The organism is Mesorhizobium temperatum (assembly GCF_002284575.1).
Classification (GTDB): Bacteria; Pseudomonadota; Alphaproteobacteria; order Rhizobiales; family Rhizobiaceae; genus Mesorhizobium; species Mesorhizobium temperatum.
This window is the reverse complement of sequence record NZ_NPKJ01000075.1, coordinates 111470-168542: the sequence shown is the minus strand read 5'-3', so window position 1 is coordinate 168542 and position 57073 is coordinate 111470. Positions and strand designations below refer to the sequence as shown.

Here is a 57073-nt window from a genome sequence, read left to right as displayed (position 1 = left end):
GTCTGGCGGTTCTGGTCCAGCCGACCTCGTAATCGATCTCACCGGCACTGCCGCACGACGTGGCACGCCGGTTCTAACGCTCGAATTTTGCGGCCACAGCACCTTCCCCGCCGGTGTGGCCGAGATGCTGGTGGGCGGGCGATTGCCCGAACTTGCCGTTCGCCTCGATGGCGTCACAGTCGCTCGGGGGCGACCGATGCTCAGCGATCGGCTCTGGCTGTCTCGCAGCTGCAACGACCTGCTCGCCGGGGCCATCTCGCTGGTTGCGCAAAGCGTCGCCCGTTTTTCCGCGGGCGAACTTGTGCCGATTGCCGATGGTCCGGCGCCGATCCTGAGGCACGGCGGCTTTGTCCGGCACTATCTGCCCTTTTTCTGCAAGGGGTTGGTCGATCGCGCCGTGCAAAAACTCAGACGTGGACGGCGTCCCTTCTATTGGCAGGTTGCCTATCGGCTGATCGACGGGCCAGGTGTCGCCGAAACCGGGCGACTCGACGGTAAGCCGTTCACCGTCCTCGCGGACGATGGCCAGCGATTCTACGCCGATCCATTCGTCATCGAGCGCGATGGCCGCCACTATCTGTTTGTCGAGGAATTTCCCTACGCTACCGGTCGCGGCATGATTTCTGTCGCCGAACTGGGCGACGATGGCACCTTCGGCGTGCCGAGGGTGGTGCTGGAGGAAGCGCACCACCTGTCATATCCGCAGGTGTTTGCCCACGCCGGCGAGATTTTCATGATTCCTGAAAGCGGGGCGGCGCGCGAGCTTGTGCTCTACCGCGCCGCGCAGTTTCCAGATCGCTGGGTACGCGACACCGTGCTGATGACGGACAAGGATTTCAATGACGCCACGCTGCTCGAATCGGATGGGCGCTTTTGGCTGGTGGGGACGGAGCGGTTCGGTTATGGCAGCGCGTCGGATACGATGACGGTCTATTCCTCACCCTCGCTGCGCGGACCATGGGTTGCGCATGCGCTCAATCCGATCGCCGTCGATCACTCGGCCGCTCGGCCCGGCGGCGCCTTTATTCGCCAGGGTGACACCCTGGTTCTGCCGGTGCAAAACGGGTCGAGAGCCTATGGCGGCGGTCTGGGGTTGATGCGGCTGGATCGGCTTGACGAATTCGATGTCCGTTTTGCGCCGCCCCGCCCGATCGGCCCGGGGCCAGCATGGGCCCGCACGGGCATTCACACGCTTAACCGCACAGGCAATCTCGAGGTTATGGATAGCGCCGGCTGACGCGTCTTGGAGCGTGCGCTAGCCAAGCCGATCCGGTGTCGGCTCGGATGCAGCCGCGGCCGACAGTATGCTCTTCGGCCGGCTTCGAAACGGCTCGTTTCTATAGGCAAGCAGCAACACCACGATAATGGTGATCTCCGGCGATTTCGAAGAGAGCGCGTTGTTCGACAGCGCAGCAAGCAGGAACGTCATGGTGCCGATCCATGCCGGCAGCGGCGCCCCGCGCAGCAGCCGAAAAATGAACCAGAATACCAGCACGATAAAGAGCACGGCTATGGGCAAGCCGAAGAGCATGATGATGACCACCGGCGCGCTCTCGATGTAGGGCAGATGCAGCTTCTCGTTGACGATCGCCAGGAGGTCGTCGACGTTCATGCCAAACAGGACGTCTTTCCAGCTAACAAGTCCGAACACCTGGTAGATCGTCACCCGAGCCATGAAATTTTCGTCAAAGATCGTGTTGCCGAACCGGTTCAGCAGCCCGCCCGAAAACAGTATGGCCACCAGCACTGCGCCGCCCGCCAGGGCGAACAGCAGCACGACGGACTTGGCCTGCCGCTGATGTTTGAGAGTCAGGCGCGGCCAAGGCACGAACATCAGCACAATGAGGGTTTCTGCGGCAGCGAGCATCAGGGCGGCGCGAGCGCCTGACGCAGCACAACCGACGAGCAAAACGAAGATCGCCAGCACCCGCACCCATATGCGCCAGCGCGTCAGCGGCACGAATCCGATGGCTGTGGCGCAGAGCGCGCCTAGTGCCAACGGGTGCGCCGATAGCCCGATTGGCCTGAACTGCAGCTCGTTGAGACCGTAAGGCAGAAATCGATGTTGAGTCACCGCTTCGATCGTGCCCATCACGGCGCTGAGGATCACCATTCCAAGCACGACGTCGCCCAACGCTCGCCGCACTTCCGCGTTCATGGCCAGCATCAACAGGCCTGCGGCGCCCGCCACCAGATAGGTATCGATGATGAACCCGGAGGAGCCCGCACGGCCGGTGACGAACAGATACGGCACCAGCGCGAAAATCAGCATGGAATAGAGCAGCAAAGCCTTGAATATTCCAATTTCGTCGCCCTGCAGCAGAAACGGTCGGCTGAAAAGAACGAAAGGAAGCAGCAGAAAGATAGCATAGGTGCCAAGATGCAGTTTCTCGTAGAATGAGCCACCATCGGCAGTATAGTCGACGACCATGTTCATGATCTGCGGTGACACCGTGAAACGGAGCAGGAACGCGAACGCGGCGCATAGGAAAAACAGAAGCGACAGCGCGTTCTGGCGGCGCGCCTGGCTGGACAACAATCGTTCCGATGCGGCAGCAGGATAACTCATGGCCCATCCAGGCGGAGGTATTCAAACGGCATTCTGGCCAACGAGATCCATTCAAGGGACCGCCGAACGAACGCGGCGCGTGAACCGGGAAAATATGCCAACTTGGAAAATGAGATGTTAACGATATTTCTGTAGTGCTGGCCCGCAAAGCGAATAACCAGAGTTAGCACCATGTCCGCCGCTTCCGGCACAACCCCTCCCTCTGCAGCGGATCCCGGTATCAGCGCACTCGAGCGGATCGCCAATGCGCGGCGCGCCAGCAGGGCAAGGCTGCAACAGGATGCCCCAGTCATGGCACGGACCCCCGCCCCTGTCACTCCGCACACGCCCGAGCCTGTCCCAACGGTGACGCTCGACAAGATCGGCGATTTCCTTGAGCTCGATTTTCGACGCCTGTTTGTCTGGCTGCGTGCCGGGCTCATCGTGGCATGCATGCTGGCGGTCGCCGGCGGCGTCATCGGCGCCGCCTATGGGTTGCTGAGCAAACAGCGTTATACCGTTACGACGGAAATCCTCATCAATCCCGCCAATTTGCAGGTTGTGGAAAACGATCTCTACTCGCAACCGGGCCAGGTCGATAGCCAACTGCTCAACGCGCGCAGCAAGCAGCGCATCTTGACCTCGGGCAATGTGCTCGCACGTGTAGTGGACGAACTCGGTCTGGCCAACGATCCGGAGTTTTTCGACCCGGACCAGAGCGCCGCCACCTCTGGCGTTGCAGCGAGTGGCGGCAAGTCCGATCCGAAGCTTATCGCCCAGAAAAGCCTGGCGGAGCGGGTCAGCGTCGCTGCAGATGAAACCTCGTTCGTCACAACCCTCTCGGTTTCGGCAGAAACCACCGGCAAGGCGATCCTGATCTCGCAAGCCATAGTCAAGGCTTTCCAGGACGAACTGGCCAAGGCCGAAGCTGCTGGTGCCAGCCGTGCCGCAGCTGCTCTTGAGGGCCGGCTCGGCCAACTCAAGCGCGACGTGCAGGCGGCCGAAGAGAAGGTCGAGAGCTACAGGCGCAGCCACAACCTGTCCTCCAGCAATGGCCAGCTTGTCAGTTCGCAGACGATGACGCAGCTCAATAGCGAAATTGGACAGGCGCAATCGCGCGTCATCGCTGCGCAGGCAAGTTACGACGCCTTGGTTGCTTCCGGTGTCAATGGAGCCAATCCTGACCCCACGGTTTCGGCAGCGCTCGCAGCACTGCGCGACAAGGCAAACGGCCTGCGGCAGCAAATCGATTCACAGTCCATGACCTTTGGTCCGCGCCACCCGACGATCGTCAGGCTGAGGACAGAATTCGAAACCGTCAGTTCTCAACTCAGGGCGGAGTTCGCGCGCACGGTCGGCACCGCAAAAGCCAACCTGGATAAAGCCAACGCCTCATTGGCTTCCCTCAGCGCCAGGATGAACGATCTGAAGAGCAATGTTTTCACCGACAGCGAGTCCCAGGTCGCCCTGCGTGAGCTTGAACGCGATGCCGCCTCGAGGAGGACGATCTATGAAAGCTTCCTGGCTCGCGCGCGCCAAATCACAGAGCGCGAGCAGATCGACACCACGAATGTACAGGTGATTTCCACTGCGGTGCCGCCAAAGGGGCGCTCGTGGCCGCCCCGCACCCCGCTGGTGGCAGGCCTGGGAGCTTTCGCTGGCTTTGCTCTAGGCATGCTGCTCGCCCTTGCCATGGGCATAGTGCGCGACGTGCGCCAGCCGCCGAACCGATCAGGCATCGACGTCAGCCGAGCCTGAACCCAGGCATGGCGAAGCGCATTGTTTTTCACATTGCCAGTCTCAGGGGCGGCGGCGCCGAGCGTGTCTTCGTCCTCATGGCGAATGAATTGGCATCGCGTGGCCACGATGTCACACTCTTTACCTGGAACGCGGAAGGGCCTAACGCCGCGCTGCGCTCCCCTGCCGTGCATCTGGTCGATTTCGACCTTCCCATCCGGGGCGAGGGTTACGGCAAGCGGGAGACGCTGAAAGGCATCGTGCGAAGCGCACGTTTGTTCAACCGCCTTGGTCCGCATGCGGTCTATAGCGCCCCGGAATTTGCCAATCTGGTCGTAGCGCTGGCGCTTCTCCTGGCGCGAAGCCGAGCGCGGTTCTTTCCAAGCTTTCACGCAGCCGCCTCACTGCCTTCCAGCAGCCTCGGCGCGAGAATAGCGGTCTGGCTTTCCGCGCTGGTTGCAGCGCGCGCAACCAAAGCCATCGCCGTCTCAGTGGGTGTCGGTCGCGATATTGTGGCCCGCGGCTTCCCCAAATCCAAGGTTATCGTCATCAACAACCCGCTGCCGCCGGCTGCGGCGCCACAGGAAGATTCCTACGCCTGGCAGGCAAAGCTGGCGACGATGGGCGATGGCCCGGTCATCGCCACCGCTGGACGCCTGGTGCCGGTCAAAGATCACCGGACCTTGCTCCGGGCTTTCGCTATCCTGCGCGCCGACCGCCGCGCTCGGCTTGTCATCTTCGGCGAAGGTCCACTGGCTGCCGAGTTGCGCGCCTATGTCCAGGAATCCGGCATCGGCGCCGATGTGCTCTTTGCTGGCTACGTCAACGACCCCGCGGCCTGTTATGCCGCAGCCGATCTGTTCGTCCTTTCCTCGACGAGCGAGGGGTTTGGCAATGTGTTGGTCGAGGCCATGGCTGCGGGCGTCCCGGTAGTCTCCACAGATGCGCCACATGGCCCGCGCGAGATTCTCGGTGACGGGCGTTTCGGCGCCTTGGTGCCGGTCGGCGATGCCGCGGCCCTGGCAAAGGCTATAGCTGATATGCTGGACCACCCCACTTCTGCCGCCATCCTGAAAAGCAGGGCAGCGGATTTCGAAGTTGAAAAGATCGGGGATCTATACGAAGCGCTGCTCTAGCCAGGGAATTTCGCGCTGGCGTTCGTTGAGGCAGCCGCTTTTTGCCATTCGCGTCGATGGATCAGCATCGGTGCATCGCCGTTGGCCGGCCGAGCAGGATGGGGTGTCAGATACACCGGAATCTGATAGCAGCCGCTGAAAGAGGAGCAGCGGGTCGGTCACGGCGGCGGAAGCGCGGGGTGCAGCCGCATGGCGATTCCCTTTTAAAGAGGTGTTCGAATGAGACATGTGTGGCGTTGGTTCGGCCCGGTCGACAAGGTGACGATCGCGGATGCGCGTCAAGCCGGGGCGCAAGGCATCGTCTCGGCGCTTCACCACGTTCCTCACGGCGCCATCTGGCTGCCCTCCGAAATCGAAAGACGTCAGCGCGAAGTCGCGTCTTTGCCCGATGGAAGCGCAAGCCATCTGAACTGGGAGATTGTCGAGAGCCTGCCGGTTTCCGAAGCGATCAAGACGCAGGTCGGCGAGTGGCGCAGCCATATTGCCAACTACATTACATCGCTGGAAAACCTGGCGCGGGCCGGCATTTCGGTCATCTGCTACAATTTCATGCCCGTGCTCGATTGGACCCGCACCGACCTTGCCTGGCGCCTGCCGCATGGCGGCACCACCATGCGCTTCGATCTGATCGACTTCGCCGCATTCGACATCCATATCCTGAAACGCCAAGGGGCGCTCGGCGATTACACACCGGAGATCGTCTCCGAGGCGGAGCAGCGATACGCGCAGATGGATGACGGTGCGCGGAAGATTCTGGCAAGAAGCGTCAATTCCGGTCTGCCAGGTTCGACCGAAGACACGTCTCTCGACGGTCTCGCGGCTCAACTGTCAAATTATGACCGCATCGACGCAACAACCCTGCGCCGGCATTTCGTCGATTTCCTGGCGGAGGTCGTGCCCACGGCCGAACGTCTCGGCCTGCGTCTCTGCTGCCACCCCGATGATCCGCCGTTTCCCCTGCTGGGCCTGCCGCGCGTCATGTCGACCGAGGCCGACTACAGGTACATTCTGGACGCAGTCGACAGCCCGGCCAACGGCGCGACACTGTGCACGGGATCGCTCGGCGCAAGACCGGACAATGATTTGCCCGGCATGATCGGGCGGATGGCGCCGAAAATCCACTTCGCCCATCTGCGCAATGTGCGCAAGGAAGAGCCAGGCACCCCCTGCTCGTTCCACGAGGACGAGCATCTTGCCGGCGACACCGATATGGTGGCGGTGGTGGCGGCGCTGCTCCACGAGGAAGCGCGGCGCAAGAAGGAAGGCCGCCCGGACGCCGTCATCCCGATGCGCCCCGACCATGGCCAGGATATCCTCGATGACCTGACGCGTGGGGCCCAGCCCGGCTATCCCGCCATCGGTCGGCTCAAGGGATTGGCCGAACTTCGCGGCGTCGAACATGCCATTCGAAAGTCGACAAGAGCTTAATTCGCCGCGGGTCGGCCTCGCCCCCGGCCCATTTTGCGCGGACGGTTGTACATAATCGCAGTTTGCGGTTTCAGTCCGATTGCAATCCGCTAACATGCGCTAGTTATTGGTCCATCCACAGCCGGTATTGAGAGAAACTCTAGGCAGCGGTTGGGAATTCATATCCTGGGAGGAAATCACGATGAGAAAGTTCGCCGCCGCTCTGGCCGCCGCCGCAGCCGTCACGCTGTATTCGTTCGCCGCGGGCGCGCAAACCTATCCCGAACGCACCATCACCGTCGTGGTGCCGTTTTCGGCCGGCGGCCCGACCGACACAGTCACGCGCCTGGTCGCGGAAGCCATGTCGAAGGATCTCGGCCAGCAGATCATCGTCGAGAATGTCGGCGGCGCCGGCGGTACGCTGGGCGCCGGTCGCGTCGCGAACGCCGAGCCGGACGGCTATACGCTGCTCCTCCATCATATCGGCATGGCGACAAGCGCGACGCTGTACCGAAAGCTCGCATACGACACGCTGAACGGCTTCGAATATGTCGGCCTCGTCACCGAGGTGCCGATGACCATCGTCGGCCGCAAGGACCTCGAGCCGACGGATCTGAAGGGGCTGGTCGACTACGCCAAGGCCAACAAGGATACCGTCACCGTCGCCAATGCCGGCATAGGGGCGGCCTCGCATCTGTGCGGCATGCTATTCATGAGCGCCATCGGCACCCCGCTGGTCACCGTGCCCTACAAGGGCACTGGCCCGGCCATGACCGATCTACTCGGCGGTCAGGTCGACATCATGTGCGATCAGTCGACGAACACCACCAAGCAGATCCAGGGCGGCACGATCAAGGTCTACGCCGTCACCTCGCCTGAACGCCTCGATGTTCTGCCGGACGTCCCGACAACGACGGAAGCCGGTCTCCCTGACGTGCAGGTCGGCATCTGGCACGGCCTCTACGCGCCCAAGGGCACGCCGGCCGAGGTCACCGAGCGCCTGTCGAAGTCGCTTCAAGTCGCGCTGAAGGACCCGAATGTCGTCGCCCGCTTCGCCGAACTCGGCACCAAGCCGTCGCCCGACACGGACGCGACACCGGCCGCGCTGAAGGCCAAGCTGGAAGGCGAGATCGCGCGCTGGAAGCCGATCATCGAAGCCGCCGGCCAGTACGCTGACTGATGTTTTAGGAAACGGGGCGCCACCAGCGCCCCGTTTTTCGCTTTGCCCCCGTTTTCGCACTGCACCGGCGCCCGCGGCACGGGCCTGGGAGGACGTCATGAAACCTTTCACGATCGACACGACCAACGGCATATGCGCCGCGCTGTTCATCTTTCTCGGTGGATTTTTCGCGCTGCAGTCGCTCGGCCTCGAAATCGGCACCGCCTTCCGCATGGGACCGGGCTACTTCCCCCTGGTCCTGGCAATCGTCCTGATCCTGCTTGGCGCCGTCATCCTCGTCGAAGCGGTGCGCTTCGAGAGCGAGCCGATCGGCCATGTAGCCTGGCGCGGCATGCTGTTCATCCTCCCTGCACCGATCTTCTTCGGCCTGACCGTGCGCGGCCTCGGCTTCCTCCCGTCGATCTTCCTGACGGCGCTGATCGCATCTTTTGCCAGCGGCCGCATGAGGCCGCTGACCGCGCTCGTGCTCTCCGCTTGCCTGACGCTGTTTGCGTTCCTCGTCTTCAGCTATGCGCTTGGGCTGCCGTTCCGGCGCTTCGGCCCGTGGCTGCAGTTTTGAGGAGATAAACATGGAACTCCTCGACAACCTCGCGCTCGGCTTTTCGACGGCCACGTCGCTGGCAAACCTCGGTTTCTGCCTGATCGGCGTCCTTCTCGGCACGTTGATCGGCGTCCTGCCCGGCATCGGCGCCACCGCCACCATCGCCATGCTGTTGCCGATCACCTTCCAGATCGGCGACCCGGTTTCCTCCCTGATCATGCTCGCCGGCATCTATTACGGCGCGCAATATGGCGGCTCGACCACCGCCATCCTCATCAACATGCCCGGCGAATCCTCGTCAGCCGTCACCGCAATCGACGGCTACCAGATGGCCAAGAACGGCCGCGCTGGGGCGGCACTCGCCATCGCGGCGATAGGCTCGTTCTTCGCCGGCACGGTGTCGACCTTCCTCGTCGCCATCTTTGCCCCGCCGCTGACGGCGATCGCGCTGCAATTCGGCGCAGCCGAATATTTTTCGCTGATGATCGTCGGCCTCGTCTCGTCCGTCGCACTCGCCCACGGCTCGATTGTCAAGGCGCTGGCGATGGTCGTGCTCGGCCTGCTGCTCGGCATTGTCGGCACCGACATCTACACCGGCACGCCGCGCTTCACGCTTGGCATCCGCGAATATGCCGACGGGCTGAATTTCGTCGCGGTGGCGGTCGGCGTCTTCGGCGTTGCCGAAATCCTGCGCAACCTCGAAAACGAGCACGAGCGCTCCGTGATGATCCGAAGGGTCTCCGGCCTGATGCCGACCCGCGAGGACTTTCGCCGCATGGCGGCGCCCATCGTGCGCGGAACGATCATCGGTTCGGCGCTCGGCATCCTGCCGGGAGGCGGCGCGATCCTTGCAGCCTTTGCCTCCTACACGGTCGAAAAGCGCGTATCGAAAAACCCGGGGGAATTCGGCAAGGGCGCCGTCGAAGGCGTCGCCGGACCGGAATCGGCCAACAATGCCGGCGCGCAGACCTCCTTCATCCCGATGCTGACGCTCGGCATTCCGGCCAACCCGGTAATGGCGCTGATGATCGGCGCGATGATCATCCAGGGCATCGTGCCCGGCCCCAATGTCGCGATCGAACAGCCGGCGCTGTTTTGGGGCATCATCGCCTCGATGTGGATCGGCAATCTGATGCTGATCATCTTGAACCTGCCGCTGATCGGGCTTTGGGTAAAACTCCTGACGATCCCCTATTACGTGCTCTTCCCGATCATCATGGCGTTCTGCTCGATCGGCGTTTACAGCGTCAACACCAACATTTACGACCTCTACGCCGTCGCCTTCTTCGGCTTCCTCGGCTACCTCCTGACCAAGCTGCGCTGCGAACCCGCGCCGCTGCTGCTCGGCTTCGTGCTCGGGCCGCTACTCGAGGAAAACCTGCGCCGCGCCATGATTCTCGCGCGCGGCGACCCGACCACCTTCGTGACGAGGCCGATCAGCGCCGGCCTGCTCTTCATCGCGTTCGCCGTGCTCGTCATCGTCTTCCTGCCGGCGGTTAAGAAAAAGCGCGAAGAGGTGTTTGTGGAGGAGAATTAGCGAGAGTCACGCGGCCGCCTGGCTATGGGCGCGGTCGCCGATGCGGGCTCCGGTTTCCGAATCGAACAGGAAGACAGCGTCGTCCTGGAAGGTGATGCCGATCGGCTCATCCATATCGTAGTGCGCCGATTTGTCGGCCTTGACGGTCACGGTGGCGCCACCGAACTGGCAGGTGATCAAGGTATGATCGCCGATCAGTTCCACAGCGTAGACCCGCGCCGCGATCTTGCCCTCCGATGGGCCGGTGACCCGGCAATCCTCGGGACGGAGGCCGGCAGTGACCTTTTTCCGGCTCTCGGCGACACTGGTCGCAAATCGTCCTCCCGCGCAGGCGAAAGTCCCCTCGACCAGCTCGCCCTGGAGAAAATTCATCGGCGGCGAGCCGATGAAGCCGGCGACGAACAGGTTCGCCGGATCGTCGTAGATCTGTCGGGGCGTCGCGATCTGCTGCACGACGCCGCGGTTCATGATGGCAACACGGTGAGCCAGGGTCATGGCCTCGATCTGGTCGTGGGTGACGTAGATCGTCGTCACGCCCAGGTCGGCCTGCAGGCGCTTCAGCTCCGAGCGCATGTAGCCGCGCAGCTTGGCGTCGAGATTGGAGAGCGGCTCGTCCATCAGGAAGACGCTCGGCCGCCGCACCATGGCGCGGGCGAGCGCGATGCGCTGCCGCTGACCGCCGGAAAGCTGCCGTGGATAGCGATCGAGAAACTCCTCAAGGTGGACCTTGACTGCGGCGCTGCGGACGGAGGCGTCGCGTTCGGCGCGCGGCACGCCCCGCAGCTTCAGCGGATATGCGATATTCTCCGCAACCGTCATGTGCGGATAGAGCGCGTAAGACTGGAACACCATCGCCACGTCGCGATACTTGGGCAGCACGTGGGTGACGTCGCGGTCGCCGATGAGGACGCGACCGGAACTCACCGATTCAAGCCCGGCGACCATGCGCAGCGCCGTCGTCTTGCCGCAGCCCGAAGGGCCGAGCAGCACCAGGAACTCGCCGTCCTCGATCTCTAGGTCGAGCCCTTTGACCACCTCGACCGCGCCGAAGGACTTGTAGATATCGGACAGCGTGACCCGCATACTGACTAGCCCTTCACTGCGCCGACCAGCAGCCCGCGCGCGATGTGCTTCTGCAGGATGCTGGAGATGACGATCACGGGGGCGATCATCACGGTGATCAGGACCGACATGTTCCACCATTGCGGCCCGCGCGTCGTGTTCTGTGCCGATACCAGCACTGGCATGGTCTGCGCGTCGACATTGGAAAGGAACAGGGCCAGCAGATACTCGTTCCAGGCAAGGATCAGAACCAGCAGGAAGGTCGCAACCAAGCCGGACCGCACCAGCGGCAGCGCGATGGTGAAGAACACGCGGAACTTGGAGGCTCCGTCTATTTGTGCACTCTCCTCAAGGTCGAGCGGGATGCCGGCGAAGAAATCGCGCGTCAGCCACACGACGATCGGCAGGTTGATGGCGGTGTAGGTGGCGATCAGCGCCACCTGCGTGTCAAGCAGGCGCATCTGCTGGAACATCACGTAGATCGGCAACACGGCGACGATCGGCGGCATGATACGGTTCGAGATGATCCAGAATTCAATGTCGTTGTTGCCGACCGCAAGCCTCGTGCGTCCAACGAGCGTGAACAGCGCAATGATGAAGAGAGCGGCGGCCACGACAATGGCGATCTCCCACCGCACGCCGAAAGTGGCCACCGCCACGATGATTGCGGTGAGCAGGATCAAGAAGAGCGCAACGGCGGCGAGCTTCACCTGGAAGCGGATACGCACGAGCGCGTAGGCCGCCAGCGAGCCGATCAGGACTGCGAGCAGCGTGCTGGCCACCGCGACGACGACGGAATTCATATAAGGGCGCAGTGTGTAATTCTGCACGAGCATGAAATCCCATGCCTGCAGCGAAGGGGCAAAGTCGACGAACGGGAGATAGAACGGCCCATTGTCGACCTCGCCTGGCCCCTTGAAGGAGGTGATCAACACCCAGTAGAGCGGAATCACCACGACCAGCGCCCACAGGAACAGCAGCGCATAGGTCACGACCCTGGCGACCGGCGCCTGGCTGTCGATCGAAGCCGGCTCGAACAGCCGGCGCGCCAGTGAGCGCGGCTCGGCGCTCATGCTTCGAACCGGCGCGCCGGCCGGACCACGAAGTTGAAGAACGAGACGCATACGATGGTCGAGATGAAGAGCAGCATGTAGCCGACAGCGGCCGAGCCGCCGAGATCCTGGGTGCGCCAGGAAATGAAGGAATGGAGCGTCATCGATTCCGTTGCCAGGCCAGGGCCGCCGCCGGTGAGCACGTTCGGCAGGTCGATGATCTTGAAAGCCTCGATCAGCCGGATCAGCACGACGGTAGCGGCAATCGGCGCGATCGCTGGCCAGGTAATGTCGCGAAAAATCTGGAAGCCGTTGGCCCCGTCGAGCCGCGCCGCCTCGACCTGATCGCGCGGCTGGTTCTCAATGGCCGCCAGCAGCACGATGAACATGAACGGCGTCCACTGCCAGGTGTCGCCGACCAATACCATGAGCCGTGCCGACCAGGCCTCTGTGGCCCACGACCACTCGCTGATGCCGAAAGCGCGCACGAGCGGGGCGAAGGGACCTTTCTGCATGTCGGCGAGCATGCGAAACGTGTAGGCGATGCCGACCGGGGTCACCATCAGCGGGATGAAGAAGAGGACGCGAAAGAAATTCCGGCCGCGGATTGGCTGGCCGCAGAGGAGCGCGAGGCCCAGCCCCAGTGCGAACTGCACGGATACGCCGACGAACACGTAGAGAAGCGTGTTGACGACAGTCCCTGGCACGCCGCCCGGCGCCATGGTGGCCAGCGCAAGTACCGCCAGGCCCATGGCCATTGCCATCGCGAGAAGGCGACCAACGGTGCCGACGACGGTCGGCCTGCCACGCCGGAGATAGCGGGCGAGAAGAAACAGCAGCCCTGCCGCGATCAACGCCAGCAAAGCGGATTGGACAAAGCCGAACGTGCCGAACTTGCCGAGCAGGTGATACTGCTGTGAGCCGACCAGCAGCTTGCGGAAGTTCAAAAGTCCGATGAATTTCAGCGTGAATCCGCCCGACGCGAGCGCAAAGCGCGAAAGCGCGAGATAGGCCGAGATGATGAGCGGAAAAATCGCGAAGCAGAGAAGCACGATGACGGCTGGCAGCACCATGATCCGGCCCGAGTGACCGTCCAGCCATTCGGCCCAGCTGCGACGGTCGGCAGCTTCTGGCATAGTGTCGGTTGCGGTCATCATAACCCGGGAAAGTGGGGCAGGCATGAGACCCGGCGCGGACCGATGCCACGCCGAGTCGATTGCCTGACGCCTATTTGGCGCCGATAGTCGCCTTGTAAAGTTTGAGCTGCTCGTCTTTGCCAATCTCTTCGTTCAGCTCATTCCAGCCTTCCTCGACCGCCGCGACGGTCGCTTCCTTGTCGATTTCGCCGGCGAGGAAGCGCGACACCGCCTCGTCGAGCACGACCTGCTGGTATTTCTGATTTTGTGGGATGCGCAGGTCGAGGATCATGTTCGGGCTGCTCATGCTGTCATTGATCGCGCCCAGGTAGACTTTAGCCTCCTCCTCGCTCATGCCGGCCTTCTTCCAAAGGTCGCTGTAGCTGAGCTGTGAGGTGCGGTACGGGTTGAAGCCGGTGCCGCCGACGGTCACGTCGGCGTTCGACTGTGCCGGCTGCGTCATGAACGAGAAGTAGGCGTAGGCGGCGTCCTTCACCTTCGGATCGGCCGCCGCGTTGATGCCGCCGCCCCAGCCGCCAAAGGCGGCGAATGGTGCATGGTTCACGCCGTCGATCGCGTGCGGGCAATTTTCGGCCGTGCAGGCCTCGAGCTTGCCGGTGTCCCAGTTCAGAACCTCCTTGGATCCGGGCATGATCGCCGCGCCCCATTTGCCCATCACCTTGGACTGGGCCGGATCGATCGAGATCGTGCCTACATCACCCCAGTCGAGGTTCAGCGCGCAGCGGCCGGAAGCGAAGAGCGGCCTTGTATCGCTGACGTCGAGGTTTAACTCGTCCGGCGGGCCGTACTTGGTCGATTCAGACAGGAAGTCGAGCGCCTTGCGGAAGGCATCGTTGTTGACGAGCGGCGTCATGTCCTTGGTATTGAAGAAGGTGCCCTGGCTGGTCCCCTTGGACTGGGTCATCGAGCCGACCACATCGGTGACGAACCAATAGCTCTGTGCGTTGCGCTTCTTGGCGATGCATGAGCCGAAATCCGGCGTGCCATCGCCGCTCATGTCCTTGCCATGCGTGGCCTTGGCGACCTCGAGATACTCGTCCCAGGTTTTCGGCACCGCCAGGCCGGCCGCTTCCAGCACGTCCTTGCGGTAGTACATCATGTGGAAGTCACCATCGAGCGTGATCATGTAGGTCTTGCCGCTGTACTTCTCGGAGAAGTCCCGGAAGAACGCGCCAACATCGTCCTGCTGGATGTCCTTGTCGGCCTCGACCCGCGGCGTCAGGTCCTCGAGGTAGCCGCCGGCAATGTAGTCGACCATCCATTGCGGGGCGAACACCCCGGCGTCGACCGAGTTGGTGCCGCTCGCCCAGTCGGTGAGGATCTTTTGATAGAGATCCGAGAAGGGCACCGCGATGACATTGATCTTGGCGCCGGTGAGCGCTTCGAATTCGGGCGCGCGCCTCTGCAGCGGCTCCTGAATCGCACCGGTCTGCGTAATGACGTTCACGGTAACTCCCGCAAACGGCTTGTCCTGCGCGAAGGCAGGCGCGCCAACCAGCGCGGAAAAGACTGAAACGCCGGCCAGAAAGGTCCCAATTCTCATCAGACTTCCTCCCATATTGACCGGGACCTGTTCCGAACCAAGCCGCCGGTATCTCCCCGTCGGTTGCCGTCGCCAAAGCACGGCACCAACGCTTGCCAAGCACAATATCGGCATCGCACAGCGAGTCCAGTGCCTTGCCGCAACGGAAGGTGAGGTGCCCAGCGAGCTTCCCGGCTGATGCATATCGCCCTAAAGCATGCCCTCGGGCGCGACCCGAGGGTGCGCAGTCACTGCAAGTTGGTGTGGCGGTGCAACATCAGGCTGTGCGCGTCGGGTATCTGCTGCGCCAGGCCGAGCACAACGCTGTCGAGCAGGACAAGGCAGGATTGCTCGAACAGGCTGCCGCCAAACTGTTGCGATTCCCCGACAGGGACATGCAGCATGACATCGGCAATGCCGGCCAGGGTTCCCGCTGGCTTATGCGTCAGCGTAACGACCTTGGCGCCCTCCGCCTTGGCGATGCGGGCAAAGCCTGTGCTAACCGGCGTCTCCCCGGAGCCGGAGACGATCAGCAGCGCATCGCCCTTGCGGATCGATGGCGCCGATACTTCGCCGACGAAATGCACCATCCGGCCAAGATGCATGAACCGCATCGCACCCATCTGCGCGACAAGGCCGGAGCGTCCCTGCCCGGAAAAGAACCATCGCTGATCGGGGTCATCGAACGCCTGCACCAGCCTTGCAAAGGTGTCGGCGTCGATCCGGCCAAGAAGATCGGCTATCTCCTGTCCCACGGCCAGCCACGGCCTGGATTGAGCAATCTGTCGCGAATCCATCGTGTTACCTCTTTCGGGCTTGCGGATTCTGTAATGGCGCTGCCAACCACGAGGATTTCGGGTTCGACTGCGATCACCGCTTCCAGCGTATCGGGGCCGATCCCGCCGGCGAGCGAAACCAGAAAGCCGCGATCATGCATCTTTCTCACGGCGTCGATATGTGACGTGGAGGTGTTGCCCGCCAGCCGCGCATCGGTTGGCGAGTGGACCGCGACATAGCCGAAGCTCTCGGGGAAGACAGCATTCAAGGGAAGCAATTCTGCCTTACCCGACTCGGTGATGGTATCGACGATGACCGTCGCGCCGAAGGCGGCGGCACGTTTTCCCACCGCCTCATGCGTGGCGGACGAAGCACATGACAGGACCGTCATGAACGCGGCACCGGCGCCGAATACCATATCCGCCTCGAACTGGCCGGCATCGACGGTTTTGGTATCAGCCAACACCATGACGTCAGGGCAGAGCTCGCGCGCCGTGGTGATGGCCGAGAGGCCAAGGCGTTTCAGCAACGGCGTGCCGATCTCGATGATGTCGGCGAACTCCTTCATCTGCGGGAGAAGGGCCAGGTGTTCAGGCTTGTCGAAAGCGACTTGGAGGAGCAAGGCAGTTCTCTCACTTAAGGCCGGTTATGGCGTCGAGAAGGCTGTCAGCCGGTAGTCGGTGCGTCGACAGCGACACGGCAAGACGCAGCGCGAAAGCGGCAGTGGCATGGCAACAACGTCCAACCTACTGTCGTGTGCTTCGTGGTCGAAATCTGCCATAATCCAGCAACCTCCAAGCTGGTCCGCATAGGGAGAGCAAATCGTACCCTGCAAAGCAAGTGTGGTTCTTGTTGAAATCAGGAGGTGCTGGTCAGATCAGCGCCGACGCCCCCGGCGATGCAAGATGAGGCAGTCCTTTGACGAGATTGTTTGAGCCCATTGGATGCAAGGTCGATCTGTCGACCGGTGCGATGGCAAATGCAACCGGCAGCTACCAGAAGCGCTTCCGCGATCTGGACGGGCTCTACGCCGATGCCGCGGCCTTCGAAGCCATGCGCGCGACATGGGGCGAGCGCATCGTCTACGAGGTCTCCGAGTTCCGACCGACCGAGCAGTCGGGCGACCTGATTTTCGGCGTTACGCGCATGGCGCCCGGCAGGGTCGGCGACGAATATTTCATGACGCGCGGTCATATCCACAGGCAGGCCGACCGGCCCGAGATCTACTATGGCCAGAAGGGGCACGGCCTCATGCTGATGGAATCGCCGGAGGGCGAGGTTCGGATCGTGCCGATCGATGCCCAGACCGTCTGTTATGTTCCGCCGTTCTGGATCCACCGCTCGATCAATGTCGGGGACGACGATCTGGTGATGCTGTTCTGCTACCCCGCCGATTCAGGGCAGGACTACGAGATCATCGCGAGATCGGGAGGCATGCGCTCGCGCGTGGTCGCCGGCGATGGAGGCTGGAGGCAAGTCGACAACCCGGATTGGCGACCGCGCGACGCAAAGCTGGTCTCCGCCCTCTACGGGCAACAATCCCTCACGGTGCTGGCATGACGGCTCCCGTCGAGATCGCTGCTTCACTTCGCAGCGCTGCACCGCGCGCGAAGAAAATCCGGGAGAATGGCGAATGAGCCGCTATCGGCCGGCTACCCAGCCGACATTCTATTTTATCGGCGTCACGACGACGAGCAGCTCGATCATGCGGGTTTTCCCTGCATGGGCGCGCCACCTCCGGCTGAAGGATGCGGTTCTCAAGGGCATCGACTTTCCGCTCCATGCCGATCCGGAGGCCTACCGTGAGGTCGTCTCCTTCATAAAATCCGACCCGCTGTCGCTTGGCGCGCTCGTCACCACGCACAAGATCGATCTCTTCAACGCGGCGCGCGACCTGTTCGACGTGATCGATCCGCACGCCCGCCTGATGCACGAGACCAGCTGCCTGTCGAAGCGGGGCGGCAAGCTGATCTGCCATGCCAAGGATCCGATCTCTTCCGGCCTTGCGATAGACGGTTTCATCCCGGCGGGATACTTTGCGGACACCGGCGCCGAAGTCCTGTCGATGGGCGCCGGCGGATCGACGATAGCAATCACCTGGCACCTGATGCGCAAGGAACGTGGACCTTCGCGCATCATTGTCACCGACCGTTCGCAGCCGCGTCTCGACGAAATCGAGCGCATCCACAGAGACATGATGTCGACGGTCGAGATCCAATATGTCCTGGCAGACCGACCCGAGATCAATGATGAGGCGTTGGCGGCGCTGAAACCAGGCTCGCTGGTGATCAACGCGACCGGACTTGGCAAGGACGCCCCAGGCTCGCCGATCACCGATGAAGGCGTGTTCCCCAGGCGCGGCATTGCCTGGGATCTCAACTATCGCGGCGAGCTGATCTTCCTCGACCAGGCAAGGCGGCAGCAGGCCCGACAGCAGTTGCGGATCGAGGACGGTTGGACGTATTTCCTGCACGGCTGGACGCAGGTGATCGCAGAGGTGTTCGACATCGCGATCCCGGTGTCGGGGCCGGATTTCGATGAGATGTCGCGCATCGCCATCGAAGCGGCGAAAGCCTAATGCCATGGAACGCATTCTCGTCACGCCGCGCTCGCTCTGACCGAGAGGATCACATGTTGCCCATCTCAGGACTCTGTTGAAATGAGCGGCGAGCTTTTCCTCGCCATCGATGTCGGCACCGGCAGCGTCCGCGCCGCACTGATCGATGTCACCGGCAAGATCCTCGAACTTGCGTCGCGAGAGCACGACCAGATCGTGCCGGAATTCGGCTGGGCCGAACAGCGGCCCATCGACTGGTGGGAGGGTGCGCGAACGAGCGTCAAGACGGTGCTGGACCGCGTCGATGGCGCCCGCGAAAACATCTCCGCCATCTGCGTCTGCGGGCAGATGCACGGGCTGGTCCTGCTCGATGCGAACGGAGCGCTGACGCGCGACACGGCGCCGCTCTGGAACGACAAGCGCACCATTGATCTCGTACGTCGCTTCGAGGAAGCAAACGAGCCGGACAGCTACCTGCCCGAAAGCGGCAACACGCCGACCCCCGCATGGCCGGGCTTCAAACTGCAATGGGTCCGAGACAACGATCCCGCCGCATACGCCCGCAGCGCAGTCGCCATCATGCCGAAGGACTATATCAACTACCGGCTGACCGGCGAGATTGCCATGGATACTGGCGACGCGTCCTGCAGCTTCCTCATGAACCCGGAGCGGCTCGACTGGTCGCCGGTGATGATCGAGCGCATGGGTCTGGACGCCGCCAGGCTGCCGCCGATCCGCAACCCGCTGGATATCGTCGGCCACGTCACCAAACAGGCGGCGCGCGACACCGGCCTGCGCTCTGGAACCCCAGTGCTGGTCGGTGGCGCCGACTATCCGGTGGCACTGCTCGGCTCAGGCGCTTGTCGCCCGGGAATGGGTTCCGACAGCACCGGCACGGGCGCCATCATCACGGCGATCGCGGAGAAGCCGCTGCTTGACCCGGAGATCTCGAACGTTGCGACGATCGAAGGCAACTGGGCGCAGTTCGTGCTGCTGGAGACTGGCGGCGACGGCATGCGCTGGGCACGTCGTGCCTTCCACGGCAACGCGCTGTCCTACGACGAGATCGTCGCCCGCGCCGCCGAGGCACCCGCCGGTTGCGACGCACTGCTGTTCATGCCTTTTCTCACCGGCGAGCGTCTGGGGCGCCATCGCAACGCCCGCGCACAGTTCTTCGGATTGGGCGCCGGGCATGGCACGGAGCATCTGCACCGCTCGATCCTGGAAGGCATCGCCTTTGCCATGACGCGCCACATTCGCATCATGGAACACGCGTCGAACAAGCCGCTGGAGCGCGTCATCGCCGCGGGTGGCGGGGCGCGCACCGAACTCTGGCTGAGGATCAAGGCGAGTGCCTTCAACATTCCGATCCTGGTTCCGCGGGAGCCCGAATGCGGCATTGTCGGCTGTGCCGCGATGGCCGCGACGGCGACAGGGCGCTTCTCGCGCGTCGAACAGGCGGCCGAGCGCTTTGTGAGCTACGGCGCCGAAATCCTGCCGGACCCCGGATGGGCCGAGACCTACAGGCGCACCCAACCCGTTTTCGATCGGCTCTACCACCACAGCCAGGCGCTCTACGACGACATCGACGCACTGTCGGCCGCCACGCGGCCGACGCAGCCGTGACGCTGCGATCTCCCAATCCACAGCAGGATTTCATGAAGACAAGGACTTTAGCGCGTCGCATCAATGCGTTCAGAGGCGACGCGCACGCCTCAGGCCTGCGGAACCCTGCCTGCAGCGACGGACTTGGCAATTACGCACAGCAGCTCGAACATCATCGTCGCCCCCGCGAGCGCCGTCATCCCGCCAACATCGAACGGTGGTGCCACTTCCACGACATCAGCGCCGACTATGGTCACGGCGTCGAGAAGGCGGACCATTTCCTGCGCTTCGCGGGTGGTGAAGCCGCCAAGCTCGGGAGTGCCGGTGCCGGGCGCCATCGAGGGGTCGATGCAGTCGATGTCGAAGGTCACATAGGTGGGACCGCTGCCGACAATGCCCCGTGCCTCTTCCATGACGCTGGCCGCGCCTCGCCGGACGAACTCCTCCATGTAGATGATGCGGATGCCCTGAGCGACCGCCCAACCATGCTCGTTGGGCTCGTAGATGGAACCGCGGATGCCGATCTGGACGACACGTTTGGGATCGAGCAAGCCCTCTTCGATGGCCCGCCGGAAAGGTGTGCCATGCGTATAGGGATTGTCGCCGAAATAGCGGTCATTGGTGTCGGAATGCGCGTCGAAATGGATCATGCCGACCGGCGCCTTGCGCGCGACCGCACGCAGCACCGGCAGCGTCGTCAGATGATCGCCGCCGGCAGCAAGCGGAATGGTGCCCGCTGCGACAATCGCTGCGATGCCGTCCTCGATACGCTTCAGCCCGTCCAGGAGGTTGATCGGATTGACTGAGAGGTCGCCGACATCGGCAACGTTGGCGATGCTGAATGGTTCGGTTCCCGAGACGTGATGGGCCCGCCGCATCAGGCTGGACTGGTTCCGGATCTCGCGCGGACCATGGCGCGCGCCGGCGCGGTTGGTCGTTCCGCCATCCCACGGTATGCCGACGAGTGCGATGTCCAGCCCCTCGGCACTTGCCACGGCCGGCAGTCTCATGAAGGTCGAAAGCCCGGCGAAGCGGGGAACGGCGGCGGCGTCGATCGGCTGGAAGAAATTGCTGTTCATGGTTGTCGTCACCTCAGAAGAATTCACGTTTGACGATGTCGGCGAGCCGCGTCTCGCAGTCGTCGAGCAGCCATCGGCCCTTTTCTGCCGACGAGCCCTCGGTCAACGACAGGACGCCGGACGGCGGCACGTCCTCGGCCGGTCTGGGATAGCGGTCATAGGGCTTGAATTGCGCGGGACCGTCATGCAGCGCCTTGCCCAGGTCGACGAGTTCAGGGCGCAGCGCCAGCATCATCGACGTCTCGATCACGCTCGCATGCTCCAGTTCGATGCCGGGATAGCCGTCGGGGAACACTTTCGCCAGCGTCTCGCCGCGCACCATCTCCCAGTGGTCGACGCGCAGGATCGTCAGATCTGTCGCACGTTCGCGGCCGATGGCGTCGAGCGCCAGTTCGATGCCCTCGATCGACGGGCCGATATTCTCGTAATGGCCGTTGAGCACAACGATGCGTCGGACCTTCTGACGATACAGGTCGCAGATCACATCCTTGAGCAGAAGCGAGAAAGTTTGTGCCGTGATGTTGATCGTACCGGGAAAGGTCGGGCCGCCGCCTGACCGGGGCTGCGAGCGGTTGCCGTAGGCGATCGTCGGCGCCACCAGCCCTCCGACCTGCGACGCCACCTTTTCGGCGATGGCGGTCGGGATCACCACATCCACATTCATCGCCATATGGTGGCCGTGCTGTTCGGTCGCGCCGAGCGGCAGGAAGACGGGAGCGCCGGCGGCGATCCGCTTCTGGGCCTCGGGCCACGACAGTTCAGCGAGGAAAACGCGGTCTTTCATGATCATCTCTTCTCAAAGCATCGCCGCGCCACCATTGGCGCCCAGGCATTGTCCGGTGAAAAAAGTTGCGCCGGGGCCGGCCAGGAACACCACCGCGGAGGCGATTTCATCCGGCCGTCCGATCCGCCCCAGCGGGTGTGTCGTTTCCAGCGCGCGCTGGCTCTCGGTCAGTGCCTCGAAGCCGAGAAGCGGCGTGTCGGTCGGCCCGGGCGCCACGGCGTTGACCAGGATGCGGGGCGCAAGTTCGCGTGCCCAGGAGCGGGTAAGGCCGAGCAATGCCGCCTTCGTCGCACAATAGACCGAAGCGCCCGACCGGCCGAGATAAGCGAGCTCGGAGGCGATGTTGATGATGCGTCCACCATCGGGAAGATGCGGCAAGATTTCCCGCGCCACGATGATCGCGCCCCGCACATTGACGGCGAACATGCGGTCGACATGGTCGAGCGAAATCCCGCCAAGCGGTGCTTCCTGGAGGATGCCGGCATTGTTGACGAGGATGTCGTAGCCGCCGATCCGGTCCTTGCCCTGCCCGACCGCGGCAATGATGTCGGTTTCGCTGGCGAGGTCGCAGGCAAGAATGGGGATATCGCCCTCCGACGCCTCGAGATCGAGCCCCAGAACCGTGGCCCCGGCCTCGCGCAAGGCGTGCGCAGTGGCGCGGCCGATACCGCTGGCCGCGCCAGTGACCAGCGCGCGTTTTCCGTGAAGCGGGCTTACCAAGGCACTTCTCCCCTGTCGACGCCAAGCGACTGCCCGGTGATGTTGGCCGCGAGTTCCGACGCCAGGAAGAGATAGGTGCCCGCCATATCGGCCGGCTCCATCAGGCCCGGCAGCGCCTGTGTGCCGACGATGCTTTCGAGCAGCGCTGCCTCGCTGACGGCGCCCTGATCGGCCATACGGCCGAGCGAGCGCATCGACGCATCCGTGCGAACCCATCCCGGACAAACCGCATTGACGCGGATGCCCCTGGCCCCGAGTTCCTTGGCCCAGGTCTTCGTCAAGCCGATGATGGCGTGCTTGGAGGCGACATAGGCACCGAACTGCGCCTCGGCAACGCGGCCCCAGATCGATGCGGTGTTGATGATCGAACCGCCGGGCTGCATCCGCGGCAGAGCGCGCGCTGTGACGAGCGCCGTGCCGATGATATTGATCTCGATGACGCGCCGGAAGGCGGCTTCGACATCGTCGCCGCTGTCGGTGATAGGCGTCATCAGTTCGAGGCCGGCATTGTTGATGAGCACGTCTATGCGAGCGAGAGGTTCGAGCGCCGCGGCGACGGCCGCACGATCGGCAATATCGGCCTCCCTGCTGGTGGCGCCCAATTCACGCGCCCGTTCGTGCACAGCCGCTTCGTTCGCGATGAGATGCAGACTGGCGCCGGCCTGCGCGAAGCCCTTCGCGATGCCGAGCCCGATGCCACGGCTGGCCCCGGTGATCACGACGGACTTTCCGGAGAAGGACAGGCTCATACGACCACTCCGGTCTCATTGCGGATCAGATGCAGGATCTTGTTACGCAGCTCGAAGAATTTCTGCGTTTCCCGGATCTCCAGTGGCCGTTGCGGACTGAGCTCAGCCGCCACGTCGATGTCGGCCACGACCGAAGCCGGCCGGCGCGAAAACAGGATGATCCGGTCGGCGAGGAATACCGCTTCTTCCACGTCGTGGGTGACGAAGATGATGGTCTTTTCTTCGCGAATCTGGATCTGCCGCAGCTCGACCTGAAGGCGCTCGCGCGTCAGCGCGTCGAGCGCGCCGAAAGGCTCGTCCATCAACAGCACGTCCGAACCGGCGGCGAGCGTGCGCGCTATGGCCACGCGCTGGCGCATGCCGCCCGAGATCCGGTTCGGATAGGAGCCGGCGAAATCGGCAAGCCCAAACAATTCGAGATAATGGCGCATTCGCTCGGCCTTCTCGGCCGCGCCAAGATCTTTCCTGTAGCGCATGCCGAAGGCAATGTTCTTCTCGACCGTCAGCCAGGGAAACGACGAATAGGACTGGAACACCATGCCGCGCCGGCGATCCGGCCCGACAACCTTTTCGCCGCCGAGCACGATCGAGCCCGAGCTCGGTTCGTCGAGGCCGCCGACCATCCGCATCAAGGTTGTCTTGCCGCAACCCGATGGGCCGAGGAAGACCACCAGCGAATTGCGGTCGAGGCCAAGATCGGTTTTTCGCACGACATCGACCGGGCCGAAGGACTTGGCCGTATCGACGAATTGAACGTAGCCGCTCATCATGACCTATCCCTCACAGATACCGGAAAAGCCGGCGGTGAAGCAGGCGAAGCAACTGGTCGGTGATGAGGCCGATCAGCCCGATGACGACGACGCCTGCCATCACTTCAGGCGTTTTAACGAAGCGGCGCGCCGTCCAGATCACATAGCCGATGCCGGAATCGGCCGCGACGATCTCGGCGATGATCAGATATGTCCAGCACCAGCCGAGCGTGATCCTGAGATTGTCGATCAGCGTCGGCCCCATCCAGCGCAAGGCGACATCGGTCATTACCTGCCTCGAGCTGGCGCCGACAGTGCGGGCGACCTCGACGAACTCGTGCGGCACCCGCCGCATGTCGTCGGCCACGAGAAGCACGAGCTGGAAGAATGTGCCCAGCCAGAGCAGGAAGATCTTTGTCTCCTCGCCGACGCCGAACCAGATAATGGACAGTGGCACAAGTGCGGGTACCGGAAGATAGCGGATGAAATCGATCATCGGCTCGAGTGCGGCTCCGACAATCCGGTAACTGCTCATCATGATGCCGATCGGGATGGCCAAGGCCGCGGCGAGCAGGAAGGCGATCCACACACGTGTGGTCGAGACCACGACATGCCAGACGAGGTTCTGCTCGGTCAGCATTGTCCACAAGGCGATGACGACGCGGCTTGGCGAGGGGAGGAACTGCGGCGCAATGATGCCCGCGCGTGCCGCCAGCTCCCAACCTGCTACGACCAGGGCAGCCGCCGCAACGCTGACGGCGGATTCCGTCATCGGCGAAGCGCGGCCGCGAAAAACAAACAGACTGCTGAACAAGATCGCTATCCCCGGATGGTCGAAAACAAGGGCTGTCATAGACGGCTGCCGGCATGGCATGGCCGCCGGCGGCCGCCAGAAGGCGGACCTGGTCCATTGCCGCTATTTAGCCGATACCTTGCTGATCGCCGAATTGTCGATCTGGTCCGTCGCCATGAGCTTGTTGTCGGCGGCCCCGTTCTCCAGATTGAGGTCCATCACCGTATCGAAGATGGCGTGGAGCGTACCTTTTTCTCCCGGTTTGCCCATGTAGGCGAGCGATTCTGCAAGCGTCGTGTAGGATAGGCTGGAGTCGACGATCTCGGTCACTTCAGCCGGCGTCAGGCCAAAATGCTTGGAGGCCATATCGGCGAATTTTTCCGGCTCGGCCTTGAGGAAGTCGACAGCCTCGTAAATGCAGCCGAGAAACTTTGCGTACTTGTCCGGGTTCGCCTTGAAGTCATCGTTACGGACGATGATCGCATCGATGATAATACCGCGATGATCCTTGGACGAGACCAGCATGCGGGCACCCGGACGGGTCGAGGCCTTCAGCGCCTGCGACATGAACGGTTCATAGGTCGCAATCGCGGCAATCGAGTCATCGACGAAAACCGCGCCCGTGTCGGCCGTTGCGATGTCCTTGATCTGAAGATCCTTCAGCGACAGTCCCGCCTGCTTCAGCTCCATCTGGAGCAACAGGCGTGAGGGAATGTTCGGCTCGGCAGCGACGACCTTGCCCTTGAGATCCGCCACCGTCTTGACCTTGTCGTCGGTGATGACGCCGTCGCCGCCGACGGATTCATCGATCGTGCCGATGATGATGCCCGGCGTGGAGGCGTCGCGCGGACGACCCTGATATTCGCCGACGGAGCGCATCTGCATTTCGATGTCGCCGCGCGCCATCGCTGCCATGACGTTGGTCAGGTCATCTTCGAACTTGATGCTGACGTCGAGGTCTTTGCCGGCGAAGCAGCCCAGGTCGCCGGCGATGTGGACGGGTGCAAATCCCAGCCACGTCGGAGCAAGGATGCGGATCTGGTCGGCGCTGAAGGCGAACTGCGAACTGGCGAGCACCAGTGCTGCGGACAACGCTATGCGAAGTGACGATTTCATGATTGTTCCCCATTTTTTGTTCCGCGCAGGCTCGCCATTTTCAACATTTGTGTAAATGAGTTTATTTAGAATTTTACATCGAATAACGTCGATGTATCGCCGATCGAGGGGACAAACCATGCGTCGTCTGGACAACATCGATATCCGCCTGCTGCGTGTCTTCGTAGCGCTGGCCGATTCAGGCGGCTTCGCCGACGCGCAGATCACCCTCAACCTGTCGCAGCCGACGCTCAGCACGCATCTTGCGGAGCTGGAGAAACGCATCGGCGCCCAGCTCTGCCATCGCGGACGCAAACAGTTCCGCCTGACCGAGGTCGGACAGGCGACCTACGACGCGGCGCAGAAACTGTTCCGCGACCTCGACGATTTCGGGCACCGCATCAGCGCGGCCAGCGGCAGCCTGTCCGGCCGGCTGCGGATCGGCACGTCCGATGGCGTATTCACAAGCGATGAACTAGGCATCCAGCATGCCCTCAGACGCTTCATGGGTCCTGATTCCGATGTTTTTATAGATCTTTCGCTGGGCACGCCGTCCGAACTTGAGCAGCAAGTCGCTGATGGCGGCCGCGACATCGTCATCGGGCCGCTATCGCAGAAAGCGCCCGGTGTCGTTTACCGGGATTACTGCGGCGAGCCGCATTTTCTCTATTGCGGCCGACGGCACCCGCTTTTTGCGATGCCCGATTCAAGGATCGACCAAAGCGCCATCCACGCTGCGCGGTTTTCGGTACGCAGCTATCGGTATTTCGACGACCTGTATCTCGTCGGGCATCCCAGGGCCAGCGCGTCAGTGATCCACATGGAAGCACAATTGATGCTGATCCTGTCGGAGAATTTCATCGGCTTCTTGCCGGCCCATTTCGCATCGTCATGGGTCCATGCCGGCGAGTTGCGGGCGATCAAGCCGGGATCCTATACCTTCAGTTCGCGGCATCTGGTCGCTTACCGCAGGGCAGACGAAACACGAAATCTGGTCCAGGCGTTCCTTCGAGAACTGACTAGAGGATCGGAGACGGGTCCTTTGAAAGGTCGTGAAGCAAAATAGTAAGAATTTCTCGGGCGATCGACGTAACTGGCCGCTCGCGATACGCGAGACACTGAAAATTGCTGCCATCGGGAATCTCGGCAGACCGAGACAGTGAGCCCGCCGCTGCGACTGGCGCAGCGGCGGGCTTGGGAGGGCCTCAGACGGCTTGATATTCCTGCGACTTGAACGAAAGGTGCTTCACGCCTTCCGGCGCATCCGAGATTTTCCGGATGTTCGCCCAGGTCTGCTTGTAGTTCGGCAGGATTAGCTCATTCGTGCCGGCATTGATGACGTTGCCTTGCACGCCGGTCGGGAATCCGAACAGCATGAAAGTCTCGCCCTTTCTGGCCGTGGGCGTCGGATAGACCATCGCCTGGGTTGAGCCGCTCTCATTGTAAACCTCCACGAGGTCGCCATTCTTCACGCCGAGTTCGGTCATGTCGTCTGGGCTCATCTCGATGAACGGATAGGGCCAGCGATCCATCACGAATTCGCTCTCCTGGTCCAAGAAGGCATTCTGCCAGACCTGGTTCGCGCGCCCGTTGTTGATGAGGTATTTGTTGTTCTTCTTCTGCTCCTCCTTGCCCGGCGCCTGCAGGCCACGCCATTGCGCTTCCATGAAGGTCGCCTTGCCGTCCTTTGTCCCGAATTTGCCGTCGGTATAGAGACGCTTGGTGCCGACGATCTTCCCGTCTTCGAAACCGGTGGCGGGCTCCTGAAAGCCGTTATTGCCCATGGCCTTCAGACGCTCATAGGTGACAAACTCGCCCCCTCCTGCATTTTTGTTGTAGCCGTCCATGAAGGCGTCTTCCTCGGTTCTCCAGTCGTAACCCTTGAACTGGTCGGCATAGGCATTGTCGCCCATTTCACGCAGGGCCTTCTCCATGTGCTGGGCAAGCCCCGCCGCGATGAGGCAGTCCGGCTTGGCATTGCCGGGCGGGTCCATGTAGCGCTCGACGAGACGCATACGACGTTCACCGTTCATGGATGTCAGGTTCATCTCGCCCGATTCCGCAGCCGGCAGCCAGACATGGCTCGCTGCGCCGATCTTCGAAGGGATGATGTCGACGTCGACGGAGAACAGGCCGCCGGCCTTGATGGCGGCCAGAATGGCTTCGACCATCGCCTGCCGGTCGCCATACGGCACCTTGCTCATCGCATCCTTCACGATGTCCGTGCGCTTCTTGTAGACCATGTTGAACTGGTGCGCGTTCAGCGTGGTCTTGTAGTGGTCGCAGGCCCAGATGTGATGGACGCCGCCCTTGCCCTCGATCAGCAGCTTGTCGACATAGGCGGCGGGCCGGCCGACATGCGCGTCGGAGGGACGGACATAGCCTTCCTGGTGACCGCCCATGCGCACGCAGCCGCCACCCTCGCGACCGACATTGCCGGTGGCGAGCGCGACGTTCACCAGCGCGGCGTTGGTGCGATAGTTGTCGTTGCCCCAGATCAAACCTTTCTCGTAGGCGAACATGGTGCGCCGACGCTTACCGTCCTTGGGCTCGGCGATCCATGCCGCCGACTGACGGATTTGGTCGACGGTCAGCCCGGTAATCTTGGCCGCGTCCTCGAGCGTAGTTCTGTTGGCGGCGAGCGCCTTGTCGAAGTCGCTGGTCGACGCATCGATGAAGGCCTTGTCGACCCAGCCCTTGTCCGCAATCTCGGTCAGCCAGGCGTTGAACAGCACCATGTCGGTGCCGGAATTGATGGCAAGGTGCATGACGTTTTCCTTGCCGGCTTCGGCTTCGGCCGCATTGACCGATACGGTGCGGCGCGGATCGACAAAGATGATGCGTCCCTTGGCATGCGGTTCGTCCGGAAGCTGCTCCTGTTTTTTCTGCATCGAAGTGCCACGCAGGTTCGGGACCCAGTGGTTGAGGAAATAGTTGGTCTGCGTCTCGAGCGGGTTGTTGCCGACCGAGACGAGCGTATCGGCCAGTTCGGCGTCCTCGTAACAGTTGTTCAGCTCACCGACGCCCATGTCGCGGGTCGCATGGACCTCGGAATTGTAGGCCGGCCTGTTGTGGATGCGGATGTTCTTCACCTTCATGGAGCCGAAATAGAGTTTTCCGGTGCCCCAGGTGTTTTCGTAGCCGCCGGCCGAACCGCCGTGATCGAAGACGGAGACGAACAGCCCATCCTCGCCCTGATCCTTGACGACGGCGGCGGTGACACGGGCAACGAGATCGAGGGCATCCTCCCAGGAGGTCGGTTGCATCTGGCCATACCGCCAGACCATTGGATCGGTGAGACGTTGCTGCTGCGAGCCGCGGGCGGTCGAGTAACGCAGCTCGCCCATGCGGGCGCCGCGTACCGAACCGAGGCCGGAATTCACCTCGCAGTCGTGGTCCGGTTTGATGACGATGTGGACGTCCTTGCCGTCCTGCTTGACGATGTTGTACATCGACGGCGCGTACCAGGCGTCGGTCTCGGCGGCCTGCTGCTCGGACAGCTCGACGCCGAACACATTCGAGGCGGCATCGGTGCCGCCCTGCTTGTTGGTCGGCCAGGTGTAGGCGTGATAGCCGCAGCCGACGATGCAATAGTGGCAGGTGACGTTGTGTTTCTTCGCATCCGCCGGAATGATCGGCAGCCTATCGATGTGACGTTTGTAAGCCATGATCCGACCCTCTCTTAAAGTACATTGCTCAGACGACCGTAGAGCAGCTCGTCCACGCCCTCGGCATAGATGTCGCCCTTGTCGTCGACGCGGAGCGCATATTGCGGCAGGTTGGCGGTCGACTGCCCCCAGATCTGTTGCCCGCCGGCATCCGCGTCGAAGCGCGAATAGTGGCCGGGGCAATTGAAGGAGTGGTCGTCGGCGTTGTAGTTGAGCGGGAAGCCCTTGTGCGGGCAGATGGTCGAGAAGCCGACGATGTCGCCGTCAGGACCGGCGCCGCCTTCCACTTTCATTCCAAGCTTCAGCAGCACACCGGGCGCGTTGTCATCGGGGTAGCCGACATCGAAAGGCTCGTTTGGTTTCAAATCGGCAATATTGGCCAGCTTGTTCGACGGGTATTCGACCAGCGCCAGACCGGGTGCAGCCTTGGTCTGAGCTTGTGCCGGCAGCGCCACGGCGGTGGCCATGCCGGCGGCGGCGAACGCCCCTCCCCTCAAGAATTGACGGCGGCCGACGTCGACCAGTCTGTTGCAGCGATCCATGCATTCCTCCCATTGGCGAAATCGTCGCAAGCCGTCTTGCAACGCCTGTGCCAACCGGAGAAGCCGCCGATTTCATTTGAGAAACTGCTGGAAAGCCAGCGCCATGGAGCCTGCATGTTCGGAAATCCGGACATGCTGCAATGCCGAAGGTTCAGGAAGTCGAACGCGCCCGATCGGAAACGCCGAGCCGCGTCATCTTCTCCCAAAGCGTCGTTCGCGAGATCGCCAGCAACCCGGCTGCTTTCGCGATTTGACCGCCGGTTTCGTCCAGCGCCCGCTCTATCTGCCGCCGCTCCGCCGCATCGCGAACATCGGCCAGCGGGGCGAATGCAGCGCTTGCGGGTTTTGCTGTCCGCTCCGGGAACAGGTCGCCGGGCATGATCCATTCACTGGTCGACAACGCCACCGCCCGCTCGACGCGGTTCCTAAGCTCCCGCACATTTCCGGGCCAGGGATAGGCGAGTGCGGCCTCCTCGGCCAGCGCGCTGAAACCCCGGATCCGGGTGTCGGATCGGGTCGCTGCGTTTTCAAGGAACCTGTCGAGCAGCCAGGTGATGTCCTCATGCCGCTCACGTAGCGGTGGAATCGTCACCGGCAGGACGGCGAGTCGAAAATACAGATCTTCGCGGAAGCTCGACCGCCCATCGCGTTGGCCGAGGTCGCGATGCGTGGCCGAAACGACCCGTGCGCCAAACGGGCAGGGCGTCTCGCCGCCGACGCGATTGAAACTGCCGTCCTCTATGAGCCTCAGCAATTTTGCCTGAAGCGGCATTGGCATGTCGCCGATCTCGTCCAGGAACAAGGTGCCGTTTCCGGCCCGCTCGGCATATCCGAGATGCCGCTGCTGCGCCCCGGTAAACGCCCCTTTTTCGTGACCGAAAATCTCGCTTTCCAGCAGTTCGGCCGGGATCGCCGCACAGTTCACCGCGATGAACGGCTCCAGGCGCCGAGGTGAGACCTCATGCAGCAGGCGGGCCGCCACTTCTTTCCCGCATCCGGTCTCGCCGGTGATCAGCACGGGAAGATCGTGGCCGGCATAACGCCGCAGCAAGTCTTCGGCATGCTGGATGGCCGGGGACTCGCCGAGGAAATAGCCCTTGAGACGAAGCTGGCTATGCGTAGTCCGCCGTGCGGCATCGATCCTGCGCAGGAATTCATCCATCGCGAACGGCTTGGTCATGAAATCGACGGCGCCGGATCGCATCAACCGGACAGCCTGGTCAATCTCGCCATGGCCGGTCACGAAGACAAAGGGTGGCGAATTCGGCAGGTTGGCAAGCTCGCTGAAAACCACTTCCCCGGAAATATCCGGGAGACGGACGTCACAAATCACCAGATCGAGGCAACCACAGAGGCCTTCAATTCCGGAGATGGCATCCCGCCCTGACTGCCACCAATTCACCCGCCAGCCCTCGAGCTCAAGGCGCTGGACGATCGACCCGCCCATGACGGGATCGTCCTCGACGAGGCCTATCCGGGCGCGCTCAGGCGGCATGGGCTTTGGTGTCCTCCCTGTCGAAGGGAATTGTCAGCGTGACCGCCGTCCCTCCTCCTCTTTTGGCTGCGATACTGGCACGTCCGCCGAGATCGTCAACCACGCGGCGGACCATCCAGAGGCCGAGACCACGCCCCGCGCGCACCGCCGGGCCGGGGTCCTGGTCGATGAGAATCCCTGCGATGTCGGCCGGCATTCCGGTGCCCTGGTCGCCAATCTCGATGTGCAACCGGTCTTCCCAGCTCATCGCCGTCAGCGAAACCGTCCCGTCTTCAGGAGTGACCGCGCTGGCATTGAGGAGGAGATTGAGGACCGCCTGACGGACCGGACCGCCTCGGATGGGCAATTCCCGCGCACCGTTCCATGCGACGCTCCAGTCCAGCCGCTGCCGCTTGCGGCGCAATTCCGGCTTGAGCAACAGGCGGACATCGTCCAGATCGGCGGCCGTCATCGGGCGCTGCGATCGTTCTGGCCGATAAGTCGCAAGCGCGGCCTCGACCACGTCGCGAATGCCGGCAAGGCCGCGCTCGATCAGGCTGATCGATGTGTCGCGGACACCGGGGGTTTCGCCATGGGTCTTCAACGTATCCAGTGCGTTGAACAGGCCGCCAAGCGGATTGTTGATCTCGTGCGCCATGCCGGAAGCGAGACGCCCGAGGCTCGACAGCTTCTCTTCCTCGGCGAGCTGCATGGCGAAGTTCGCGCGCTCACGCTCGGCATGGACAAGGGCATTGTAGCCGCGGAACAGGCCTGCGACCTCGGAGTCCCCGGCCGGGATTTCCCGGTGCGAGATCGGCTCGGCCGCGCCATGCGCTGCAGCGCGCATGTGATCCTCCAGCACCCGCATCGGCCCGATCATCTGCCTCACCAGCACGAAGCCGCCCAGCGCGAACAACGCCGCAAGGACGCCATTGGTAATAAGCAGGGTGACCAGAATCTCGCGCCGTTCGGCAAAGAGATGCGAAACATCGAATGTGGCGTGGATGGTGCCGATCGGCTGGCCCTGATAGACGAGATCGCGGTGGGCGAACCCGGTCAACCTGGCCTCGTCGATGGTGACGACATCCGGCCCATAGCGATTGCGGTAATCGGCCGACAATTCGGAATAGGTCGCGATCCGGTTCGGATCGCTCGCTGCGAGCACCCTGCCGTCTGAGCCGGTCACCACGGTTTCGATCGGGGCAAGCGATTTATAGGACGCCGAGGACCTGTCGAGCGCGTCGAACACCTCCCAGACGTCGGCCCGCAACACAGCCGGCACCACGGCTGACGAAAGCCCGTCCAGATAGGTTTCGGCAAGACCGTTGAGGAAGCTTTCCTGTGTCCGCGACAGCCGGCTGAGAACGCGCTCGGAAATGGCCGCACTGATGACCACCATGAGCAAGGCGACAAGGACCGGCACGCGGTAGGAGACGGGAATCGACCGGAAACGCCGGAGCAGTTTCATCCGGACTGCCTCACGGTTTCCACCTTGGCCGCAATCGCGTCGAAATGCGACGGACTGGTTGCCGCGAACCCGTCCAGCCGAAGCAGGGCAAGAACCTTCCGACCCTCGGCATCATCCTGCATGGAAATCAAGGCCTGCTGCAACGCCCTGACGCGTCGATCGTTGGCGACGGACTTCGGCGACGCTATTGGCGGAAAGCCCAGCCATTCCGACTTGCGTACGATCCTGGTCTGCTTCACCAGATCCGGCTCGGTCTCGCGCATCACCTCGTAGACATAGCCGTCGACGCTGCCCGACTGAGTGAGGCCCGAGGCGACGGCCCTGATGACGTTTCGGTGCCCATAGGTGAAAAAGCTCCGCGCGAAAAAGCTGCCGGCAAGCTGGCGGTTCTCCGCAAGCAGCGCCCGCGTCACCAGAAAACCCGAATTCGAATCAGGATCCGAGAACGCATGGACATCGCCTTTCAGTCCGGCCCAGTCATCCGCTTTACGATCGGCCGAAGCGATCAGGTAGGACTGGTAGAGCGGCTTGCCGTGCCAGACCGGGGTTGCGACAAGGTCGAGATCGGCCTTGAACTGCACGTAGGGATAGCCGCAAATCCATGCCGACTGGATCTGCCCGGAAACCAGCAGCGCCGTGATTTCCTGATAGGTGCGGCGCGTCACGAGCTCGATCCGGCCACCGATCCTGGCGCTGAGATAGCTGCGCAGATGGCCAAGCAATTCGAGATCGTTCGAGAGGAAGACCGGCGTCAGGCCGAATTTGAAACTTTCTTCTTCGCTGCCGAGGACAACGGGGGCGAAGAGGGTGGCCGCACCCGAAACAGCGGCCGTAATCAGATCACGCCGTGTGATCGGAACGCCGTCGGTGGCCCTGTGCGGGTTGCCTAGGTTCCTCAAGAATCGCCTCCCGACCGGAGCGAGAGGGTGCCCGGTCGACCCGATCATATCCGAAAATGTAGAAGTCTAGGAACTGCAAAAGCGGAACCGGATTTTGGAGCGATCCGACGCATCCCGTCTGGGATGCACAGGGCTCGCCCGTCTTGTCATCCATCAGGGGCATTCCTACCTGCTTGTCGAACAGCATGAATCGGCCGCCAGAGCTGTTCAGGGTCGTGAGCCGGCAGGATGGTGATATCACCAACTCCAGAGTGGCATCAGAATGGGGACGTCAGCGTGAGCGCCAGGTCGCGCGAATACCAGTAACGCCCGACATGTTGCTCTTAACGCCCGACTGCGAGTAGAGCTTAAGCCCTCGTTGCTTAAGTAGCGCCTCTTCACGTTTGATGTGGTCGGTACGCGCCACGATGTAATCCCAATCGAGATTTTTCGGATTTGGCTCATGCTGTACTCTCGCTGCAAAGCGAGGGCCAAGCTGGGGTTTGACATCATCGACCAGGCATTCGATTGAAGAGGCCATTTTGCCCGCTGCCTGCATACGTCGAGCCTATTCGTGGGACGCAAGTTTGTACTGCCACTGTCCCCCGGCCGATTGGCATCCAGCCGCAGCCACTAGATTCGCCTGTACCTAAAGAGCATAGATATTACAAAAACAGACAGCCCACACATTGCATAAAAGCACGAAATTAATAATATCTTTTTTATAGAGTATGCGACAACTGCATCTTTCAGAGATGGTGCATAGAATGAATATCCATCTGAAAAACTAGCCTTCGCGGCAAAAAAACTAATCAATGTTCCAGCAAGTAAAATTCCAATAGCCCGCAGCACAGCCGCATATTCAGAATCGGAGACATTCATTCTGTCAGATCGACGAAACTCGACCGAAATTCTCCAGAGTATCCATAATATCCATATTGAGCTGGTTACACTGCATAAATATGAGAACCAATAGTAGTCATTCCGCTGCCTAAATAAATCAAGTTGATTCGCCTTCAATAATTGCAAAAATATGTTTTTATTCCAAGGCCATGCTTCCATGAAAGCATGGCCCCGCATAATTCTCTCGTAGTTAAGTTGTACATTCCCAGATCTTATCAAGTTAGCAAAAATAACTAAAAATACAATTAGTAATGAAATCAATATTCTGTAAGATTCGTATGCAATCAAGTACTTACTTTTCGCATTCTGGACATCGACATCTGTTTTAAGGTTTTTATCATCCACACCGGCGACAAGAAATGAGAAAGCCTCAACATACTCGGCGAGAGGCACCTCGTCTATGTCCCTATATATAATATCTTTTATCTTCATCGCTCGCCCATATACAACATAATTTGAAGCTTTCATACAGTCACGATTGCTGTACGCATCTTTCACCGCCACATATTATACCGGCCAGAAGCACAGATTGCGGATCCTGCAAGAGCACCTTGCCCGCAGACAAGGCCGCCAGCAGCACAAAGCTGCCGTCCGCCTTCTCGATGATTATCGGCAGCGGCAGGCGGTCCAGCCTCTTCGGCGAAGGTCTTGCTATCTTGGCCTTGAGCTTCAGGCGTTTTGCTGCCCGTACAAGGTCGACGCGATCGGCGGTCCGTTCGCCCAAACCCAGGTCATGGCGAATGGCGTCGGGATCGGCCGGCTGGCGCAGATACTGCGTCATCAGCGTCAAACAAACGACGCCGCTGTCCAGCCCGATTGTAATCGGCGTGGCCGCTCCCACATGCCTTCCCCGCAAAACCTAATTGCCCTGTTATCTTTTATCAGCCTATACATGCCGCACAAGCAATAGTTGAAGTAAAGAAAAGAGGAAGTGTTGCACAAATGCCAGAGAAGAGCTTGTATCAATACATTCTAAATGACTAATATATGATGTTCTTCGGCTTGAACGGTCCACCGACAGTGGCCGCTCCGGCCTTCATGTGCAAAATACGGCGCTAAGCGACTGCCAGAGCAGGGCTGCCCGAACCTCTGATCCGTTGGCTATTGCTTTGGGATCCGCTCGGAGCGGCGACTGACCACCGACCGGCGCCAGTTGTGTGTGTCAAGTTCTGCAAAAATGGCGTGGCATTCATGCCAAGATATCAGAGCGTCACGACGGTGCAGGACCTTTGATGGCGGAGGGACAGCGCCCCCTCTGTCCTGCCGGACATCTCCCCCACAAGGACCACAAGGGGGGAGATCGGCCGTCACACCGCCTTCGCGAACCGCCACTGTCGCAACAGCAAGCGGTGCGCCAAAGCTGCCAATCTCCCCTCGTGGGGGAGATGTCCGGCAGGACAGAGGGGGGCGCGAAGGATCACTACAGATCAGCATTTATCCTGAGCCGCTGCAAATCTTCGGCGGATGTCACGGAATGGATCCGCCAACGCTCAACTCAAGCTGCCGCCCAGGACGACTGCATGGCTGCTACGATGGTGCCTGTTTGGGCTGGATTGCCAAGCAGCGGGTCACCAGGCTGGATGCCGACCCCGTCCGGCAGCTGGTCGGAACAATTGACTCAGTTGTGGCGGATTTCCGTTCCCAGCACCTTCAGGCACTCGCGGATGAACGCGGCTAGTGCGGTCCAGCCCTTTGCCGAGACCATCGTTCCGTCGACATAGGCCTCGGTCGGCGACAGGTCGACATAGGTTCCACCGGCGAGGGTCACTTCCGGCTCGCAGGCGGCCAGCGCACCGACTTTCTTGCCACGCACGACGCCGTCGACCGCGATCAGGATCTGGACGCCATGGCAGATTGTAAAGATCGGCTTCTTGTTTTCGTGGAAATGGCGGACCATCGCCTGCACGCGCTTATCCGTGCGGATGTACTCGGGGCCACGACCGCCCGCGCAGTATACGGCATGATACTGGTCGAGCTGTCTTTCCGCCTCCGAAAAGGTCTTGTTCAGCAAAGCATAGTGGCCGGGTTTTTCGGTGTAGGTCTGGTCACCTTCGAAATCGTGAAGCGACGTCTTGATCAGGTCGCCAGCGTTCTTGTCAGGACAGACAACGTGGACGATGTGGCCGACCGCCTCCATCGCCTGCTGATAGACGAAGATCTCGTATTCTTCGGTAAACTCACCGGTCAACATCAGTATTTTCTTGCCTGGCATGGTCGGTTCCTCGTTTTGTCGATGGAAGGGTTTCGTGAATGGAAGGCGGGTGGGCATTGCGATCGCCCGGCAGCGCGGGTCTCAGAAAATGGGATCCGCCCCCCGGCGTTTGCTTGCCTGATCAACGGTGCGTTCAGCTTGACGGCGCCGCTCCCGACGGTGACGAACATCGTGACAGCCTCAATCGAACGCCGGCAACAAACGATCACGGGAATGCTCGATATGACGGCGCATCGCCTGTTCCGCCGCAGCGGGGTCGGAGGCGGCGAAGGCGGCCAGGATGGCCTGATGCTCGTCGAGCGCCTCCTCGGTGACGCGCGAATGGAACATCAGGCGGAAGATGTGAAAGTGCGTATGCTGGAACGCGAGGGTCTCGCGCACGAGATCATTGTCTGCAAATTCCATGATCCGGTCGTGGAAAATGGCGTCCTGCCGCGCGAAGTTGGAGTAACGCAGGCGTTCATCCTTGCCTTCGCGGCGCGCCATGCCCCCTGCCGACTCCTCAAGCACCGCAAGTTTCGTCTCATCCATCAACGCGGCTGCTTTGGCCGCCGCATGCGGCTCGAGCAGCAGGCGAAGCTCATAGAGTTCGTCAAATCGGCGCCTGGTTATCTGCGGCGCGGCGCGGTAGCCGATCAAATGTGTCTTCAGCACAAGGCCTTCGCCTTCGAGGCGGCCAAGCGCTTCACGGATCGGCGTGTGCGATACGTCGAGCTCCTTGACCAGGCTGTCGACGGTGATCCGTGAGCCAGGCGCGATCTTCAGCGACATGAGTTGCGCGAAGATCGCTTCATAGACGTCCTCCACCAGGCTGGTGGATCGCTGGATGCGTCCGCTGGCGGGGTCGGCTTCTCGGGCATTGCTTGCGTTCGTGACCTGCATCTTTGCCTCTTGACACGATCACTGGCTAACACGATGCTGCGTTCAATACAATCCTATATCCTATACGATTTAATAGAGGATATTTTCTTAGGGCTCAACGAATTTTCGCTTTCCAACCATCATCGAGGGACGCAAGACCATGAGCCTTTTCGCTGCAATAAGGCTGCCGCGTGAAATCCTCTTCGGCAAGGGCCAGCGCCATGCCATTGCAACCGTTGCGGCCAGGCTCGGCCGTCGCGCTCTCGTCTGCACGGACGAGCGCTTTGCCGCAACTGTCGCCTTCGCAGAGATCATCGCAGCGCTCGAGGGCGCATCGATCGCTGTGCTGGTGCACGACCGTGTGCAGCCCGATGTTCCGCGCGACACGGTTGCCGTCTGCGTCGAGGAGGCGCGGGATTTTGCGCCCGACATAGCGATCGGCATCGGCGGCGGCAGTTGTCTCGACATGGCCAAATGCGCCGCGTTGCTCATCAGTCACGGCGGCCTGCTCCAGGACTACTATGGCGAGTTCAAGGTGCCCGGTCCGACGCTGCCGCTGATCGCGGTGCCAACGACAGCTGGCACCGGCTCGGAAGTGACCCCTGTCGCGGTGATTTCCGATCCGGCTCGCATCATGAAGGTAGGCATCTCCAGCCCCCATCTGATCGCGGCAGCCGCCATCTGCGACCCGGAACTGACGATGACATGTCCCCCGGGGCTGACGGCGATAGCCGGCGCAGACGCGCTGACCCATGCGGTCGAGGCTTTTACCGCCGCCAGGCGCGGCACTGACCCCGGCCTGCCGCAACAGCACGTGTTCATCGGCAAGAGCGCGCTGACCGATCATTTTGCGCTGCTCGCGATCAAGCTGCTTGGCCGCAGTCTCGAGAAGGCCTACCGCGACCCCGCCGACGAGGACGCTCGCGCCGATGTGATGATGGGCGCGCTTGCAGCCGGCTGCGCGTTCGGCACGGCCGGAACGGCGGCGGCGCACGCGGTGCAATATCCGGTCGGCGCGCTTACCCACACCGCTCACGGGCTGGGTGTCGCCACTATGCTGCCGTATGTCATGAAGTACAACCGGGCCGCCGCGGCCGCCGAGATGACCGAGATCGGCCTTGCCCTTGGTCTCGACGGGAGGGACCGCAGCACCGCTGAGATGGCCGACGCGACGATCGACGAGGTCGGCCGGCTGTTTGCAGCGATCGGGATCACGCCTACGCTGGCCAGGCTCGGGCTTCCCGCCGACAAGCTCGAATGGACGGCCGAACAGGCGCTCGCCATCGACCGTCTCATCAAGAACAATCCGCGTCCATTCGATCTGGCCGCCATGCGGGGCCTGATCCAGGCCGCCTATGATGGCGACCTCGCCGCCTCTGTCATGTGAGCAATCGAGGATCAGGCCATGAACATATCTCATCAGCTGCTGGAGGACGATCAGGACACTGCCGGCTTCCATAGATTCTCCCACGGCTTGTATATTGGCGGCCAATGGCGGCAATCCGTCGACGGCAGGGAAATCCAGGTCGTCGACCCTTCCACCGAGGCGGTGATCGCTGCGGTTCCCGATGCGACGATCGAAGATGCCGCGGCCGCCGTCGAGGCTGCGGCCAAGGCCGCCGATGGCTGGCGCACAACGGCGCCCCGCAAGCGTTCCGAAATCCTCAGACGTTGCTTCGAACTGATGACGCAACGTTGCGAGACACTGGCCACCCTTATCTCGCTGGAAAACGGCAAGGCACTGCGGGACGCGCGTGGCGAGATCGCCTATGCTGCGGAATTCTTTCGCTGGAATGCCGAGGAAGCCGTTCGCATCACCGGAGAATTCGGAATGGCGCCTTCCGGCACCAACCGGATCGTCGTCGACTACGAGCCGATCGGCATCTGCGTCCTTGTCACACCCTGGAACTTTCCTGCCGCCATGGCGACGCGCAAGATCGCGCCCGCCCTGGCTGCCGGGTGCACGGTGATTTTGAAGCCAGCCAGCGAGACCCCGCTCACCGCCTACGCGCTTGCCGCCCTTTATGAGGAAGCGGGTGTCCCACCGGGGGTTGTCAACGTTCTGACAACCTCCAATCCCGGCCTGGTGACGGCCGCGATGCTGGCCGATCCGCGGGTGCGCAAACTCTCCTTTACCGGCTCGACCAGCGTCGGGCGCGTTCTGCTGGCCGAGGCCGCAAAGCACGTGGTTTCGTGTTCGATGGAACTTGGCGGCAACGCGCCATTCCTTGTGTTCGATGACGCGGATCTCGACGCGGCGGTCGATGGGGCGATGGTGGCGAAGATGCGCAACGCCGGCGAGGCCTGCACGGCTGCAAACCGCATCTATGTCCAGTCCGGCGTCTACAATGCGTTTTGCGAAAGCCTCGCCAGGCGGATGTCGGCACTCAAGATCGGCGCCGGCACGGACGCGGCCACGGAGTGCGGGCCGATGATCACCAGGAAGGCAGTCGACAAGATCGACCGTCTGGTCAACGATGCCGTCGTCCGTGGCGCGCGGGTGCTGTGCGGAGGCAAGGCAGGCTCGGGAACGGGATACTACTATCCGCCGACCGTGCTGTGCGACGTCCCGGCCGAGGCGGAGATGGCGCATGAGGAAATTTTTGGGCCGGTGGCGCCGATCTCGAGATTCGAAACGGAAGCCGAAATCATCGCGCGCGCCAACGACACCGAATACGGTCTTGCCGCCTACATCTACACGCGCGATCTTGCGCGTGGAATGCGGGTGGCATCCAGGATCGAAGCCGGGATGGTCGCGCTCAACCGCGGCTTGATGTCCGATCCGGCAGCACCGTTCGGCGGGGTCAAGCAGAGCGGCCTCGGCCGCGAGGGCGGCCAGCATCACGGCATTGCCGAGTTCATGGAGGCGAAATACCTCGCCATCAGCATCTGAGCGGAGGAAGAGTGCAAAGCGATCCGTTCCGCATCCGCGACCATGTCGCCGATTTCGATCAACTCGTCCAGGACATCGTTCACCGCAGCGAGGCCGTCCGCGCAACCATCCCGATGACTGCGGACGTCGCCTATGGGCCGGATCATACCGAAACCATCGACCTGTTCTTTCCCCCGGGCAAAACAAGTGGCCTGCCGGTGCACATGTTTATCCATGGCGGCTACTGGAGGATGTTCTCCAAGCGCGACTTTTCATACGTCGCGACGACGATTACCCAGGCCGGTGCGATTGCCGTCATCGTCGACTATGCGCTGATGCCCAAGGTCAGGATGGCGACGATCGTCGACCAGGTGCGCCGCGCCAAGCAGTGGGTTCTGGCCCATATCGCCGACCATGGCGGAGACCCGGCAAACCTGACCGTCAGCGGCCATTCGGCCGGAGCACATCTTTCAACGTTCCTGTTCAACAGCGAGCATACCCCTTCGAACGTGCGGACAGCTCTTCTGCTCGGCGGGCTCTACGATTTGAAACCGCTCCAGAACTCCTTTCTCGCTAACGAGATTGGAATTACCGATGAGGAAGTCGCCATGTTTACACCTCTTGCCTATCGGCATGATCCTCAAACCAAGGCGACGGTTCTGGTCGGAGCCAACGAGACGCCGCCTTTCCATCAGCAAGCAGATCGATTCAAAGAGCACCTGCTGCAGCAGGGTTCGCCGGTAACGTCGCTTGTTCTCACGAACCGCAACCACATGGACAGTGTCAGAGATCTCGGCGTGCCTGAGAGCCAGGCGGGGGATTGCCTGACGAAACTGATTGCCAAAGACAGCCGCTAACCCTCCCCGCAGACATGCCGGCCATGGCGGCTTAACCGCAATGCCGTCTGCATCCACTCGGGTACGGGCGAGTCTCCAGGAGAACATCCCGGAACCTGAGCCATTCCGTATGAACTCCTGGGTTAAATATCGATGCGCTGCTCGGTGTCCGGATCGAACAGGTTGATGCTCACCGGATCGACGGTAAGGAAGATTGCCTCGTTTCGTTGGCCGGCAAACCTCGGCGGTACGCGCGCCGTGACCGAGCGTTCGCCAACCTGCACTGTCACCATGGTTTCGGGCCCAGTAGGCTCCACCACATCGATCATCCCCGTGACCGAAGCTTGATCGCGCGCAGCCACCTTCAGTTCCTCAGGCCGTATGCCGAGGACCACTGGACGCTCGGAGACTTCCGCCGGATTGCTGGCCAGCATCGCCATCGATACCCCGCTCGCTTCGAAACGGACACAATCTGCGTTCCGGACCAACCGTCCAGGAAGGAAGTTCATTGCCGGAGATCCGATGAAACTTGCCACGAACATGTTGGCGGGCCGTTCATAGATAGTGCGCGGATCGGCCAATTGCTGGATGTAGCCGCCCTTCATCACGGCCACCTTAGTGCCCAGCGTCATCGCCTCGATCTGATCATGCGTGACATAGACGATGCTCGTGCCGAGACGCTCGTGCAGGCGCTTGATCTCCGTGCGCATTTCCACACGAAGCTTGGCATCGAGATTGGATAGCGGCTCGTCGAAGAGGAACAGCTCTGGGTCGCGCACGATCGCTCGACCCATCGCAACGCGCTGCCGCTGTCCGCCCGACAGGTTCGCGGGGCGCCGGTCGAGCAAATGAGAGATCTGCAGCAGTCGCGCCGCATCTTCGACGGCGCGCTTGCGTTTGTCGGCGTCCACGCCCCGCCTTTCCAGCCCGAAGCCGATGTTTCTCGCGACCGACATGGTCGGGTAAAGCGCGTAGGATTGGAACACCATCGCGATATTGCGGTCCTTGGGTGCAAGGTCCACGACCGAGCGTCCGCCGATCAGGATATCACCGCCGGACGTGTCGTCGAGGCCGGCAATCATGTTGAGCAAGGTCGACTTGCCGCATCCGGACGGCCCGAGCAGAACCAGGAAGCCCCCGTCCTCGAGCTCGATGTCGACGCCGTGAAGAACCTGCACGGAGCCGTAAGCCTTGCGCACGTCCTTGATGGAAAGTGTCGCCATGTAAGCACTCCTAACCTTTGACGGCGCCTGCGGTCAGCCCCTGAACCATGGTTCGCTGGACGATGGCGAAGAGAACGATGACCGGGACGATGCTGAGGATGCCGCCTGCGGCCAGAACGCCCCAAGGAAGCTGAAACTCGCCGACCATCAGCTGCAGGCCCACGGGCCACGTGCGAGACCCCTGCCCCGTCGTGAGCATCAGGGCGAACAGGAACTCGTTCCAAGCAGCGATTGCGATGAACACGGAACTTGCTACCAGGCCGTTGCGCGCGAGCGGCACGACGATACGGATCATGGCGCCAAGCCTTGTCGAACCGTCGATGCGTGCCGCACTCTCGAGTTCCTTAGGTGCTGAATCGAAGAAGCCTTTGAGCATCCAGACGAACAGCGGCAGCAGAAAACTCGTATAGGCAAGCGCGAGGCCGAAACGGCTGTCCACGAGCCCCACGCCACGCATCACGACATAAAGGGGAATGATCATCATGACCGCTGGAAACATGCGAACGACAAGATAGCCGAGCATGAGCTGGTCTCGGCCGCGAAATGCGAAGCGCGAAAATGCATAGGCAGCCAACGTACCTGTGACGACGCAGATCGTCACCGTCAGTAAGGTGACGACGAGGCTGTTGCCGATAAGCAGGGGGAAGCCGGACTGCGTCCAGATCGCGACATAATTGTCGAAGGTGATGCGGCTCGGCATGTACTGCATCGTCTGGGTGACGATGTCGGCCTCATATTTTATAGATGTCAGGAACATCCAGATCATCGGGCCGATGCAGAATATCGAGAGGCTCACAAGCACGATGTAGGTGGCGATGTTCGCAATCATCCGTCGGTGACGCTTGCTTTCGATCATCGTTCTACTCCTTGGTAATCCTAGACATGCGGATATATGCGACCGCAAAGATCATCAGGATGACGAACATCACCACCGACAGGGCGGATGCGTAGCCGAAGTTGAATTCCTTGTAGGCGGTCTGGAAGGCGTACAGCGACAACACCTGCGTGGCATCTCCTGGTCCGCCACCGGTGAGAATGAGGAGCAGATCCGGCGAATTGACCAGACTGATGACGCGCAGGATCACAGCCGCCGCGATGACAGTCTTGAGCATCGGCAGGGTGATCAGCCTGAGCTGCGCAGCCACGCCCGCGCCATCCACCGCAGCTGCCTTATAAAGGTCCTCGGGAATAGACTTCAGACCCGCAAGCAGCAGTAGCGCGAAGAATGGAAAACCATGCCAGGCCTCGACCAGAATGGTTGCGGCCAGGGCAGCGTTGGGGTCCGCAAACCATGCCTTGTATGTCTGCAGGACGCCCACGCGCACCAGAATGTCGTTGATAACCCCAAGCCGCGGATCGAGCAGCAGAGCCCACATATGACCCGCTACGACATTGGGAAGAAAATAGGGAAGCAGGATGAGCACGGCGAAGATCTTCGTGCCCGGCAGATCCCTGTTGAGCGCTGTCGCGGTGAGAAGGCCAAGCGCCAGCTCCAGCACGACCGCGGCGGTGACCCACACCACCGTGTTCTTCAGCGCGATCCAGAAGACCGGGTCGGACCACATCGCCGCATAGTGTTTGAAGCCGACCCAGCCATCGAGCCCGGGACGCGTCAGACGCATCTCGCGAAAGCTGATGGCCATGCCGTAAAGGGTCGGATAAGCGATCACAAGAAGGATGAGGACGAGGCTCGGAAGGAGCAGCAAATACATCCAGTATCGGGTCTCGGACAATTCGCCGAGAGCCCGGAAAGGCAGGTATCTGCTCGCGCTTGAAGTCATGGATCTCCGGCGCGAAAGCACCGTCCCTTTGCGTGATAGGCGCGACTGCGCGCCCGAGCGCCGTACCGGAATATGTCAGCGGAGGGAGGCCTCGAGCCCTTGGACCATACGGTCCACGGCCTGTTCCGGTGTCGACTGACCCGTCAGCACCGACTGGAAAGCGGGATTGACGACATTCTCGGACCAGCCCGCAGCGCCGACGAAATTGTTCGGCAGCCGCCCGAACTTGAGCGTTTCCACCGCCGCACCGTAGATTGGATTCCCGGTGATCCGCTGATCCTGCAACGCAGCGGTGGAGGCCGGAAAATAACCGGTCCCCTCGAGCAGGGCTATGGCGGCGTCCGTCTGGCCCCAGAAACTCACCCACTGCCAGGCAGCCTCGATATTGTCTTCCTTCATGATGCCGTTGCCGGCGTAGGCGACGCGAGCGATATGCGCCTTCGGACCAGCCGGCATGGGTGCGGTCGAAAACTGTTCGCCCTGCTTCATCGCGCCGGAGATTTCGTTCAGCGAACCGGTATGATGCCACAGCATTGCCGTCTGTCCGGTGCGGAACGCCTCCATGATCTGGCGGTAGCTGTCGTTTGGCGCGCTCGGCGGCACGACCTTTTCCTTCAGGAAGAGATCGGAATAGAACGTCACCGCCTCGATCGCCGCGGCCCTATCGATGGCTGGCTGCCCGTCCTTGACGATCGGCGAACCGAACGCCTCCATGACGTCGATGGCATACTTGAACCCGCCGGCGCCGGCGCGCATGCCAAAGGCATACCTGCCCTTCGAAGGATCGGTCAGCTTGCGGCATGCCTCCAGGAATTCATCGAAGTTCTTGGGTGGCCCTGCCAGTCCAGCTTCCTCGAAATAGTCGGTGCGGTAGTACATCCAGTCGACGAAGGCGAAGGCGGGAACGGCATAGATCGCGCCGTCACTGGAAAGCCCGGTCCAGCGGTTGTCGGGAAAGTTGGTCTTGCCGGCCCAGCCGTTCACGCGGTCGGTAAGGTCAATCAACCCCTCCATCGCGGTAAGGTCGGCGAATCGCTCGGCGATCACCATGGCGGTATCCGGACGCCCGCCAGCCAGCACCGCCGAAGAAACCTTCGCCATGTATTCCGAATTCGGGATGTTTTCCTGCGTCACCGCCACATCCGCATTCGCCGCTTGAAACAACCCGATGATTTTGAGCAGGCTGGCCATTTCCGACTGGCTGGTAAAATGATGCCAGTAGCTGATGGCACTCGCGGCCCGGGCACGGCGGACGTTCCCCGCCATCGCAAGGGCCGCGGAGCCGATGAGAAACTGCCTCTTGTTCAGCTGCATGCGATCTCCTCCAAGACATCAGATAAGCACACTGATCGATCAGTTGGAGTTAACATCATTTCTCGATCCGCGCAACCGCGCCTGAGGGCAAGTGGCGCGACTTGGCCTGTCAGACGAGACCCAGGTTGCGCTGCATGGCCGCTTGGAAATGCGCCAGCAACATTGCTTCAGCGCTGTCGGCATTCCTGGTGCTGCAAGCCTCGAGGATATCGAGATGCTCCTTGAGTGTCCGGATCATGATAGGCGAGGTGAGCTTGCTGTCGAGACGTAACAGACGCAGATAGTTGTGCATGCGCCGATAGGTGCTATCGATCAGCGGATTGCGCAGCGCGCCGATGATTGCGCCGTGAAGTTCCCTCTCCAGCGCATCCATCTCCTCCAGTTGCTCCTTCCCGACACCTTCTCGCTCCACGCGCCGAATTAGGCGGGAATGCCGCATCTCCAGGGCATTCATGACGGATTCATCCCCTTGCTCGGCAAAGGCGCGTATTGCCGAACGCTCTATGATGGAGCGGAATTGGTAGGTGGCGCGCGTAAGCTCCATGCCGGGTCTTACGACCTGGATTCCGGAGCGCGGGTGGATGGTCAGAATTCCCTCCGCTTCGAGCACGCGCAGAGCGTCGCGAAGCGGAGCGACGGGCACGTCGACGATCGCGGACAGCTCGTTCTGCGAGATGAAAGCCCCGACCGGCACGCGCCTGTCGAACAAGCCTTCCAGGATTCGTTCATAGGCAACATCGCTCTTACGGATGGCCGCCACCGGGGTATGCGAGACGGATTTTGCTTTGCCCGCCACTTGCGGCACCTCCGTTGGTTCGATACTAAGGCATCTGATAGATCAGTAAGCGATATTAGACGATCAAAAGGTCGTTGTGATGAGCCTTTCGAATTTTCGTATAACCCGATTTCAGTTCGCCCGCGACCGGGTAATCGGAGACAGTCAGGTTCGAGCGGACGATGTCAACATTGCCGCGCTGGAACTCGTATCGGAAAGTGGCGAGGTGGGACTGGGCTTCATCCAGACGCTCTTCAATCCCCTGCCCGACCAGACGGAGATCGAGGCCGTTTTCGAGAACGAGGTTTGGCCGGCGCTGAAAGGGCACAAGGCGATCGCGCTGGTTCACCGTGTGAACCGCCCGCGCGGCGGCAACCAGCGGGCTTACTCCCTGCCTTTTCAGGACGCTGTTCAGGTGGCGCTTTGGGACCTTGCGGCAAAGGAAGCTGGCCTGCCCCTTCATGTCATGCTTGGCAGTCGCCGCAACCGCGTGGGAGCATACGCCAGCGGCCTCGATTTCCACCTCGACGATGAGGCCTTCGTCTCCTTGTTCTCCCACGCAGCGTCGCTCGGCTACTCCGCCTTTAAGATCAAGGTCGGCCATCCGGATTTCGACCGCGATCTGCGGCGTCTGGAGCTGTTGAAGACCTGCGTGCCGGCAGGATCGAAAATCATGATCGATCCGAACGAGGCGTGGACCTCGAAGGAAGCGCTGATGAAATTGGTGGCGATCCGCGGTGCCGGCCACGATCTTCTCTGGGTCGAGGATCCGATCCTGCGGCACGACTACGAAGGGTTGAGAACGCTCAGGCATGCAGTGACATGGACCCAGATCAACAGCGGCGAGTATCTGGATCTGCAGGGCAAACGGCTTCTTCTCGAAGCTCACGCAGCCGATATCCTGAATGTCCACGGCCAGGTAACGGATGTCATGCGTATCGGCTGGCTGGCCGCCGAACTCGGAATCCCGGTCAGCATAGGCAACACTTTCCTGGAGGTTGGCGTGCATATGGCAGTCGCGCTTCCGGAGGTCGAATGGCTGGAATACTCATTCCAGAACTTCGATCATCTCGTGGATCAGCCCGTCGAAATCCGCGACGGGTACGCCTATGCGCCCGACCGACCTGGCCATGGACTGGTGCTCTCCGAAAAAGCGCGCGCCGAATGGACGAGACCAAAGCGTCTGGCACGCTCGGAACTGGGTGCCGCGCCCGAAAACCCGCGTCTTCCCAGAAAGTAAGCAGAAATAAATGAGCGAAGTCCTGTGTGGCAGGACGGAGCCGATCACGATGAGCAATCGATCATATCGGCCGCGCTTGTATGGCTGCAGGACCTCAGCGAGGGAAAAGAACCTCACCCATTCCAAGCACCGCGTTGTCACCGCCATATTTCTGCGGCGCGATGCCCAGAAGCGGCCGTTTCAAAATACCCTCGGCGATCAGATGGCGATCGATGACGGCGGCGAAAACGCTTTCCGGCGCACCGCATTCGACGAAACTCGGCGACAGACTTTTCGGCGCGCGATCGAGAAGGATCGAACCGCGACGCATCAGATAGCCAGGCATCTCGCCGGTGCCGCCGGCCACCACCAGCGTGCCGGCGATCATGCGGCTGCCGGCATTGTCGGCTGAGCCTTTCAGCACCGCGATCAGGCCGCGCCGCATGCGGTCGGCGGCAAAAGCGCCCGCTTTGCCCCTGACGATCAGCACGCCGCCATTCATGCCGGCCAGTTCCCCGGCGAGCGGCGCACCAAGGTGTTCACCGGCGTTGCCTGTTATTTCAAGCCTGCCGCCGCGCATGCCGGAGCCGGCGTGCGGGCCTGCATTGCCTTCGATCGTGAGCGTGCCGCCGCGCATGGCGCGCCCGGCCTGGGCGCCAGCATTACCGACGACGCGAACCGAACCGCCCCGCATGCCTTCCGCCACGCGGTCGAGGCGCGTGCTTCCACCTTCGAACACGATGTCCAGCGGATCGTTGCCGGCGACGCGAAAGATATCGCCGACCTTCGATCCATGCTTCGACATGCCGATCTGGATTTTTTCGATGTCGCGCCTTTCGATCCCGGCAAGCCGCTCCGGCGTCAGCGGCGACAGGTCAAGGCGCTCGGGCGGCTCGGCGACAAGGGTGAAGGTCAGCGCTTTCACGGCAGCATATCCTTCAACGAATAGATGAACTTGCCGAGCTTGCCGCCGTAATTGCCGGCGCTTATGCGAACCGCGCCTCGCTTCGGCCCAAGCTCGATGACGGTCTTAATGCCGGCCTTCATCGCGGCGGCAACGGCATCGTTGGTCTCGCCATCGATGACGATTTCCAGGACGGCGTTGATGTCGGAACCGAGCTCACTCCTGACAACACCGCGCAGTGTCGGCGCGTAGGCTTCGTTGGCCGAGGCGATCATGCCCTTGTATTTACCTCCGATCTTGGAACCCGAACGGGCGATGCCGCCCGGAAACGGCACGATCGCGCCCGGCACCAGGCCTATCGCGGCAACCGCGGCCTCGGCGGCAACCAAGGCCTTGGCGCTGCTTTCAGCCATGACGAAGAAATTGCCGCCGCCGACGGCAGCCTTCGTCAGCCCGGTCGTCGCTTCGCACAGGAATTCGCCATCCATGACGGGAACGCGCCAAAAATGCCTGCCGCCGATTTTCTTGGAGATCTGCCAGCCGTCGCCAAAATAACGCAGCGCCGAACCGAGCTTCAACTCGGCGCTGCCCTCCAGTCCGGCAAAGCAGGCGGAACCCGGCGAGGTCAAGACACACTGGCCGACGCGATTGAGCAGCTGCTTCTGCAGTTCATCTGTTCCCATCGCAAAGATCATCACGCGGCAGCCGGGCCGGCCATCCGGTGTGGCCGATGGCGGCAGTTCGACATCGATTGCCGCTTCGCAGCCGCAGCCGATCACCGAGGTGGCAAAGCCAGTCATGGTGATCGCCGCCTGGCGGGCCCATTTCCGGTTCGGGGCGGTGATGACGATGGCGGTCGCACGCATGCCGAAGGCCTCGGCAAAGGTATCGTCGATCGTTATGCCATTTACGCTCACGTTCGGCATGCCACCTCGCCGAATGGCTGTTCGCGCGCGATCGCGGAATCCGGGAAATTGAACCAGTCCAGCGACAGGCCGTAGCGCTGCTGGTGATAGTCTTCCAGGCGCCGCACCATCGCCTTGTCCGGCGACGGATTGAGCCTGAGCGCCTTGCCCCAGCGGTAATGGGTAATTTCTCCGTCCTGCACGACGAGATCGCCATCCTTGAAGACGTACGCCGCCTGCCCCAGCATTTTCGCTATGTTCCCGTCCCTGCGGTAGACAGCGATATCGGCGATAGCGCCGGCGCCGAGATGGCCCCGGTCTGTCAGCCCAAGCAGCTTGGCTGGGGACGCGCGCGTCATGACGGCGATTTCCTCGAACGTGTATTCGCGGTCGATTGCGGCCAGGGTGGAGAGCGCCATGGCGGACTTTGGAAGTCGGGCAATCATTTCGGTGCGCGCTTCCCGGCTCATCAGCAGCTCGAACAGGGCCGGATAGGCGGTAAAGGGCGCGCCGTTGGGATGATCGGTGGTGAAGAAGACACGCCAGGGATCGTCGATCAGGAGAAAAAGCTCGAGCCCGATCGCCCACTGCATCGCGCCATAGAAATCCTTGCCATAGCTATAAGGCACGATGCCGCCGCCATTGCCGTCGCCGTCATGAATGACGGATTTCTTCGGCTGCGCACTGCCACGCGCCGAAAACTGCCGCATGACGTCGGAGGAGACGGTGACCGTTTGGCCGAACATCACCTGGCCGATATCGATGGTGACTTCCGGCGTCGCATTGACCAGTTCGGCAAGACGCGCCGCGGCCGACGAAAACTTGCGCTTGCCTTCCGTGCCGTAGCCGTAGAACTGGAGATGGGCGAGGTGCAGCGGCAATCCTTCCGCCGCCGCGATCGTCGCGGCCGCCGTGTCCGCCGATCCGGGGCTGCCCAGATTGTTGCAATGGACATGCAGAGGATGCGGGACGCCAAGGCTGTCGACGGCCGCCTGTAGCGTCTTGACGATCTTGCGCGAGCTGACGCCATAGGAAGGCACGACATCGTCCAGCGAGAAGGTGCGGACGTTTTCCTTGAAGGCGGCCGCCGCACCGGCGTTGATCACCTTGACCCCAAGCGCCCGCGTCGAGGCGACCGTCCATGCAACATAGTCCTCGATCATTTGAGAGGAGGCGTCGTCGCGGATCATCGACAGCAGGAAATCGTCGTTGCCGAGAATGGCGAGCGTCGCCTTGTCGATGATCGGGATGTCGGCCAGTTCGAGATGGGTGTGAAGTGCGGCTCCCGGCGACATCGCCGGTTCGACGACCGTGGTGAAACCCATCTTGGCGTAGAGACAGCCGGTCTGGAAGGTCGACCAGCCGGCATTGGAAAGCGGCGTCGTCACCGGCCGCTCCTGATGCGCGGCATGCTGCTCGGGCAAGAGCAGCCGTGCGGTATTCACGTTGCCGCCGCCGATGTGGGAATGGATGTCGATGGCGCCCGCCATGACTATGCAGCCGGCAGCGTCGATGGTCCGGTCGGCAGCGCCACCCACCGGCGCCGCAATGATCTTGTCGTCCCTGATCCAGAGGTCGCCTTTGCCGACACGGCCGTTGACGGGATCGATGATGTCGCCGCCGGCTATTTTCGTCAGCATGGCAACGCGGCCTCGGCGGAGACATGACTGGCGACCAGGCGGATAACAGTCGCAGCGGAGGGCAGTTCGGACGCCGCTCGCGCATCGATCGACCGCAGCGAACCGGTGCGGCTGGAATAGACCACCGCCTCGTGATCGACGCCCGCTTCGCCAATGGCGATGGTGACCGCGGCACCCGCGATTGGCTCCTCCGTTTTCGCCAGCGCAATCAGCGCCATGCGGTTCTTTTTCTTCTGCGGCTGGACAATTGAGGAAGATATCCGCAGGTGCAGGTCGGCTTCGCCGTCAGCGATCATGCGCGCGACATCGTAACGCCAGGGGTCGAATTCCGGGACGCCACGCGCAAAGCCGGTGCGCAGCGGAAAACCCGTCATCCAGGTCGAGGCGAGCGCGCTACCCCATCCGTTTTCGCTTGCCGGCAGATGAAGGCCGGATGCGCGTGATTTGCGGTTGAGATCAGTGATCAGTCCTTGCAGCATCTCAAGCGCCAGCCCTTCGGTTGCGTCGCCTGAAAACAGGAAGACGGGAAAATGCGCCGCCTCCAGGGCTTTGGTGAAATCGTCGAAATTCGACACCGGCTGCGATGTCTGGCGCCCCTTCCACTGCGCCCTCAGAGCCGCCAGCGTCGCGCCGAGGCTTGCCTCGCCGCAGGACAGGAGCGTCGCCGTCCGCCCGTTGTTCAACGGCGGCGCCGACGCCCCGTTCGACCCGACCAGAAAGATCTCGCGTTGGTTCTTGGCTGAGAGATCGGGAACCGTGGCTGAGAGTTCGCTGACAAATTGATGGTGGATCTGCGGGAGTTCGCCGACAATCACCACGACATCGGCGCGCCGGCGCGCCTCGCCGGGCGCGACGGTCATCGCGCCTTTGTCGGTAAAAAGCGCCGTCTCCCGGGAAACTGCCGCGCTATCGGCATGATCGTATGCCGCGCCAACCCGCTCAGCCAGCGCGATCGCCGCCCTGGTGCCGTGTATATCCGTATCCAGGCTGAAAACCGGGCACCGGCTTGACCCCAACAGCGCGGCGGCATGTGCGGCCGCGCGCTCGACCAGCGTTTCCCGGTTGCCGATCCAAGCAACCGCCATTCACTACGCCACTTTCTGGTGCCGGCCCGATCCTAGACGAAACTGGAATGGCCGTGAACCCCGCCAGCGAGCAGATTAGCGAATGTTTTCTTAAGCCATCAACAAATTCCGACCGCGCTTAATCATATTTGATGTAAGCGAAGCGCTGATCGGTCGGCGGAGTGCCTTCCAGCGCGCCGCCTTCCCTGGCCGGCTGCCACTGGACGACCTCTTCGATCTTTTTGGCCAGCTCGAAGTCTTTATCGGTTATGCCCTTGGCTGCATGGTTCATCAGGCGCACCTCGACCCAGGCATAGGACGCCGTGATATCGGGATGGTGCCACGCCGCCTCGGCGAGATGGCCGACCGTATTGATGACCATCAGTGTCGATTTCCAGCTGTGGGTCTTGTATTTGCGCCGGATCCAGCCGTTCTCGTAATGCCATTTCGGCAGCTCCTTCTCGAGCCTGTCGGCAATCTCGGCTTCCGAATAGACCTTTTCCTTAGCTGTCTCGTTCATCTCGACCTCCGCGACTTGCCCGGTCCGTTTCGCGCCGGGGCCAAAAACAGATAAAACGAATGCACTCTCTGCGGCTTGCCCCTTCGACGAAAACAGCTATCATGGTGACGGGCACCTAAACTTCCATGATGCGTCTATGATGCACCCATCGGGGGGTAGATGTCGAATTCTGTTACCATACGAGTGCCCGCCCGCCTGCATCTTGGCTTCCTCGATCTCAATGGCGATACTGGACGTCGCTTTGGCAGCGTTGGGCTTCCATTGATCGAACCCGAAACCGTCGTCACCCTGTCGCGGTCCGGCGAGACGATCGTCGAAGGCCCCAAGAGCCGGCGCGCTGGCGAGCATTTGTCGACGCTCTGCAGGCATCTCGGAATTCGCGGCCAGCACCGTCTGGTGGTCGAACAGTCGATCCCGAGCCATGCCGGCCTGGGCTCCGGCACGCAGATCGCCCTTGCCGTCGCCTCGGCGCTGCGCACGCTCCACAAATTGCCTCTCGATATCGGCGGCGACGCGACCCTGCTCGATCGCGGCGGACGATCCGGCATCGGCATCGCCAGTTTCGAAAGCGGTGGTGTCATAGTCGATGCGGGCAAGGACGACAGCGGCAGGCCGCCGCCGGTCGTGGCGCGACTGCCGTTTCCGGAAGAGTGGCGCGTCATCCTGATCCTCGATCATGGCGGCCATGGACTGCATGGCGATGCCGAGATCGCGGCGTTTCGTTCGCTGCCGCCCTTCCCGGCGTCAGGCAGCGGCGAGATCTGCCGGCGGGTGCTGATGGGCATTATGCCGGCTCTGGTCGAACACGACCTTCCAGCCTTCGGCGCCGCCGTCGCCGCGATCCAGATGCTGATCGGCACCCATTTCGCCCCCGCGCAAGGCGGCGTGTTCACCTCTAAGCGGGTCGAGAGGGTGGCACACGGTCTCAATGAAGCGGGCGCTGTCGGCATCGGCCAGAGTTCGTGGGGACCAACAGGGTTTGCCTTCGCCCCATCGCAGGACGCCGCAGTCAGCTTCGTCAGCGCGGTTCAGCAGACAGTTGAAGACGGCATCAAGATCAGGATCGTCAAGGGCAGGAATTCCGGCGCGAAGATCAGTTCGACCAAACTTGATCTCGTCGGCAGCTGACGGCTGGGCAACACGATCAGGTTCAAGAAGAAAGGCGAGAAATGGCCCGCAAACACATCCTGCACATGCTGACGCCGTTGAAACATATGAGCCCTTTCGACGTGAACATGGCTCTCGATGCAGGTTTCGACGCCGTCGTCCCCTATGTCGATGTAAGCCTGGGAGAGGTGACAGGCCTCGTGCAGGACGCGATCTTCTCGCGCCCGCCCGATGCGGGCGTCGATACCGGCATTTTTATCGCCGGCAAGGATGCCTCGCTGGCGCTCGACATGTTCGACGCAGCGCGAAAAGCGATGGTGCCGCCTTTCCAGGTTTCGGTATTCGCCGATCCGGCCGGCTCGTTCACCACGGCCGCGGCGATGGTGGCCAAGGTCGAAAAAGCGCTGGAGAAGAAATTCGAGCGCGGGCTGAGGGACACGAGGATCGCTGTTTTCGGCGCCACCGGCGTCGTCGGCTTCTGCACTGCCGTCATCGCGGCCAGGGAAGGCGCCCGGGTCACGCTTGTCGGTCATGACGGCATCGAAAGGGTCGAGCAGATCGCGGCCGAGATCAAAAGCCGTTTCAACATCGCCGTGGATGCGGCCGACGGGTCGAGCGACGCCCGCAAGACGAAGCTGGTCGAGGCGAGCGAGGTGATCCTGGCGTGCGCCAAGGCCGGCGTCCAGGTGGTCTCGAAAGCGCAGTTGAAAGGCGACGGCCTGCTTATTGCCGCCGACGTCAACGCGGTCCCGCCGGCCGGCATCGAAGGCGTGGCCGTCAATGCCAATAGCGATCCGCTCGAAGCGGCAAAAGCTGTCGGCATTGGTCCGCTTGCCATCGGCAACGTGAAATACAAGGTCGAATTCGGCCTCTTCAAAAGAATGATCGAAGCCGAAAAAACCATCACGCTCGATTTCCAGGAAGCATTTTCCCTTGCACGCGAAATCGCCAAATAACGCCGGATCTCTATTGATCGCGGCGATTTCAGGCCGGGCGCTGGCTGCCGCTGCGCGCCGCGCCGGCTATCGCCCGCTGGTCGCCGATTTCTTTTGCGACACGGACACGGTCGCGCTTGCCGAACGCGCGACGATGCTGCCGGGCGACCTGCAAGGCGGCATCGACGGCGAGCGCATCATGGAGACGCTGCGGCAATTGGCTGGAGAGGACCAGCCGGTCGCCATTGTCCTGGGCTCGGGCTTCGAGCGGATGACGGAGACCGTCGATGAGATCGCGCGCCATTTTCCGCTCGCCGGCAATGGCGGCGGCGCGATCCGCAGGATCAAGGACCCGCAATTGCTGGCCGCCGATTGCGCCGAACTCGCCATTCCGCATCCGCAATTCCGATGGGACCCGCCGCCCGATCCGGAGAACTGGGTGGTCAAGACCGCGGGCGGCGCCGGCGGCGCGCATATCAGGCGGGCCGCCGGAGAGACCCCGGCTAACGGCCGCTATTTCCAGCGTTTCGTTGCCGGCCGCAGCATCTCGGCCCTGTTCGTCGGCGACGGCCAAAGCGCTGACATCGTCGGCTTCAGCCAACAATGGGCGTCGCCTGCCCCGGCAGCGCCCTATCGCTATGGCGGCGCCGTGCGGTTGAGACGCTTCGATCGCAGGCAGGCGGCGATGATCCGCGGCTGGCTTTCAGGTCTGGCTCGCCGCACCGCCCTGGTTGGATTGTGCAGCGCCGATCTCATTCGCGGACCGGATGGCTACAAGCTCATCGAGATCAATCCGAGGCCAGGCGCCACGCTCGACATTTTCGACGATGCCGACGCGCCATTGATCGAAGCGCATCTGCGCGCCGCGGCAGGCAAGGCTTACCGTCTGCCGCGCTTCGTCGATTCGATGGCGTCGATGGTGACCTATGCGGCGGCGCCGATCGCCCGGTTTCCATCGATTGCCTGGCCTGAATGGACTGCCGACCATCAGTCGCCCGGCACCCGTCTGATTGCTGGCGATCCTGTCTGCACCATCTTCGCGCGCGGTCCGAGCGCCGATCTGACCAGGCGGCTCATCAAGGGACAAGCCAGCCGATTGCAACACCAATGGGAAGGAGACCGGACATGAAAGACGGTTCGGCATTCCTGAACGACAATGCGCAGCGCATCATAGACGGCATGATCGGCAACGCCGAACGCCTGCGTATCGCCGTTGCCAGGGGGCCATTGGGTGAGTGCCTGATCGATGCCGGCGCCAAGGCCGCCGGCGGCGTCGAGGCCGGGCTGCACATGGCGGAAGCCGCGATGGGCGGGCTCGGCAGCGTTTCGGTCTGCATGGATCGCGCGTCGCGGAAATGGCCGCTCACCGTCGAAGTGCGGTCTTCGCAACCGGTGCTTGCCTGCCTGGGCAGCCAGTATGCGGGCTGGAACCTGTCGAGCCAAGGCTATTTCGCCATGGGATCGGGACCGGCGCGGGCGCTCGCCCGCGTCGAACCGCTGTTCGAAGCACTTTCCTATCGCGACACTGCGTCATCTGCCGTGCTTGTCCTGGAGACCGCCGAACCGCCGCCCCAGGCGATCGTTGAGAAGGTCGGCAAGGCAACTGGATTGCCAACCGAAAAGCTCACCTTCCTCTATGCGCCGACACAAAGCGTTGCGGGCAGCGTGCAGATCGTCGCACGCGCGCTCGAGGTCGCCTTGCACAAGACCAACGATCTCAAATTTCCGCTGGAGAACGTTGTCGATGGCATCGGCACGGCGCCTATCCCCGCCCCCCATCCGGATTTCCTGACCGCGATGGGCAGAACCAACGACGCCATCATCTATGGCGGCAGCGTTCAGCTCTTCGTCAAAGGCTCGTCGAAAGACGCCAGGGAGTTGGCGGAGCAACTGCCGAGCCGCGCCTCGCGGGACCACGGCCACCCCTTCGCCGAGGTCTTCAAGCGGTTCAAGGGTGATTTCTATGCCATTGATCCGCTGCTGTTCAGCCCGGCCGAAGTGATCGTCACGGCGATCGAGACCGGCGATACGTTTCGCGCTGGCGAGCGTGATCTGCAGATGCTCGAACGGAGCCTCGGTTAGACCATGGCGCTGCAATGGATTAGTCTGTCATCCGCCTGCCGGGCCGCTCGCTCGCGCCTTCGGTATACCGGTATCCGAGGCGGCACATGATCCCGCGCATCCT

Annotated in this window: 54 protein-coding genes (2 of these 54 cut by a window edge); 20 read left to right on the top strand and 34 right to left on the bottom strand. The window is 61.9% G+C overall.

All coding sequences use genetic code 11. From position 1 onward, the window contains the following. Nucleotides 1–1237: the 3' portion of a glucosamine inositolphosphorylceramide transferase family protein gene (locus CIT26_RS32635; protein WP_245319642.1), read on the top strand. Its footprint begins 206 nt before the window's first position; only the last 1237 of its 1443 coding nucleotides appear in the window; its start codon lies off the left edge, out of view; it ends in the stop codon at nucleotides 1235–1237. Nucleotides 1238–1255: 18 nt separating this feature from the next. Here CIT26_RS32635 and CIT26_RS32630 read toward each other — a convergent pair whose 3' ends face one another. Further along, complete coding sequence (locus CIT26_RS32630; RefSeq protein ID WP_095496390.1) at nucleotides 1256–2569, bottom strand: VpsF family polysaccharide biosynthesis protein; 1314 nt, start codon at nucleotides 2567–2569, stop codon at nucleotides 1256–1258. Between the two features lie 345 nt (nucleotides 2570–2914). Here CIT26_RS32630 and CIT26_RS32625 point away from each other — a divergent pair, with 345 nt between their 5' ends. The 6 genes from CIT26_RS32625 to CIT26_RS32600 all read left to right on the top strand — a co-directional run bounded on the left by CIT26_RS32625 (nucleotide 2915) and on the right by CIT26_RS32600 (nucleotide 10086). Then, complete coding sequence (locus CIT26_RS32625; protein ID WP_245319641.1) at nucleotides 2915–4306, top strand: GumC family protein; 1392 nt, start codon at nucleotides 2915–2917, stop codon at nucleotides 4304–4306. An 8-nt stretch (nucleotides 4307–4314) separates the two neighbouring features. Further along, the gene (locus CIT26_RS32620) at nucleotides 4315–5421 is read left to right on the top strand and encodes a glycosyltransferase (RefSeq protein ID WP_095496388.1); all 1107 of its coding nucleotides are present in this window, start codon (nucleotides 4315–4317) and stop codon (nucleotides 5419–5421) included. A 219-nt stretch (nucleotides 5422–5640) separates the two neighbouring features. Then, nucleotides 5641–6849 (top strand): mannonate dehydratase, encoded by a 1209-nt coding sequence (gene uxuA / locus CIT26_RS32615; protein ID WP_095496387.1) that lies wholly within the window; start codon nucleotides 5641–5643, stop codon nucleotides 6847–6849. A 181-nt stretch (nucleotides 6850–7030) separates the two neighbouring features. Beyond that, entirely contained in the window at nucleotides 7031–8008 is a 978-nt protein-coding gene (locus CIT26_RS32610) for a tripartite tricarboxylate transporter substrate-binding protein (RefSeq protein ID WP_095496386.1), read from the top strand. Nucleotides 8009–8105: 97 nt separating this feature from the next. After that, nucleotides 8106–8567 (top strand): tripartite tricarboxylate transporter TctB family protein, encoded by a 462-nt coding sequence (locus tag CIT26_RS32605; RefSeq protein ID WP_095496385.1) that lies wholly within the window; start codon nucleotides 8106–8108, stop codon nucleotides 8565–8567. 10 nt (nucleotides 8568–8577) lie between these two features. Continuing rightward, on the top strand, nucleotides 8578–10086 hold the full coding sequence (locus CIT26_RS32600; protein WP_095496384.1) for a tripartite tricarboxylate transporter permease: 1509 nt from the start codon (nucleotides 8578–8580) through the stop codon (nucleotides 10084–10086). 6 nt (nucleotides 10087–10092) lie between these two features. On the opposite strand, the gene CIT26_RS32595 is transcribed toward CIT26_RS32600, so the two are convergent. From CIT26_RS32595 to CIT26_RS32570, 6 genes are all read right to left on the bottom strand, one after another. Next, complete coding sequence (locus tag CIT26_RS32595; RefSeq protein ID WP_095496383.1) at nucleotides 10093–11169, bottom strand: ABC transporter ATP-binding protein; 1077 nt, start codon at nucleotides 11167–11169, stop codon at nucleotides 10093–10095. 5 nt (nucleotides 11170–11174) lie between these two features. Next, nucleotides 11175–12221: a carbohydrate ABC transporter permease gene (locus tag CIT26_RS32590; protein WP_095496382.1), complete on the bottom strand. Its 1047-nt coding sequence runs from the start codon at nucleotides 12219–12221 to the stop codon at nucleotides 11175–11177. Beyond that, nucleotides 12218–13336: a carbohydrate ABC transporter permease gene (locus tag CIT26_RS32585; RefSeq protein WP_167391615.1), complete on the bottom strand. Its 1119-nt coding sequence runs from the start codon at nucleotides 13334–13336 to the stop codon at nucleotides 12218–12220. The genes CIT26_RS32590 and CIT26_RS32585 overlap by 4 nt, the downstream gene beginning before the upstream one ends. A 91-nt stretch (nucleotides 13337–13427) precedes the next feature. After that, nucleotides 13428–14900, bottom strand: coding sequence for an ABC transporter substrate-binding protein (locus tag CIT26_RS32580; protein ID WP_095496380.1), 1473 nt, complete (start codon nucleotides 14898–14900; stop codon nucleotides 13428–13430). A 227-nt stretch (nucleotides 14901–15127) separates the two neighbouring features. Further along, nucleotides 15128–15634, bottom strand: a complete 507-nt coding sequence (locus CIT26_RS32575; RefSeq protein WP_167391614.1) for an SIS domain-containing protein — start codon at nucleotides 15632–15634, stop codon at nucleotides 15128–15130. Continuing rightward, nucleotides 15619–16278 carry an orotidine 5'-phosphate decarboxylase / HUMPS family protein gene (locus CIT26_RS32570; RefSeq protein WP_095496378.1) on the bottom strand — a complete coding sequence of 220 codons (660 nt, stop codon included), beginning with the start codon at nucleotides 16276–16278 and terminating at the stop codon, nucleotides 15619–15621. Before CIT26_RS32570 ends, CIT26_RS32575 begins: the two co-directional genes overlap by 16 nt. 296 nt (nucleotides 16279–16574) lie before the next feature. Between CIT26_RS32570 and CIT26_RS32565 the strand changes: the two genes are divergently transcribed. The 3 genes from CIT26_RS32565 (at nucleotide 16575) to CIT26_RS32555 (ending at nucleotide 19839) form a co-directional block, all read left to right on the top strand. Further along, nucleotides 16575–17216: a glucose-6-phosphate isomerase gene (locus tag CIT26_RS32565; protein WP_095496377.1), complete on the top strand. Its 642-nt coding sequence runs from the start codon at nucleotides 16575–16577 to the stop codon at nucleotides 17214–17216. Nucleotides 17217–17289: 73 nt separating this feature from the next. Further along, on the top strand, nucleotides 17290–18234 hold the full coding sequence (locus tag CIT26_RS32560; protein ID WP_095496376.1) for a shikimate dehydrogenase family protein: 945 nt from the start codon (nucleotides 17290–17292) through the stop codon (nucleotides 18232–18234). A gap of 81 nt (nucleotides 18235–18315) precedes the next feature. Then, nucleotides 18316–19839 carry a xylulokinase gene (locus CIT26_RS32555; protein WP_095496375.1) on the top strand — a complete coding sequence of 508 codons (1524 nt, stop codon included), beginning with the start codon at nucleotides 18316–18318 and terminating at the stop codon, nucleotides 19837–19839. 89 nt (nucleotides 19840–19928) lie between these two features. On the opposite strand, the gene speB is transcribed toward CIT26_RS32555, so the two are convergent. From speB to CIT26_RS32520, 7 genes are all read right to left on the bottom strand, one after another. Then, entirely contained in the window at nucleotides 19929–20897 is a 969-nt protein-coding gene (gene speB / locus CIT26_RS32550; protein ID WP_095496374.1) for an agmatinase, read from the bottom strand. Between the two features lie 13 nt (nucleotides 20898–20910). Next, the gene (locus CIT26_RS32545; protein ID WP_095496546.1) at nucleotides 20911–21681 is read right to left on the bottom strand and encodes a creatininase; all 771 of its coding nucleotides are present in this window, start codon (nucleotides 21679–21681) and stop codon (nucleotides 20911–20913) included. Between the two features lie 12 nt (nucleotides 21682–21693). Then, complete coding sequence (locus tag CIT26_RS32540; RefSeq protein WP_143747971.1) at nucleotides 21694–22401, bottom strand: SDR family NAD(P)-dependent oxidoreductase; 708 nt, start codon at nucleotides 22399–22401, stop codon at nucleotides 21694–21696. After that, nucleotides 22395–23150, bottom strand: a complete 756-nt coding sequence (locus CIT26_RS32535) for an SDR family NAD(P)-dependent oxidoreductase (protein ID WP_095496373.1) — start codon at nucleotides 23148–23150, stop codon at nucleotides 22395–22397. Before CIT26_RS32535 ends, CIT26_RS32540 begins: the two co-directional genes overlap by 7 nt. Continuing rightward, nucleotides 23147–23917 (bottom strand): ABC transporter ATP-binding protein, encoded by a 771-nt coding sequence (locus tag CIT26_RS32530; RefSeq protein ID WP_095496544.1) that lies wholly within the window; start codon nucleotides 23915–23917, stop codon nucleotides 23147–23149. Before CIT26_RS32530 ends, CIT26_RS32535 begins: the two co-directional genes overlap by 4 nt. 13 nt (nucleotides 23918–23930) lie before the next feature. Next, nucleotides 23931–24752 (bottom strand): ABC transporter permease, encoded by an 822-nt coding sequence (locus CIT26_RS32525; RefSeq protein WP_245319640.1) that lies wholly within the window; start codon nucleotides 24750–24752, stop codon nucleotides 23931–23933. Nucleotides 24753–24815: 63 nt separating this feature from the next. Next, nucleotides 24816–25808: an ABC transporter substrate-binding protein gene (locus CIT26_RS32520; protein ID WP_095496372.1), complete on the bottom strand. Its 993-nt coding sequence runs from the start codon at nucleotides 25806–25808 to the stop codon at nucleotides 24816–24818. Between the two features lie 118 nt (nucleotides 25809–25926). Between CIT26_RS32520 and CIT26_RS32515 the strand changes: the two genes are divergently transcribed. Next, the gene (locus tag CIT26_RS32515; RefSeq protein WP_095496371.1) at nucleotides 25927–26853 is read left to right on the top strand and encodes a LysR family transcriptional regulator; all 927 of its coding nucleotides are present in this window, start codon (nucleotides 25927–25929) and stop codon (nucleotides 26851–26853) included. Nucleotides 26854–26992: 139 nt separating this feature from the next. Here the strand turns inward: CIT26_RS32515 and CIT26_RS32510 are convergent, their stop codons facing one another. The 10 genes from CIT26_RS32510 to CIT26_RS32465 form a co-directional block, all read right to left on the bottom strand. Further along, on the bottom strand, nucleotides 26993–29455 hold the full coding sequence (locus tag CIT26_RS32510; protein ID WP_095496370.1) for an arsenate reductase (azurin) large subunit: 2463 nt from the start codon (nucleotides 29453–29455) through the stop codon (nucleotides 26993–26995). Nucleotides 29456–29469: 14 nt separating this feature from the next. Beyond that, nucleotides 29470–29997, bottom strand: a complete 528-nt coding sequence (locus CIT26_RS32505) for an arsenate reductase (azurin) small subunit (RefSeq protein WP_095496369.1) — start codon at nucleotides 29995–29997, stop codon at nucleotides 29470–29472. 151 nt (nucleotides 29998–30148) lie between these two features. Then, entirely contained in the window at nucleotides 30149–31492 is a 1344-nt protein-coding gene (locus CIT26_RS32500; protein ID WP_095496368.1) for a sigma-54-dependent transcriptional regulator, read from the bottom strand. Continuing rightward, nucleotides 31482–32939 (bottom strand): sensor histidine kinase, encoded by a 1458-nt coding sequence (locus CIT26_RS32495; RefSeq protein ID WP_095496367.1) that lies wholly within the window; start codon nucleotides 32937–32939, stop codon nucleotides 31482–31484. Before CIT26_RS32495 ends, CIT26_RS32500 begins: the two co-directional genes overlap by 11 nt. Continuing rightward, nucleotides 32936–33838, bottom strand: a complete 903-nt coding sequence (locus CIT26_RS32490) for a substrate-binding domain-containing protein (protein ID WP_245319639.1) — start codon at nucleotides 33836–33838, stop codon at nucleotides 32936–32938. The genes CIT26_RS32495 and CIT26_RS32490 overlap by 4 nt, the downstream gene beginning before the upstream one ends. 271 nt (nucleotides 33839–34109) lie before the next feature. Next, the gene (locus CIT26_RS36280; protein WP_143747970.1) at nucleotides 34110–34376 is read right to left on the bottom strand and encodes a hypothetical protein; all 267 of its coding nucleotides are present in this window, start codon (nucleotides 34374–34376) and stop codon (nucleotides 34110–34112) included. 74 nt (nucleotides 34377–34450) lie between these two features. Beyond that, nucleotides 34451–35224 carry a hypothetical protein gene (locus CIT26_RS32485; RefSeq protein WP_143747969.1) on the bottom strand — a complete coding sequence of 258 codons (774 nt, stop codon included), beginning with the start codon at nucleotides 35222–35224 and terminating at the stop codon, nucleotides 34451–34453. Then, nucleotides 35193–35561, bottom strand: coding sequence for a cysteine peptidase family C39 domain-containing protein (locus tag CIT26_RS32480; protein ID WP_095496364.1), 369 nt, complete (start codon nucleotides 35559–35561; stop codon nucleotides 35193–35195). Before CIT26_RS32480 ends, CIT26_RS32485 begins: the two co-directional genes overlap by 32 nt. A gap of 777 nt (nucleotides 35562–36338) precedes the next feature. Beyond that, complete coding sequence (locus CIT26_RS32470) at nucleotides 36339–36932, bottom strand: DJ-1/PfpI family protein (protein WP_095496542.1); 594 nt, start codon at nucleotides 36930–36932, stop codon at nucleotides 36339–36341. A gap of 180 nt (nucleotides 36933–37112) precedes the next feature. Next, nucleotides 37113–37814, bottom strand: a complete 702-nt coding sequence (locus tag CIT26_RS32465; RefSeq protein WP_095496362.1) for a GntR family transcriptional regulator — start codon at nucleotides 37812–37814, stop codon at nucleotides 37113–37115. Nucleotides 37815–37953: 139 nt separating this feature from the next. Here CIT26_RS32465 and CIT26_RS32460 point away from each other — a divergent pair, with 139 nt between their 5' ends. From CIT26_RS32460 to CIT26_RS32450, 3 genes are read left to right on the top strand one after another with little or no spacing between them, the layout of a single operon-like run. Further along, a complete protein-coding gene (locus tag CIT26_RS32460; protein ID WP_095496361.1) occupies nucleotides 37954–39180 on the top strand; it encodes an iron-containing alcohol dehydrogenase in 1227 nt (408 codons plus the stop codon). An 18-nt stretch (nucleotides 39181–39198) separates the two neighbouring features. Next, on the top strand, nucleotides 39199–40686 hold the full coding sequence (locus CIT26_RS32455; RefSeq protein ID WP_095496360.1) for an NAD-dependent succinate-semialdehyde dehydrogenase: 1488 nt from the start codon (nucleotides 39199–39201) through the stop codon (nucleotides 40684–40686). Nucleotides 40687–40697: 11 nt separating this feature from the next. Then, entirely contained in the window at nucleotides 40698–41522 is an 825-nt protein-coding gene (locus CIT26_RS32450) for an alpha/beta hydrolase (protein ID WP_095496359.1), read from the top strand. 122 nt (nucleotides 41523–41644) lie between these two features. On the opposite strand, the gene CIT26_RS32445 is transcribed toward CIT26_RS32450, so the two are convergent. The 5 genes from CIT26_RS32445 to CIT26_RS32425 form a co-directional block, all read right to left on the bottom strand. Then, complete coding sequence (locus tag CIT26_RS32445) at nucleotides 41645–42724, bottom strand: ABC transporter ATP-binding protein (protein ID WP_095496358.1); 1080 nt, start codon at nucleotides 42722–42724, stop codon at nucleotides 41645–41647. A gap of 10 nt (nucleotides 42725–42734) precedes the next feature. Then, nucleotides 42735–43580 (bottom strand): carbohydrate ABC transporter permease, encoded by an 846-nt coding sequence (locus CIT26_RS32440; RefSeq protein ID WP_095496357.1) that lies wholly within the window; start codon nucleotides 43578–43580, stop codon nucleotides 42735–42737. Between the two features lie 4 nt (nucleotides 43581–43584). Beyond that, nucleotides 43585–44505, bottom strand: coding sequence for a carbohydrate ABC transporter permease (locus CIT26_RS32435; RefSeq protein ID WP_095496356.1), 921 nt, complete (start codon nucleotides 44503–44505; stop codon nucleotides 43585–43587). Nucleotides 44506–44580: 75 nt separating this feature from the next. Beyond that, a complete protein-coding gene (locus CIT26_RS32430; protein ID WP_095496355.1) occupies nucleotides 44581–45819 on the bottom strand; it encodes an ABC transporter substrate-binding protein in 1239 nt (412 codons plus the stop codon). Nucleotides 45820–45928: 109 nt separating this feature from the next. After that, nucleotides 45929–46615 carry a GntR family transcriptional regulator gene (locus tag CIT26_RS32425; RefSeq protein WP_095496354.1) on the bottom strand — a complete coding sequence of 229 codons (687 nt, stop codon included), beginning with the start codon at nucleotides 46613–46615 and terminating at the stop codon, nucleotides 45929–45931. Nucleotides 46616–46694: 79 nt separating this feature from the next. Here CIT26_RS32425 and CIT26_RS32420 point away from each other — a divergent pair, with 79 nt between their 5' ends. Beyond that, complete coding sequence (locus tag CIT26_RS32420; protein ID WP_095496353.1) at nucleotides 46695–47834, top strand: mandelate racemase/muconate lactonizing enzyme family protein; 1140 nt, start codon at nucleotides 46695–46697, stop codon at nucleotides 47832–47834. 94 nt (nucleotides 47835–47928) lie between these two features. On the opposite strand, the gene CIT26_RS32415 is transcribed toward CIT26_RS32420, so the two are convergent. From CIT26_RS32415 to CIT26_RS32395, 5 genes are all read right to left on the bottom strand, one after another. Then, nucleotides 47929–48738 (bottom strand): formylmethanofuran dehydrogenase subunit C, encoded by an 810-nt coding sequence (locus tag CIT26_RS32415; RefSeq protein ID WP_095496352.1) that lies wholly within the window; start codon nucleotides 48736–48738, stop codon nucleotides 47929–47931. Beyond that, nucleotides 48735–49643 carry a formylmethanofuran--tetrahydromethanopterin N-formyltransferase gene (gene fhcD, locus CIT26_RS32410; protein WP_095496351.1) on the bottom strand — a complete coding sequence of 303 codons (909 nt, stop codon included), beginning with the start codon at nucleotides 49641–49643 and terminating at the stop codon, nucleotides 48735–48737. The genes CIT26_RS32415 and fhcD overlap by 4 nt, the downstream gene beginning before the upstream one ends. Then, complete coding sequence (locus CIT26_RS32405) at nucleotides 49631–51262, bottom strand: formylmethanofuran dehydrogenase subunit A (protein ID WP_095496350.1); 1632 nt, start codon at nucleotides 51260–51262, stop codon at nucleotides 49631–49633. Before CIT26_RS32405 ends, fhcD begins: the two co-directional genes overlap by 13 nt. Beyond that, nucleotides 51256–52347 carry a molybdopterin-binding domain-containing protein gene (locus tag CIT26_RS32400; RefSeq protein WP_095496349.1) on the bottom strand — a complete coding sequence of 364 codons (1092 nt, stop codon included), beginning with the start codon at nucleotides 52345–52347 and terminating at the stop codon, nucleotides 51256–51258. The genes CIT26_RS32405 and CIT26_RS32400 overlap by 7 nt, the downstream gene beginning before the upstream one ends. Nucleotides 52348–52465: 118 nt before the next feature. After that, nucleotides 52466–52846: a 4a-hydroxytetrahydrobiopterin dehydratase gene (locus CIT26_RS32395; RefSeq protein WP_095496348.1), complete on the bottom strand. Its 381-nt coding sequence runs from the start codon at nucleotides 52844–52846 to the stop codon at nucleotides 52466–52468. A 159-nt stretch (nucleotides 52847–53005) separates the two neighbouring features. On the opposite strand from CIT26_RS32395, the gene CIT26_RS32390 reads away from it, so the two are divergent. From CIT26_RS32390 to CIT26_RS32370, 5 genes are all read left to right on the top strand, one after another. Next, nucleotides 53006–53974, top strand: a complete 969-nt coding sequence (locus CIT26_RS32390) for a beta-ribofuranosylaminobenzene 5'-phosphate synthase family protein (RefSeq protein ID WP_095496347.1) — start codon at nucleotides 53006–53008, stop codon at nucleotides 53972–53974. A gap of 41 nt (nucleotides 53975–54015) precedes the next feature. Beyond that, nucleotides 54016–54909 carry an NAD(P)-dependent methylenetetrahydromethanopterin dehydrogenase gene (locus CIT26_RS32385; RefSeq protein ID WP_095496346.1) on the top strand — a complete coding sequence of 298 codons (894 nt, stop codon included), beginning with the start codon at nucleotides 54016–54018 and terminating at the stop codon, nucleotides 54907–54909. Next, entirely contained in the window at nucleotides 54887–56017 is a 1131-nt protein-coding gene (locus CIT26_RS32380) for an ATP-grasp domain-containing protein (RefSeq protein ID WP_245319638.1), read from the top strand. Before CIT26_RS32385 ends, CIT26_RS32380 begins: the two co-directional genes overlap by 23 nt. Beyond that, complete coding sequence (gene mch, locus CIT26_RS32375) at nucleotides 56014–56970, top strand: methenyltetrahydromethanopterin cyclohydrolase (RefSeq protein WP_095496344.1); 957 nt, start codon at nucleotides 56014–56016, stop codon at nucleotides 56968–56970. Before CIT26_RS32380 ends, mch begins: the two co-directional genes overlap by 4 nt. Before the next feature lie 86 nt (nucleotides 56971–57056). After that, a protein-coding gene (locus CIT26_RS32370; protein WP_095496343.1) for an ATP-grasp domain-containing protein crosses the window boundary here: on the top strand, nucleotides 57057–57073 show its beginning. It continues 928 nt past the right edge of the window; only the first 17 of its 945 coding nucleotides appear in the window; the start codon lies at nucleotides 57057–57059; its stop codon lies off the right edge, out of view.

What these genes read in the sequence shown, in the direction of transcription:
- CIT26_RS32400 (WP_095496349.1), bottom strand. Translation starts at nt 52,347, where the DNA reads ATGGCGGTTGCTTGGATCGGCAACCGGGAAACGCTGGTCGAGCGCGCG.
- CIT26_RS32590 (WP_095496382.1), bottom strand. Translation starts at nt 12,221, where the DNA reads ATGAGCGCCGAGCCGCGCTCACTGGCGCGCCGGCTGTTCGAGCCGGCT.
- CIT26_RS32500 (WP_095496368.1), bottom strand. Translation starts at nt 31,492, where the DNA reads ATGCCGCCTGAGCGCGCCCGGATAGGCCTCGTCGAGGACGATCCCGTC.
- CIT26_RS32435 (WP_095496356.1), bottom strand. Translation starts at nt 44,505, where the DNA reads ATGACTTCAAGCGCGAGCAGATACCTGCCTTTCCGGGCTCTCGGCGAA.
- CIT26_RS32585 (WP_167391615.1), bottom strand. Translation starts at nt 13,336, where the DNA reads ATGCCAGAAGCTGCCGACCGTCGCAGCTGGGCCGAATGGCTGGACGGT.
- CIT26_RS32520 (WP_095496372.1), bottom strand. Translation starts at nt 25,808, where the DNA reads ATGAAATCGTCACTTCGCATAGCGTTGTCCGCAGCACTGGTGCTCGCC.
- CIT26_RS32460 (WP_095496361.1), top strand. Translation starts at nt 37,954, where the DNA reads ATGAGCCTTTTCGCTGCAATAAGGCTGCCGCGTGAAATCCTCTTCGGC.
- CIT26_RS32405 (WP_095496350.1), bottom strand. Translation starts at nt 51,262, where the DNA reads ATGCTGACGAAAATAGCCGGCGGCGACATCATCGATCCCGTCAACGGC.
- CIT26_RS32535 (WP_095496373.1), bottom strand. Translation starts at nt 23,150, where the DNA reads ATGAGCCTGTCCTTCTCCGGAAAGTCCGTCGTGATCACCGGGGCCAGC.
- mch (WP_095496344.1), top strand. Translation starts at nt 56,014, where the DNA reads ATGAAAGACGGTTCGGCATTCCTGAACGACAATGCGCAGCGCATCATA.
- CIT26_RS32555 (WP_095496375.1), top strand. Translation starts at nt 18,316, where the DNA reads ATGAGCGGCGAGCTTTTCCTCGCCATCGATGTCGGCACCGGCAGCGTC.
- CIT26_RS32545 (WP_095496546.1), bottom strand. Translation starts at nt 21,681, where the DNA reads ATGAAAGACCGCGTTTTCCTCGCTGAACTGTCGTGGCCCGAGGCCCAG.
- CIT26_RS32605 (WP_095496385.1), top strand. Translation starts at nt 8,106, where the DNA reads ATGAAACCTTTCACGATCGACACGACCAACGGCATATGCGCCGCGCTG.
- CIT26_RS32560 (WP_095496376.1), top strand. Translation starts at nt 17,290, where the DNA reads ATGAGCCGCTATCGGCCGGCTACCCAGCCGACATTCTATTTTATCGGC.
- CIT26_RS32525 (WP_245319640.1), bottom strand. Translation starts at nt 24,752, where the DNA reads ATGACAGCCCTTGTTTTCGACCATCCGGGGATAGCGATCTTGTTCAGC.
- CIT26_RS32470 (WP_095496542.1), bottom strand. Translation starts at nt 36,932, where the DNA reads ATGCCAGGCAAGAAAATACTGATGTTGACCGGTGAGTTTACCGAAGAA.
- CIT26_RS36280 (WP_143747970.1), bottom strand. Translation starts at nt 34,376, where the DNA reads ATGCAGGCAGCGGGCAAAATGGCCTCTTCAATCGAATGCCTGGTCGAT.
- CIT26_RS32530 (WP_095496544.1), bottom strand. Translation starts at nt 23,917, where the DNA reads ATGAGCGGCTACGTTCAATTCGTCGATACGGCCAAGTCCTTCGGCCCG.
- CIT26_RS32495 (WP_095496367.1), bottom strand. Translation starts at nt 32,939, where the DNA reads ATGAAACTGCTCCGGCGTTTCCGGTCGATTCCCGTCTCCTACCGCGTG.
- CIT26_RS32465 (WP_095496362.1), bottom strand. Translation starts at nt 37,814, where the DNA reads ATGCAGGTCACGAACGCAAGCAATGCCCGAGAAGCCGACCCCGCCAGC.
- uxuA (WP_095496387.1), top strand. Translation starts at nt 5,641, where the DNA reads ATGAGACATGTGTGGCGTTGGTTCGGCCCGGTCGACAAGGTGACGATC.
- speB (WP_095496374.1), bottom strand. Translation starts at nt 20,897, where the DNA reads ATGAACAGCAATTTCTTCCAGCCGATCGACGCCGCCGCCGTTCCCCGC.
- CIT26_RS32505 (WP_095496369.1), bottom strand. Translation starts at nt 29,997, where the DNA reads ATGGATCGCTGCAACAGACTGGTCGACGTCGGCCGCCGTCAATTCTTG.
- CIT26_RS32455 (WP_095496360.1), top strand. Translation starts at nt 39,199, where the DNA reads ATGAACATATCTCATCAGCTGCTGGAGGACGATCAGGACACTGCCGGC.
- CIT26_RS32620 (WP_095496388.1), top strand. Translation starts at nt 4,315, where the DNA reads ATGGCGAAGCGCATTGTTTTTCACATTGCCAGTCTCAGGGGCGGCGGC.
- CIT26_RS32390 (WP_095496347.1), top strand. Translation starts at nt 53,006, where the DNA reads ATGTCGAATTCTGTTACCATACGAGTGCCCGCCCGCCTGCATCTTGGC.
- CIT26_RS32510 (WP_095496370.1), bottom strand. Translation starts at nt 29,455, where the DNA reads ATGGCTTACAAACGTCACATCGATAGGCTGCCGATCATTCCGGCGGAT.
- CIT26_RS32430 (WP_095496355.1), bottom strand. Translation starts at nt 45,819, where the DNA reads ATGCAGCTGAACAAGAGGCAGTTTCTCATCGGCTCCGCGGCCCTTGCG.
- CIT26_RS32385 (WP_095496346.1), top strand. Translation starts at nt 54,016, where the DNA reads ATGGCCCGCAAACACATCCTGCACATGCTGACGCCGTTGAAACATATG.
- CIT26_RS32440 (WP_095496357.1), bottom strand. Translation starts at nt 43,580, where the DNA reads ATGATCGAAAGCAAGCGTCACCGACGGATGATTGCGAACATCGCCACC.
- CIT26_RS32395 (WP_095496348.1), bottom strand. Translation starts at nt 52,846, where the DNA reads ATGAACGAGACAGCTAAGGAAAAGGTCTATTCGGAAGCCGAGATTGCC.
- CIT26_RS32445 (WP_095496358.1), bottom strand. Translation starts at nt 42,724, where the DNA reads ATGGCGACACTTTCCATCAAGGACGTGCGCAAGGCTTACGGCTCCGTG.
- CIT26_RS32630 (WP_095496390.1), bottom strand. Translation starts at nt 2,569, where the DNA reads ATGAGTTATCCTGCTGCCGCATCGGAACGATTGTTGTCCAGCCAGGCG.
- CIT26_RS32595 (WP_095496383.1), bottom strand. Translation starts at nt 11,169, where the DNA reads ATGCGGGTCACGCTGTCCGATATCTACAAGTCCTTCGGCGCGGTCGAG.
- fhcD (WP_095496351.1), bottom strand. Translation starts at nt 49,643, where the DNA reads ATGCCGAACGTGAGCGTAAATGGCATAACGATCGACGATACCTTTGCC.
- CIT26_RS32610 (WP_095496386.1), top strand. Translation starts at nt 7,031, where the DNA reads ATGAGAAAGTTCGCCGCCGCTCTGGCCGCCGCCGCAGCCGTCACGCTG.
- CIT26_RS32420 (WP_095496353.1), top strand. Translation starts at nt 46,695, where the DNA reads ATGAGCCTTTCGAATTTTCGTATAACCCGATTTCAGTTCGCCCGCGAC.
- CIT26_RS32580 (WP_095496380.1), bottom strand. Translation starts at nt 14,900, where the DNA reads ATGAGAATTGGGACCTTTCTGGCCGGCGTTTCAGTCTTTTCCGCGCTG.
- CIT26_RS32600 (WP_095496384.1), top strand. Translation starts at nt 8,578, where the DNA reads ATGGAACTCCTCGACAACCTCGCGCTCGGCTTTTCGACGGCCACGTCG.
- CIT26_RS32515 (WP_095496371.1), top strand. Translation starts at nt 25,927, where the DNA reads ATGCGTCGTCTGGACAACATCGATATCCGCCTGCTGCGTGTCTTCGTA.